The sequence below is a fragment of the Rahnella sp. Larv3_ips genome (assembly GCF_003697865.1).
GTDB classification, from domain to species: domain Bacteria; phylum Pseudomonadota; class Gammaproteobacteria; order Enterobacterales; family Enterobacteriaceae; genus Rahnella; species Rahnella rivi.
Genome location: NZ_MJIB01000014.1, coordinates 343,344 through 401,014 on the forward strand (window position 1 = coordinate 343,344; position 57,671 = coordinate 401,014).

Here is a 57,671-nt window from a genome sequence, read left to right on the forward strand (position 1 = left end):
AACCCGCAAAAAGGCCGCCGTGAGCAATATGCCCGCGGCGGCCTTTGTGTTTTTACAGGGCTTATAAATCTTTAAATGATCCCAGCCGGAAACCGCGCTGAGTAATCGCGGATTTCAGCGACACAGACGTCAATACATCCAGCTCTGCCAGCCTCGGGTAACAATATTTACTCGCCAGAAGCGTGTTATCGATAAACGAAGGGTGCGTCATGATCTCAACGGAACGGTCGCCGCGCTGTGTGGCGTTGTCCAGCGTTTGCAGAAACAGCGCTTCTGAAATCGCCTCTCCGTAAAACGTGCTGTCGAAACCGTCTGTGCTCTTCGCGCCGCTCAGAGGAATGTCCGCTTTGCGGATTTCGTCGCGGTCAATGCGCAACGGCACGCCCTTCTGTTTCGCAAACGCCTCCACTATCGGGAAAATCTGCGGGAACATGTGCACGTGATGATGGCTGTCGATATGCACCGGCGCTTTGCCAAACACGTCGATAAAGCGCGCGAACTGACATTCCAGTTCATGCGCGATTTCATCCAGCGGCAGCGTTCCGGCCTCCGCCATTTCCCAAATCCATTTGCCCAGTTCACCGTTTCGGACCAGACCTGGCATCGGTGAAAGCGGTTTTCCAAGCGTCAGGACAAAATGCATCCCGACGGCAAGCTGCGGGTGGGATGCGCTTAATACGGCGGCATGTTCCGCCGCCGCCATGGTGACCATCGCCGTGGTCGATCGCACAACGCCGTTGTTGCATGCCTCGATAATGCCGTAGTTTTGCGCTTTGCAAAGTCCGAAATCATCGGCATTCACAATCAGTAACTTATCCATGATTTTCCCTTTTGCATCGCCTTCCCGCACCGGGAAGGCGGCGGGTTATTTCAGTGCGGCAATCGTTTCTGCAAAGTTTGGCAGCAGCGCCTCATGCGCCAGCAACATTTCCCGCGCCAGCACTTCGGCATCTTTATCTGAATGGATCAGCGGGCTGAGGTTCAGCGCCAGCAGCACATCATTAAATTTGCCGCTCAGTGCCGCTTCGCTGGCCGCGATTTCAAAGCCTTTGATGGTGTGGATCAGCCCGAGGACTTTATCGTCGAAATGCGTCAGGCGCGGATGCGGTGTCGCGCCGTCGCGCCCGATGGTGCAGGTCATTTCGATTGCCCACTCCGCCGGAATATTATCAATGTGCCCGTTGTGCGGGAAATTGACGTACTGCTCGGTTTGCTTATCGTTATAAATCGCGCTGATCACTTCGCAGGCCGCATCGGAATAGTACGCCCCGCCCCGCAACTCCAGTTCTTTAGGTTTGACGCTCAGCTCAGGATCTTTGTAGAGATCGAACAGCTGCTTCTCAACTTTTTGCACCACGGATGCGCGCGCCCCGCCTTTGTAGAATTCACCCATTTCAATCGCCAGCATCTCTTTCTGCTTGAAGTAATACAGCAGGTAAGAGCACGGCAGCAGGTTGAGCGAGCGGATCAGGCCTTCACTGAAAGGTAGATCAAAGATGTTTTTCACCGAGCCGGCGGTAAGCGTGCCGGAGGCTACGCCGTCGAGCAGTTCGGCAAAGCGTGATTCACCGTTAACAATCACATCTTTGATAAACACCATATGGTTCAGGCCGAAAAGATCGATGGACAGAACGTCCTGCGGAGTCAGTTTCAGCACATCCTGAATGAACATTTTCATGCCGACAGGAATATTGCACACGCCAATGAATTTCTTGAACTGAGTGTGACGGAAGACGGCTTCCGTGACCATTCCCGCCGGGTTGGTGAAGTTAATGACCCAGGCGTTCGGGCAAATCTCTTCAACGTCTTTGATGATGTCGAAAATGACCGGGATGGTGCGCAGACCTTTGAATAACCCGCCTGCGCCGTTAGTTTCCTGCCCCAGATACCCATGGCTCAGCGGGATCCGCTCATCAAGCTCGCGCGCCTTTAACTGACCGACACGCAATTGCGTGGTAACGAAATCCGCATTTTCCAGCGCTTCACGGCGGTTGAGGGTTTTGTGGATCGCAATCGGCACACCGGCGCGTTTCACCATGCGCACACAGAGATCAAAAATAATATCCTGCTTCTCTTTTCCGGCCTCGACATCCACCAGCCATAATTCAGAAACCGGTAATTCCTCGTAACGTTTAATAAAGCCTTCAAGTAATTCCGGGGTATAGCTGCTCCCGCCACCAATGGTGACGACTTTCAGTTTTTTGCTCATAGGGACTCCCGTGCAAGTGATTGCACTGCAAATTTAAACAGAAATATAAAATAAACCTGAGCGTTAATTAATACTGCACAATTTCTTTCGGTAATGGTTCGGTGTAAATGAAGTCAGCTTTTTAAAGTTCTTGATAAACATACTCGGGCTGCTATATCCGGATTCAAAGGCAATATCCGTGATCGAGTAATTGGTAATTTCAAGTTGCTTTTTCGCGAAATCAATTCGGATTTCATTGATAATCTGCATCGGCGTCATTCCATAATGACGCTGCGTGGCGCGGGTCAGATATTCCTGCGACTTACCGGATAATGCCACCATGTTCGATAAGGCTTTATCACCGAACTGCGTTTTATCATGCATTCTCTCAACCGCCACCTTTAACCAGGCTGGCGCATCCGTTGTGGCTTCTGATTCTCTGTGGTGACGTAACCGGTTCACGATATAAAACGTCACCATCTCCAGAAATTCATTAAATTCCCCGTTGCGGAAATTCAGCGAAGCCACCACCGATTCAATATAAGTCAGAAATTCAGTTTTAATTTTGTACACTTGTGAGGCAATAAAATGTGCCGGTAATAATGAGGCGTAGTGTTGTTCGAAAAAAGCTTTGCTGATCCCGACATTCAATATTCGGGTCGCGCCAAATTCATAAAAGCTCTGATGATTCGAACCCAGCGGAATGAAGACAAAATCGCCGCGCTCTAACAGCACCCGTTTGCCATTCACACTCTGATAATACCGGCCCGTCAATACCACCGTAAATTCGTAGTAATCATGTTCATGCAACCCGGAAATGCTTTCTACTTTGTTGTAGATGAACATATGGAAATTCTGACCGTCGAAGAGTTGATTTTCGCGTGCTGTCTTGATTTCCATGCTCAATACCGGTGGCTGCATTATCACTCCCTACGTTATTTTATTTTCTCGTGAAGCTCAATGAGTTCCGTGATTAACTCGCGTGCCAGCATCGAGGTCATCAGGTGATCCTGCGCGTGAACCAGGATCAGGCTGACTTTCATTTTGCCTTCGCCCATATCGTCTTCAATCAGCTTCGTCTGCACCAGATGCGCTTCATTGAGCGATAAACGTGACTGATCCATTAACGCTTTGGCTTGCTCAAAATCGCCTTCTTTGGCTTTTTTCAGCGCACCGTAAGCCAGGCTGCGCGCTTGTCCGGAGTTAATAATTAACCCCATGACTACTTCTTCGAGTTCCTGCATCTCGTCTTGCGTATCCGCGATGCTGTCTAAATCAATCATCTTAATCTCTCCTTGATAGCCAGTGGGCAGAGGGAAGGACGCGCCCGCCCTCTGCGGGTCAGATTAGAATTTCAGTGCGGCAGCGATATCTTCTTCGCTTTCTTCTTCTTCAATAATCTCCTGCGCTTTGTTCGACAGGATAACGAAAGGCATGTAAACCAGCGTGGCGACAGCCAGGTTAAACAAGGCCACTAACAATGCCGCGATGCTGCCATTACTGTTAAAGAAAGCGCCAAGGCCGGTCGGCATGGTCCAGGGCGCCAGGTTGGTCACCGGCGGAATAATGCCCATGGAGTAAGCCGCGAGCGTGATGGCCGCCAGAATGGGTTGCACCAGCACGAACGGAATAAACATGACCGGGTTCATGATGATCGGTAAACCAAACAGGATAGGCTCGTTAATCTGGAAGATGCCTGACGGCAGCGCCAGTTTTGCCACCTGGCGGTGATCCGCACGGCGTGAGGCAATGAAAATGGCGATAATCAAACCTAACGTCGCACCGGAACCGCCCAGCAGGATGTAGGAATCGAGCATCGGTTTCGCCCAGAAGTGGAACGTTTTACCCGCGTCAATGGCAGCACTCACTGAGCCGTATTCGGTGTACAGCGCGATATTTTCCAGCGCCCACGGGGTCATGATGCCGTTGTCCAGCGCGGTCAGCGCAAGAGAACCGTGGACACCAAAGAACCACAGCAGGGAGTTGAAGATCACGTATGCCCAGCCCACCACGCTGCCCATAGAGGCCAGCGGTTTGGAGATGGAATCCATAATAATCTGGTGGAAGTTGTGGCCGTATAATCCCAGCAGCCAGGAAATCACACCGAAAATAAACAGAATGATAAAGCCGGGAATTAACGCAGAGAATGAGCGGGCGACAGAGGTCGGCACGCTTTCGGGTAAAGTAATCACCCAATTTCTGCGGATAATAAACGTAAACATTTCGGCGACCACTAATCCGATCACCATACCGGAAATAATGTTCGCACCGCCTAACCAGTTCGCGCCTACCGCATAGGCTTCACCTACGCTGTAAGGTGTGACGGTCATAAAGGCGGCAACGGCTAATAACCCCGCCGACAGGGAATCCACTTTACGTTCTTCGGCTAAAGCCATGCCGATAAAGAACGGCGCCATCAGCGACATAATACCCAGCGTACCGTTGTAGACATTAATACCGATGGTTTTTAAACCACTCAGGGTTTCAATCGTGGAAGGATCTAAACGCACGCCTAAGGAATAGAAGAAAGAACCGGCACCAAAATTCAGAAAAACGTTATTAATTAAAACGAACATGGCACCGGCAAGGGTCAGCGGCATTAATTTAATAAAACCATTTTTGATGGCATTAATATGCGGCTGCTTACCAATTTTAACGGCAAAAGGAAGAAGTATCTTCTCCAGGGAATCAATAACTTTACTCATTCGCGTGTTCCTTTAATGCCGCCCTTCGGCGGCCAGGGTATGAAATTCGCTCTTTGACTGGATTTCTCTTTGACTAAAGTAATTCAATGTAAAAAAGGACAAGGTATCGCTAAAAATTTACGCTTACTGAGTGGCGGCGGCTTTTTTGATGGCAGCAACGGCGGCTTTCAAAACACCTAAACCATCGATTTTGCCGTAAAGCACAGAATCGATCACTTCAACCGGTTTACCCGGTAATACTTTTTGAATCTCCGGCAACATATAAGCAATCTGTGGCCCCAGAAGTACCACATCCGCCGCATGCCCTTTTTCAGCGGCCAGTGTTTCCGGGAATGCTTCAATAATGACCGGCACTTCGTATTTTTCGGCCTGCACTTTCATTTTAGTCACCAGCAATGAAGTGGACATGCCTGCCGAGCAAAACAAATAGATGACTTTCTTTTCCATAATGAAACCCTCATATCCAGTTATGATTGCAGGCCAGACAAGCGTTCCTGCATTGCTGCCAAATGGGCATTTAAACGAAAAAAGATGTAATACGAATTGTCTCTGCTTGAGTCGAGTATACGGCATCACTTTAGCAGGTGATAATTCTGAGAAGTTAAAAATTGTCTCTCCTTGACCATTGCTTATGACTCCCTTCACATTTTGGGCAAATAACTGACGATGGAAAATAACACCGCAGCCCTGAACGCTGCTCACGCGCCAAAGTGTGCGGCAGATCCCTTTGCAGACCGGCGGGGTGATTTTTTCCGCGCCGGATGACGACGCGCCCCGGTGCGGCTAAGCTTGAAGTCATCTCACAGGAGGAAAAACGTCACTATGATCATTGAGACATCGCGGTTATTGCTGCGTCCGGTTGCAGACGCTGACCTGTATTCCCTCTTTGCCATTTACGGCGATCCGCAGACCAATCTGTTCAACCCGCGCGGCCCGTTGCCGGACAGGGCGGCGGCACAGGAAAAACTGAGCGGCTGGTTACGCGAATGGCCGGAGCACGGCTTCGGCCACTGGGCGATTACGCTGAACCATAAACCCGATGACGTCATCGGGTTTGGCGGGCTGGGAGTCCGTGAAGGCTACGAGAATCACCGGGTGTTTCTTGGCTACCGCTTCGCCACCACGGCGTGGGGAAAAGGGCTGGCGACGGAGTTTGCCAGCGTGGCGCTCAATACGGGTTTTGAGAAACTGGGAATACCGCGGATCTCCGCCACCGTGCGCGAAAACCATCTGGCTTCCCAGCGCGTTCTGGAAAAAATCGGGATGCAAAAAGTCGGTTTTGAGGGCGACCCTGTGCACGGCACGGGCAGTTATATTTACCGGCAAACCGACCGGCGCACGTTGCGCTGACCATTAAGAGTCATGGCGCGGGGGAGATTTTGGAGGATAATCGCTGGCAATCGATCTCACTTTAAGGAATACAGGGCATGACCCAGCAACCTGCGCCAGAAGATTACTACACCGAAAAATACGGCCTAACCCGCACCCATTCAGAAATCATCCATGCAGCCGGTTATGTTCAGCCGGGCAAAGCGTTGGATCTGGGCTGTGGCAGCGGGCGTAACTCGTTATATCTCAACCTGAAAGGCTTTGATGTGACGGGCTGGGACAACAACGCCATGAGCGTGGCGAAAGTGAATGACATTATTGCGGCGGAATCTCTGCACAATATCGCCATCAGCGAACAGGATCTGAACACGCACCGTTTCAGCGGCGAATACGATTTCATCTTTTCCACCGTGGTCATGATGTTTCTGCAACGCGACAGCATCCCGCACATTCTCCAGGACATGCACGCGGCCACCAAAACCGGCGGGTACAACCTGATTGTCGCCGCGATGGACAGCCCGGATTATCCTTGCCCGCTGCCCTTCCCGTTTACCTTTAAGCCCGATGAATTGCGCCACGCTTATCGAGGCTGGGAAATCGTGAAATACAACGAGGATATTGGCGAATTGCATAAACGTGACGAAAACGGCAACCGCTACAAGCTTCGCTTTGCCACCTTGCTGGCGAAGAAAATGTAAGACGGATAGCGCTGGCGCACGCGTCGCCAGCCCTTATTTTCCCGGTGATCCCCCGCCAGAATTCTCGCCTGAACATTCTTGCCAGAGTGTTGACGTCCGTGTGATAATACCGCGCGTCAATTCTTTAAATACTCTGTAAAATCATACCATTAACGTTTAATGACTCTGTTTTTCTCGCGGCCAAAGCGGTTCAGAACAGGGTTTCTTTTTATTATTCGTCGCCTAGCGCGGCAACATTCAGAGATACGTATGAACTGGGACGTCATGAAGTGGTTGATCGGTATTTATCTGGGCTGTTTTTTAGGTCTTCTTAAGATGGCTTACTCCGACCCTAAGTTTTACCTTGAATATATCGACAAGAAATTCACTTATGTCTGTTACACCTGCTTTATTGTCTGCGGCGCATTATGGTTTGGCCTCTATTCAGCCAGGGGATATGCCATTGACAATATTGATTTAATTTCAGAGCAACTTACATTGATAGACAAAGAATATAATTACGTCACCTCATATCTTCTTTCAATGATAATTGGTTCGGGGATCTCTTTTGCTTCCAGTATTTTGTTTATCGATATTGCCCGCAAAAAGATCGCCTCTGTCACGGCAGAATAACTCTCTCTGATGATGCTTCAGCAGGGAGCGGCCCACTCCCTGCTTCATCAACACCTTGTTTTCCTACCTTCCGTTATCCCCTTCCACCACACCACGGGCGCGTTGGATCGCAACGACTTCCCGTTTACCGAAAACTGAAATATCCCCTTTCAACTCCCCATCCTGCTGCGGCGAATACACATAAAGCATGATGTCTACGCCCTCTTTCGGTGAGTAGTCGCCAAAATGGCTGTACACGCCGCCGACATAACACTGGTCATCGATCCACACCGGAATATCGCCGATAGCCTGTACTTCATAGCCCGGCACAGGCGAACGGCCATAAAACCCGGCTTCATTTTTACTCAGAGACGGCGGCACCGGACAGACCGAAACGGCTGGCGAAGCAGAACTGCCTGCATTGGGCTGATGCGCCTGCAAAGCGGCTAAACTTTTCCCGACGCTGACTTTTTGTTTATCCGATAACGTCAGCCAGGGCGTTTCTTTATCCCGCGGATCCGGGGAGGTGACCGAAAGCGCATAGCGGTACGTGACCGTTATTTTTGCCACGCTGGCGTTGGGGCTGAAGGGGCGAAGCAGATAAATATTGTCCACGCCGAAATAGCTGACCCGGTAGGCGAGATAAATCTGCTTATTGAGTCTGATCCAGTAGCCCGCCTGATTTGCGCCGCGTGCGTTGGTTGAATACAAATAACCGGGCACCGAAGCATCCGGATCGGCCTTCACGGTGGAATAAAAGGTGCCCTTTCCTCTTTTCAATATCCCGGTATAGGTGAATATGCCGGTGCCCCCGATATAGGCATCAATAATGAGATCCCGTTTGCCATCCCCGTCGAGATCCGCCAGCGTATAACTGGCCGTTTGGTTTTCTGTAAAGACGACCACGTTAGATTTCTGAAATGCCTGCCATTCGTCATCTGTGATATCCGCTGAGGGCTTTTTCTTTGGCAGTGTGTTTTTTCCCTCCCCCTCGTAGGTGATATCAAACCGGGTCACCTGCGTTTCCGGGCTGGCGTAACGACTCATCAGCGTTTCGACAGGCATCTGATTGTTCTGGTTTTTTTCCTTTTGCAGCGCGGCGAATAATTCATCCTGCGCGGCACTGTCGTCATCCGGTTTTGATGTGGCGTCGGCTCTTGGCACGAAGGCGGCTGGCGTATCCAGCAGCCCCTGGAAGTCATCCATTTTAAGCAAGACGGCATTAATCCCTTCACCTGAGAGGTCAGCAGCCTGATCCGGCTGCGCGATCTGAATCTGCTTATCATGAAGAAGTGCCTGTAACGCACCACTGACCTGTGACGCCGTGAAGGCAAACTGCCCGTTCTCTTCGCGGGTTAATATGCCGGCAGCCTGACCGCCGAGAATCAGCTGCGGGGAATTGTCTGAGGGGTGAGTATCGGAAAAAATCAGGCTGACGCTCGCCTGCCCGGCAGCGTCTGTTTTTCGCGTGAGCAAAACGGACGCCGTGTTGCCCCCTTTCATCCTTCCCGTGGCATGACAGAGATGTACATCCTTACACACCAGCAACCAGTCTTTATGGGTAAAACGCAGACCCTCATTATCCTGGGCAAAAAGAGAAACTGAAAAGGCGCTTAAAAATACGATGAGTGCCGTGCGTAACATGGTCGTCCCTGAGGAAAGTTTTTTGTGCGAGCCATACTAGTTGAAACGTAACGACTTTAAAATCAGCGCCTCCGGCGGGTGATACATTCCCTGTCCGGGTGGCGGCATCACAACCCCAAACCAGTCATCGTATGCCTGACCCAGCCAGAATCACCCGCCGTGCACCTTTAGCCGTTGGAAGAACATGTATGTACCCGGCATGATGTGATTGCGAGTCTGTCCGCGCAACACAACATCAAATCCCAAATCTTCGCCACCCATAAGCTACCCCACAAAATACTGCTTATGCATACAGCATAAGCATGAGTAACATGCTGAGGAAAGTCCGGTCGGAGACACTTCTGTTATACCGCTGATCGGCAAGGGGTTTGTATATGAAGCACGGCATAAGGACCGGATCAGCAACCCCATAGCCATTTATTGTCGCAAAGAATCTTAGCCCTTATGGCACGGAAGCCTGATGCTATAATCGATGCATATAAATTTGAAAGGAATCTCAATGCGTATTTCACCATTAGCTTTAATGCTTATACCTGCCCTGTCTTCCGCCTCTCTTAAAGATTTTGATTTGGAGGTAATGGGTCAACACCTCACCATTCCAGCCTCTTGCATCAAGCAAGTTCAAAATAATGAAAATGAAGAAACGGTCAATAGTGGTGTTTATTTAGAGATTATGTCGCCGTGCTCTCAACCCTTGTCTGAAATCACCACAATGAACATTGGCAAAACAATGACCATTTCTTATGGTGGTCAGATTGTACAGAAAGCAACCATAGCCTCTCGATTGTCAAATGGATTTATGTTCAACACGAACGGCGGCAACATGATGGTAATTCGTCAAATCATCGCTGATTCTGAGGCAAAGTAATGTCATACAATCTTGCTGACCTGCCCAAAGACTAAATGGACAAAATCAACGTGGATTTAGCTGCGGGCGGCGTTGCTTTCAAAGAGCGATACAACCAGCCGGTCATCGCTGATGATCATCGAGCGTGAACAGCCTGAGCATCTGCGTGAATACCTCAGGGAACGTTTTGGCTGACATAAACACTCCTTCATTAAGCCTCCGTTATGAGGCAAAAAAGTGTCTACGAAACCTGGGTCTATTCACACCCGGCAATAAATGCGCTGAAAAGCCAGATGCAATTCACACGCATGCGGGAGCAAAAGGAGGGGGTTGTGAACCTAAGGGAGTATGGAAAGCATCGAACTGATATTTGCACGTTTTTCTTCAATCCATCCGTGACCGGGGTTCATCCGACAAAGAGCATTTGCTATGTGCCGGAGCCAACCCAAGTTTTATTGCCAGTCAGATGGGGCACACAAATGCGCAGATGGTATTCAGCGTTTATGGAAAATGGATGGCTGAACAAAATGGCGACCAAATCGCCCTCCTCAATCAGAATCTCGATTTCAATGCCCCACAGATGCCCCATAAGAAACTGGCCGGAATAGAATAGTTAACTATTACAGCCAGTTACCCTCTTCTCAGTGTTTTATCATCACATGCCGAATCGCCGTGTAATCTTCCAGCCCGTACATCGACATATCCTTTCCGTAGCCGGATTGTTTTTGTCCCCCGTGCGGCATCTCGCTGACCAGCATGAAGTGGGTATTCACCCAGGTGCAACCGTATTGCAGACGCGCGCTCAGGCGGTGGGCGCGACCAATGTTTTGCGTCCAGACGGAAGATGCCAGCCCGTAGTTGGATTCATTTGCCCAGGCCAGAACCTGCTCTTCCGTATCAAACTCGGTCACGCTGACCACCGGGCCGAACACTTCGCGTTGCACAATTTCATCTTCCTGACGCGCACCGGCAAGCACCGTAGGCTGGAAATAATACCCCTCGCCGCGCACCCGTTCGCCACCGGTGATGACCTGAATATGTGCGACGTCTTTCGCCCGCTGCACAAAGCCTTCCACCCGCTCTAAATGCGCTGCCGACACCAGCGGGCCCATTTCGCTGCTTTCATCGGTGCCCAGTTTGAGGGTGGAAACGGCCTCGCCCAGCGCTTTCACCAGCTGCGCATACACCCCTTTTTGCGCGTAGATGCGGCAGGCGGCAGTGCAATCCTGTCCGGCGTTGTAGAACCCGAACGTGCGCACGCCTTCCACCACCTGGTCGATATCGGCGTCATCGAAAACGATCACCGGCGCTTTGCCGCCGAGTTCCATATGCGTGCGTTTGATGCCGGTGGTCGCCTGAGCGACAATTTTCTCGCCGGTAGAGACGGAACCGGTCAGCGAAATCATCCGCACTTTATCGTGATGAGTCAGCGTGCTGCCGACCGATTTACCGTCGCCAAACAGCACGTTCAGCACGCCAGCCGGAAAGATATCCCGCGCCAGTTCGCCGAGTTTCAGCGCGGTCAGCGGGGTGATTTCGGAAGGTTTGATCACCACGCAGTTGCCTGCCGCCAGCGCCGGAGCGATTTTCCACGCGGCCATCATCAGCGGGTAATTCCAGGGGGCGATGGAGGCCACCACGCCCAGCGGATCGCGGCGGATCATTGACGTATGCCCGGCAAGATATTCGCCGCCGGCTAATCCGCTCAGGCAACGGCTGGCACCGGCAAAGAAGCGGAATACGTCAACCACCGCCGGAATTTCATCATTCAGCGCCAGATGAAAAGGCTTACCGCAGTTCAGCGACTCCAGCTTTGCCAGCGCTTCGGCGTTTTCTTCGATGCGGTCTGCCAGCGCCAGCAGCAGTTCCGCACGGGTTTTCGGCGTGGTCTGGCCCCAGTCGGTAAATGCGCTGTGCGCCAGATCGACCGTCTGACGGGTTTGTTGTTCACTGGCCTGCGCCAGACGGACGATCTCCTGCCCGGTATGCGGGTTAAAAACCGGCAGTGACGTTCCTTCTCCGGCCACCAGCTCACCGTTAATCAGCATGTTCGTTTGCATCAGTTATTCCTTATTATTTGCCGTCACCGGCCACATCTGACCCGTTTCTTGTGAGATACCACGCGCCCAGAATCGGGATCATGGTGAGCACCATCAGGCACAGCGCCACCACGTTGGTCACCGGCACTTCGCGCGGCCTGCCCAGCTGGTTAAGCAGCCAGATGGGCAACGTACGTTCATGACCGGCGGTAAACGTGGTGACAATGATTTCGTCGAAAGAGAGCGCGAACGCCAGCATGCCGCCCGCCAGCAGCGCGGTGCTGAGGTTTGGCAAAATGATGTAACGGAAGGTTTGCCAGCCGTCTGCGCCTAAGTCCATCGAGGCTTCGATCAGGCTGTGCGTGATACGGCGAAAACGGGCGATCACGTTGTTATAAACAATCACCATGCAAAACGTCGCATGGCCGATGACAATCGTCAGCATGCCCGGCTCGATGTGTGCCGCGTGAAAAGCGTTGAGCAGCGCCAGACCGGTGATGATCCCCGGCAGGGCAATCGGCAACATAAACAACAGGGTTATGCTGTTTTTGCCATAAAATTCACGCCGGTACAGCGCCGCGGCGGCCAGCGTGCCGAGTACCATGGCAATCAGCGTGGCGCAACAGGCGATTTGCACCGAAAGCCAGATGGCGTCGAGAATGTCGTGACGCCCTGCCGCGACGGCAAACCAGTGCAGCGTGAAGCCTTTCGGCGGAAAGCTGAACGCCGCATCTTCAGTGTTGAAGGCATACACCGCGATGATCAGCAGCGGGAAGTGCAGGAACACCAGTCCGCCCCACGCGGAGAGTTTGAGTAACCAGGGTGCGCGTTTAGAGTGCATCGAAAGCTCCCAGTCGTTTGACCATCGATAAATACAACGCAATCAGCACGATAGGCACCAGCGTGAACGCGGCGGCCATGGGCATATTGCCGATCGAGCCCTGCTGCGAGTAGACCATATTGCCGATGTAATACCCCGGCGGGCCCACCAGTTGCGGGATGATGTAATCGCCCAGCGTCAGCGAGAACGTGAAGATCGAACCGGCGGCGATACCCGGTACGGCCAGCGGGAAGATCACGTAACGCAGCGTCTGCCAGGGTTTTGCACCTAAATCTTCTGAAGCATGAATCAGCGACGGCGGCAGACGTTCGAGCGCAGCCTGAATCGGCAGGATCATAAACGGCAGCCAGATATAGACGAACACCCAGAAGCGCCCGATGCCTGAGGTTGACAGCGTATTGCCGCCAATGCCCGGCAGGCTCAGCATGGCCGTCAGCAGCGGTTGCAGCCCGAGGCGTTCGAGGAACCATTGCAGCACGCCGCCTTTGGAGAGCAGCAGGGTCCACGCATAGGCTTTGACGATGTAACTGGCCCACATCGGCATCATGATGGCGATGTAAAAGAAGGCTTTCTTTTTGCCGGTGATATAACGCGCCATGTAATAGGCAATCGGAAACGCCAGCACCGCGCTGAAGAAAGACACCAGCAACGCCATTGTCACCGTGCGGACAATAATGTCGGCATTCACCGGATCAAACAGGGCGCGGATATTGGCCGTCGTCAGCGTCGAGGAGACGGTCATGGTGAAATCGTCAAAGGTATAGAAACCCTGCCACAACAGCGCGAACAGCGAACCTAGATAGATCGCGCCAAACCACAGCAGCGGCGGCACCAGCAGCAGCGCCAGATAAAATCCCGGCCTGTGATGCAGGTAAGTCACCAGTGCGCGGCCACGCCCCACACGCTTTTCATAAGGAGTCATACTGATATCCATCTTTTAGCCCTCAAGCAGCGTGACCATGGCATCTCTGTCCCAACACGCCACCACCGGCTGACCTTGCCGGAAGTTGTGTTGCGCACTGGCCGCCAGGTTGTTGGGCTCACTGACAAACAGACGCTCGCCGCCTTCCAGTGCCAGTTCGTAGCGTGTCGCCGCGCCCTGAAAATGGATGTCTTTGAGGATGGCGTTAACCTGCACCGCCTGGCTGTCTGCCAGCGGCTGCGGCGCAAGGCGGATGTGTTCCGGACGAATAGAACGGCTGCCGGAGACACCGGTGATTTTGAAGGAGAGATCGGCGGTCAGGACGTTCGCCGTACCGACAAACTGCGCAACGAATGCGGTACGCGGATTAAGGTACAGCTCACGCGGCGTATCAACCTGTTCGATACGGCCATTGTTGAACACTGCCACGCGGTCAGACATCGACAACGCTTCGCTCTGGTCGTGGGTGACAAAAATAAAGGTGATGCCCAGTTCGCGTTGCAGCTTTTTCAGCTCACCCTGCATCTGCTCTCGTAATTTTAAATCCAGCGCGCCGAGGGGTTCATCCAGCAGCAGGACACTGGGCTGATTCACCAGCGCCCTGGCCAGCGCCACGCGCTGACGCTGTCCGCCGGACAAAAACGCCGGTTTGCGCGCCGCGGTAAAGCCAAGCGCCACCCGCTCCAGCGATTCCATCGCGCGGATTTGACGTTCCTTTTTCCCCACGCCTTTCACCATCAGGCCATACGCGACATTTTCCAGCACGGTCATGTGCGGGAACAGCGCGTAATCCTGAAACACGGTGTTGACGTCCCGCTCATAGGGGGCGAGCTGCGAGGCTTCTTTGCCGTGAATGCGCACCGAGCCGGAGGTCAGGGTTTCAAAGCCGGCAATCAGACGCAGGCAGGTGGTTTTGCCCGAGCCGGAAGGCCCGAGCATGGAAAAGAATTCACCGTCCTGAATGTCAATCGAGACATTATCGACGGCTTTGGTTTCCCCATATAATCGGGAAGCATTAATAAATTGTACGGCGGCCATAACGGACTCCCGGATTCGGTTTTTAATAAAGGGCTAAACGCAACCTCTGACAGCGGATTACCGGCCGCCCATGATGGCGATATAGTCCTGAGTCCACTTGCTGTACGGCACGTATTTACCGCCTTCGGACTGAGGTGTTTTCCAGAATGAAATCGCGGTGAATTTATTAAAGCCGTTTGTTTCGCAACCTTCCGCCCCTAATAACGGGCTGGCTTTACACCCGGCCGGTACGCTTGGCACGGAACCAAACCATGCCGCAACGTCGCCCTGCACTTTCGGCTCCAGCGACCAGTTCATCCACTGATAGGCACAGTTCGGGTGTTCGGCGTCGGCAGCCAGCATGGTGGTATCCGCCCAGCCGGTGACGCCCTCTTTCGGGAAGACGGTGGCGATCGGTTGTTTTTCGCCTTTCAGCGCATTGGCCTGATACGGCCACGAGCTGCTGGCGACCACACCTTCGTTTTTGAAATCACTCATCTGTACCGATGCATCGTGCCAGTAGCGGTGGATCAGCGGATGCTGACCGCGCAGCAATTTCAGCACGGCCTGGTACTGGGTTTCGTTAAGCTGATACGGATCGTCGATTTTCAGATCAGGCTGGGCGCTTTTCAGGTAAAGCGCGGCATCCGCAATGGCGATCGGGCCGTCGTACGCCTGCACGCGTCCCTGATTGGGTTTGCCGTCAGGCAAATTTTGCGGCACGAAAATCACTGACCAGCTGTCAGGCGCAGTAGGGAAGGTTTTGGTGTTGTACATCAGCAGGTTCGGCCCCCACTGGTAAGGCGTGCCATAGACTTTTCCGGCAACGTTAAACCATTCGCCTTTCAGCAGGCGCGGGTCGAGATTCTTCCAGTTGGCAATCAGCGCCGGGTTGATCGGCTGAACGCGTTTACCGTAAATCAGCCGCAGTGAAGCATCTCCCGAGGCGGTGACCAGATCATAGCCCCCCTTCGCCATCAGGCTGACCATTTCATCTGACGTCGCCGCGGTTTTGACATTGACCTTACAGCTGGTTTGTTTTTCAAACTGCGTAACCCAGTCGTAATTCTTGTCACTTTCGCCGCGTTCAATATATCCCGGCCAGGCGACGATATTTAATTGTCCTTCGCCTTTTCCTACCGCTGTCGGTAAGTCTGCGGCCACCGCCGTATTAAGAAAACTCAGCAGACCTAAACAAACCGCAGATAACTTTTTATTGCCAGATGGTTCTTTATTGAAAATAAGTGTTTTCATTGGATACCCCTGTCCTGTCGTCGTATTTGTCTGTTATTAGAATTGTGGTTTGAACTTCGCCATGATGTGCCTGACTACGCTGTAATCCTGTAACGAATAACTCGAGAGATCGTTGCCATACCCGGAGCGTTTTAAACCGCCGTGGGGCATTTCGCTGACTAAAGAAAAGTGCGTGTTAATCCAGGTGGTGCCATATTGCAGATGGGAGGAAATTTGCATCGCCAGATCGATATTTTGCGTCCAGACCGAGGACGCCAGCCCGTATTCTGATTCATTCGCCCAGTCCACAACCTGCTGAACGGTGTCGAAGCGGGTGACGCTGACCACCGGGCCGAACACTTCGCGCTGGACGATTTCATCACTTTGCAGACATCCCGCCAGCAGCGTGGGCTGGTAATAGAAGCCGGGGCCGGAATGGGACGCCGCGCCAGTGATACGCTCGATATGCGGCTGACTCAGCGCCCGTTCGACAAAGCTCGACACGCGATCCCGCTGGCGTGCGCTGATAAGCGGCCCCATAAAGTTTTCGCTGTCATTCTTTCTGGCGAAAGAGAGTTGCGATACCGCCTCGCCCAGCTTTTCCACCAGCCGTTCGTAGATCCCGGCCTGTGCATACACGCGGCAGGCGGAAGTACAATCCTGCCCCGCGTTGTAATATCCCCAGCAGCTGACCGCCTGCACCACGTCATCAATGTCGGCATCGTTGCAAACGATCACCGGCGCTTTGCCGCCCAGCTCAAGATGGGTGCGTTTCACCGTTTTCACCGCCGCCTGCAAAATGCGCTGCCCGGTGACGATGTCGCCGGTCAGGGAAATCAGACGGACATGCGGATGACTGACCAGCGCATTACCGACCCCTTCACCGCTGCCGGTAATGACGTTCAGCACACCCGGCGGCAGGATCTCCTGCAACGCGGGCAGCAAGGCCAAAATGGTCAGCGGAGTATGTTCAGAGGGTTTAAACACCACGGTGTTGCCCGCCGCCAGCGCGGGAGCAATTTTCCACGCCGACATCATCAGCGGGTAATTCCAGGGGGCAATCGAGGCCACCACGCCCAGCGGGTCGCGGCGCACCATTGAGGTGTGGCCGGGCAGATATTCGCCTGAAAGTTGCCCCTGCTGGCAACGCACTGCCCCGGCAAAGAAGCGAAAGACATCGACAGCGGCAGGCAAATCGTCTTTCAGCGCCTGATGCAGCGGTTTACCGCAGTTGATGGCTTCGAGCTGTGCCAGCGAATGCGCCTGTTTTTCGATGGCGTCGGCGATACGTAAAAGCACGGAGGCCCGTTCGGCTGGCGTGGTACGTGACCAGCGGCTGAAAGCGGCATTGGCGGCATTCACCGCCAGAGCGACTTGTGCCAGAGAGGTTTCGGCGACCTCGGCAATCACTTCACCGGTCGCAGGATTGAAAATGTTTTGCGTCGCGCCTTCACCGTGCAGAAGGTCGCCATTGATCACATGCTTTTCAGAAAAACTGGCAACAAATTCTGCATCCGACATTGCACTGCCCTCAGTTCAGAGAATCATCCTTAATTAACAAAAATGTTATTAGTTAGTAACAAACCTGCTAATTCACAGTAGGTAATTTCTCTGAGGGCAACAAATAGCAATTATTGAAGTCTGCGTTCGGTTAAACCGAATGCTCCTTGTCAGTGTCTGCGCTTGGCGCTGTTTTCACGTGCAATGGTCAGGAACGGCGTAACCAGCTCCGGCCTCGCGCTGCCGCGCCGCCACGCCAGCCCGATATCCAGCGGTTCGATGGAATCCTCCAGTTTGCTGGCTTCGATCATATTGCCTTCCAGCGACCAGGCGCGGTAGGCCATGTCCGGCTGAACCGAAACGCCCAGACCGGCCGCAACCAGGCTGCGTACCGCCTCGGTGGAGGCGGTTTTCATCGCAATATTGGGTTTCAGCCCCGCCCGTGCCCACAGCCGCTGCGCATGTTTCTCCATTTCATCGACGTTGAGCTGGATCAGCGGTTCATTCGCGATATCCGCCAGCGAAATACTTTCGCGCTCCAGCAACGGATGCAGCGGCGGCAGCCACAGGCGGTAGGAGGAATGGGTCAGCACTTCGGTTTGCAGCGCATCGCGATCTTCAAGATTGGAGAGGATCAGCACGCCGATATCGATTTCACCGCTCACCAGCAGATGTTCGATGTACTGACGCTCATCCTCCACCACTTTGACCTCAACATTCGGGTAATAGGCATTGAATTGCTTGAGCAAATCCACCAGAAAATAACCGGCCACCAGGCTGGTCACACCAAGCGTGATCTGACCGGTGACGCTTTCTGTCCCCATTTGCAGGCTGCGTTTGGCGTTATCGACAGTGGCGAGGATCAGATAAGACTGGCGTAAAAACTGGTGCCCCTGATGGGTCAACGTCATGCCTTTCGCATGGCGGTCGAACAGCCGCGCTTCGGTTTCCACCTCAAGCTGCTGAATGGCCTGCGTCAGCGATGACTGAGACACAAAGGAGGCCTGCGCCGCAGCGGAAATCGAACCGGTTTCAGCAACGGCAATAAAATGGCGGATCTGGCGTAACGTCAGCATGGGGCGCCTCAACATCTCATTAAAAAACCGAACAGCATCGGGCACCATTCGGTTTAAGGGAATGATTGAGTTAAGGCAGGCAGGGATTTTTTGTCAAATGGCAGGACAGAAGGATGACAGATTTGGGATCAGAAACACAAAAGCCATGCAAAATTTGCATGGCTCATTGTTCTGAGAAAAAGAATCAGAATTTGACGATCAATTTTCCAGCTTGTACGTCAGGGTGATTTCCGCGTTAAGCACTTTGGAAACCGGGCAACCGGCTTTCGCCGCTTTGATAATTTCGTCGAATTTGTCTTTATCAATGCCGGGCAGTTTGACCGTGCTGTCGAGCGCGATCTTAGTGATGGCGAAACCGCCATCGACTTTATCAAGAGAAACATCTGCCACGGTATCAATGCTTTCAGGGACATGCCCTGCTTCGCCGAGCATCAATGACAGCGCCATTGAGAAACAGGCGGAATGTGCCGCGCCGAGCAATTCTTCCGGGTTAGTCCCCGGTTTACCCTCGAAGCGGGTGTTGAATCCGTAAGGCTGGTCTTTCAGAGCACCGCTTTCAGAAGAGATATAACCTTTTCCGTGTTTGATGTCGCCTTCCCAATGCGCCTGTCCTTTCTTATGAATGGTCATGTATTCCTCCGGTTTTTTTAACATTCACCTTAAGTATAGACGCTGATGCTCATCCCGCAACGATGCCGCCCTTCTCAGGCACTGATGGTTTATTACTCAGTAACAAAAAATCTTATTTAAATACAATCCTGAGATCATATGATCACAGGATTCATGATCCGAAATAGACCCAGATTGGGAACAAAGGGTTTATTTAAAGAATATTCTTATTCGACTTTATGTTTGTGGTGGCAGGTCTGTGTATGAAAACAGATGAAGAATTCGCCTTCGTGACAGGGGAGAACAAATAGAAAAAAGGGCCGGTGGATCTATCCAGGCCCTTTTAACATTAGTGCAAAATTATAACATTCGCCAGATTAATGTATGTCCAGTTCCACAGCCCACTCGGAAACCATGTCACGGGAAATATAATTTACCTCGCAATTACAACCTGTTGAAGAAAAAGTTAAATACCCAATACACGGGAAAGACTCTGGGTGCAATTCGGTCAGTACCTCTTTAATCTCACCATCACTCATTAACGGGGATACCGTTGCCTTTGACAGCTGAAAGTAGTTGTCGAACATCCATGTAATATAGTCCGTCTCGTTTTTCAGCACTTTCATTTAACATCCTCCTGTCCTTTCACTCCGATTATAAAAAAGTAGCAGGCGACTGCAATTGTGGCGAATAATAAATCATTAAAATTGCCAATTGTCTATTTTATATCAAATTTCCCCACCGCAGAGGGCGTGGGGAATAAGGGGAAAGTGCTTATGTGGAGAGATTTCCTGATGACTGACGCGATTAACTCTTCCCACCCTGCACGTTTACCGGCTGCGGACGTGACAGATAAATGGTGATCGCCGCCAGCAAGGTCAGCACTCCACCGAGCAGAAATGCGCTGCTGACACCGGCGTTATCCGCCAGTACGCCGCCAAACAATGCCCCCAGCGCCAGCGATGTCTGGAACACACAAACCAGCAGTGCTGAACCGGTTTCAAACAGCGCGGGCGATGCCTGATACGTCCAGATATTCAGACATACCGGCAATGCGCCGAACGCCAGGCCCCAGAGGATCACCAGCGCACTGGCCAGCGCCAGCGGAACATGAAATGTTGACAGCACCAGCACCGACAGGCTGAGTAACAACATGTTGAGCATAAACGCCCGCTTCACACCGAATTCCCGCACGGTGAATTCCGACGCCAGCGTGCCGATAAGCCCCGCAATACCGTATCCCATCAGCAAGAGAGAAATACTGCTGGCGGAGAGGTGCAAATCAAAACGCAGCCAGGGTTCAAGATAGGTATAGGCCGCGAAATGCCCGCCCGCCATAAAGACGCCGATAATCAGCGCGTAGCGGATACCCGGCACTTTGGTCACGCCCAGCATGGCGCGCAGACCAATCGACTGCTGCGCCGGAAGGGACGGCAGCGCTATCCATTGCAGGACAAAAATCACCAGCGCCATGACCGCATTAAGGGTGAACGCCATTCTCCAGCCGAACAGATCGCCGATAAAGGCGCCGGCGGGCACTCCGGCCACCGTACCGACCGCCACGCCAGCGGTGATCAGCGAAATCGCCCGCGCACCCTGCTCTTCCGGCACCAGACGCCGCCCGGAGGGGATGGCAAAAGACCAGAATCCCCCGACACCGACGCCGAGAATAATGCGTCCGATCAGCAAAACGTTAAACGAGTCCGCCATCACCGCAATGCCGTTGGCGAGGATCACCGTGGCAGACAGCAGAAGCAGGAGCCTGCGGCGATCCATACGTTTGGCAAACAGCATAATCAGCGGAGCAGAAATCGCCGCAACCAGTCCCGGCAACATTACCGCCAGCCCGGCATGGCCTTCGGTCACGCCCAGCGATCGGGCGATCGGCGAAAGCAGGCCGATCGGCAGAAATTCAGTGTTAACCAGCACGAATGTGCCGCAGGCGAGAGAAAATACCGCCAGCCATCGGCGGAAAGCAGAAGTCTGTGGCCGGGTGTCCAGCGATGCGCACTCAGTCATTATTATTATCCTTAGCAGGTGAATTAACGGGTGTTCGGCTGCCATAAAACGTGATCACCATCACGCGGTCAAGATTTTTGCTCAGGATCGAAAAGTTATAACCCATAGCGAAATAGACTAAGCCAGTCCCCGCCTGCGATGCGGCTTACAGAGGGATCGGCGCTGGCACATTTGCAGGGCACATACAGATCCCCCGATCAGGAAATCCTTCCACATATAAGTATGTTGTAACTAAGTGGGTGCATTAAAGCGTTGAGCGAAAAGACGGACGCGAAAATCAGGAAATTTGGACGAAATGGCCGTTGCTGACTTCGCGATAATGGCGGGCAGGCGGCTGATAGGTGGCCGGGCGCAACGGGCTGGCGAGTTCATCCGGGATCACAGTGCGTTTGCGGTGAACCGTGGGATCAGGAACCGGCACGGCGGCCAGCAATTTGCGGGTGTAAGGATGTTGCGGATTGTCGAAAATATCGGCGCGGGATCCGATTTCCACAATTTCGCCCAGATACATCACGGCGACACGGTGGCTGATGCGTTCTACCACCGCCATATCGTGGGAAATAAACAGATACGCCAGCCCGAGCTGCTGCTGGAGATCAAGCATCAGATTGATCACCTGCGCTTTGACGGAAACGTCCAGCGCAGAAACGGCCTCGTCAGCAATAATGAGTTTAGGTTCCAGCGCCAGCGCGCGGGCGATGCAGATCCGCTGACGCTGACCGCCGGAAAACTGATGCGGGAATCGCGTCGCCATGCTGCTCTGCAAACCGACCTGCTCCAGCAACTGCGCCACGCGGATTTTCGCACCGGCATTATCGTGCAGCCCAAGGCTGACCATCGGTTCGGCAATGGCCTGCCCAATACGCATTCGCGGATTCAGGCTTTCGTAAGGATCCTGAAAAATCATCTGCGCCTGAGTGCGGATATCCGCAAGCTGGCTGCGATCGGCGCGGCGGATATCCTGCCCGGAGATCAGCACCTCCCCGGACGTCGCTTCGGTGAGTCGTAAAATCGTGCGCCCGGTGGTGGATTTGCCGCAGCCGGATTCCCCCACCAGCGACAGCGTTTCACCCGGTTGCAGGCTGAAAGAGAGATCTTCTACCGCATGAACGCGCGAGGAAACCCGGCGCAAAAAACCGGATTTCACATCAAAGCGCGTCACGAGGTTTTTGACGTTGAGCACCGGCTGGCCGGCACGCAGCGTATAGACGGAATCTGCCACCGGCTGCGGTTCGCCGGTATGCAGGTCGCGCAGCGGAAAACGCTGCGGCAGGGCAATGCCGGTCATCGCGCCGAGACGCGGCACCGCTGCCAGCAGCGCCTGGGTGTAGGCATGGCGCGGACGGTGAAAAATCTCCCGCGTGGTCGCCTGCTCAACGGATTCGCCCCGGTGCATCACCAGCGTGCGGTCGGCCACTTCGGCCACCACGCCCATATCGTGGGTGATGAACAGCACCGACATCCCCTCTTCTTCCTGCAAAGATTTGATGAGCGCCAGGATCTGCGCCTGAATGGTGACATCCAGCGCAGTGGTCGGTTCGTCCGCAATCAGTAAACGTGGATTACACGCCAGCGCAATGGCGATCACCACACGCTGGCGCATACCGCCGGAGAAACTCAGCGGATATTCATTCAGCCGCGACGCGGCGGCGGGAATGCGGACTTTTTCCAGCAGGCGAACCGCCTCGGCGCGGGCGGTGGCGTCGTCCATCCCACGGTGGCGTTTCAGCACTTCGGTGATTTGCACACCAATTTTGAGCACCGGATTCAGGCTGGTCATCGGCTCCTGAAAGATCATACCGATGCGGTTGCCGCGAATGCTCTGCATCTGCCGCGGGTTCAGGGTCAGTAAATCCTGGCCGTCGAACAGGACGCTGCCCGAATAGCCGGTGTGCCTCGGGTCCAGCAGTTGCATGATCGACATTGCGGTGACGCTTTTACCGGAGCCGGATTCGCCCACCAGCGCCAGCGTTTCTTTTGCGCCAAGCGTAAACGACAGGTCACGCACCACATTCAGCCATTCGCCCTGCACAGAAAAGGCGGTATTGAGCTTTTCGACCTGTAACACCGGATCGCGCATCATCAATCCTTATTCCTGGGGTTGAGGATGTCACGCAGCGCGTCACCGACTAAGTTGATAGCGACAATCAGCACCAGCAATGTGACGCCGGGAAAGACGCTTATCCAGTAGTCGCCGGACATCAGGTAGTCAAAACCGTTGGCGATCAGTAACCCCAGCGACGGTTCGGTCACCGGCAGCCCGATGCCGAGAAACGACAGCGTGGCCTCGAGCATGATGGCGTAGGCGATACGCATAGTGGCGACCACAATCAGCGGCGGCAGACAGTTGGGGAAAATGTGGCGCAGAAGAATGCGCGGCGTTGACAACGCCATGCTGCGCGCGGCGTCCACGTAGCTGCGGCGGCGTTCAAGCAGCGCCGAACCGCGCACCGTGCGGGCGTAGTACGCCCATTGCGTGACCACCAACGCCAGGATGATTTTGTCGACGCCCTGCCCCAGCACGGCCAGCAGGATAAGCGCGATCAGGATCGGCGGAAAACTCAGCTGGATATCCACGATACGCATGATCAGCGCGTCTGTTTTGCCGCCCGCCCAGGCGCTGGTCATGCCGAGGATTGCGCCAATGGTCAGCGCAATCACCGCGCTGCATACGCCCACCAGCAGGCTGGTGCGCATGCCGTAAAGAATGGCGCTGAATAAATCACGGCCCTGATCGTCGGTGCCCAGCCAGTAAACCAGGCCACTCAGGCTGGCCGAACCCGGCTTAAGGCGGCCATCCATGATGTCGAGCTGCGATAAATCGTACGGATTTTGCGGGGAAATCCAGGGGGCCAGCACAGAGAGCAGCACCGCGATGCCCAGAAAAATCAGGCCGCACAGCGAGAATTTGTTACGCAGCAGCGCGGTGAGCGTGTTGTAAAACGCCGTGTGCGGTGTCTGCGCGGCGGCAGTGCGGGAGTGAACGGAATCCGGTGGCATCACGCCTCTCCTCCCAGCCGCACGCGCGGATCGACCAGCACATACAGCACGTCGACCAGCAGATTGATCAGGCTGAACATCACCACGGTAATCATCAGATACGCCAGGATCACCGGGCGATCCAGCACGGCGATGGAATCAATGATCAGCTTGCCCATGCCCGGCCAGGCGTAAATAGTTTCGGTGACGACCGCAAAGGCGATAAGCGAACCGAGCTCAAGGCCGATCACGGTAATCAGCGGGATCAGGGTATTTTTCAGAACGTGAACCAACACGATGCGGCTTTCAGATAACCCTTTGGCGCGGGCAAACCGGATGAAATCTTGTTGCAGGCATTCGAGCACACCGGCGCGGGTCAGCCGGATAATCAGCGAGATTTTAAACAGCGCCAGATTGAAGGCCGGAAGGATCAGATGCGCCAGTCCGTCGGCGGTGAAAAGACTGACGGGGACGCCGAAAACGTCCACCGTTTCGCCACGCCCGGAGGCAGGCAGCACGCCGAGTTTGACACTGAACAGCATGATCATCATCAGCCCGATCCAAAATGTCGGCAGGCTGAAGCCAAAAATGGAGACGGTCATGATGGTTTTCGACAGCCAGCCCTCGGGGCGTAAACCGGCATAGACGCCAAGCGGAATGCCGATCACCAGCGCCAGCACGAAGGCCACCAGCGCCAGTTCAAGCGTGGCGGGCATGCGCTGGAAAATCAGGTGTAACGCGGGCTGGTTGTAAATAAAGGAGTTGCCCATATCGCCGTGCAGGGCGTTCATCACGAACAGGCCGTATTGTTCCCACACCGGTTTATCCAGGCCGAAAGACTGGATCACGTCAAGGCGTTCGGCCGGCGTCGCACTGGTGCTGAGCAACAGATCCACCGGATTGCCCACCAGATACACGCCACCAAATACCAGCAGCGACATCACGAACAGCGTCAGCAGCGTTTGTCCGAAACGTCCCAGCAGGTAGCGGCTCATGCGCGCGCGTCGTCTTGCTGCGCGCCGTAGCGGGAAAAGACGCGCCGCAGCAGGCTGAAGAAGCCGTATTCATCGACGTTCTGCATCACCATTGCGTTCGGCGGCGTCGCCAGTTTGTGCCAGAAATCGGCGTAGGTGTAGCCGGCGGTCTTGCCGGACACCGCCACGCCGACGCGGGCATTCTGGCCGGAGAATAGCCCCGGTTGCAGCAGCCAGGCGATGGTGGTCGCATCATGCACCGGGCCGCCTTCGCGACCAAAACGGCTGAGATCGCTGCGATCAAAGGCGCCCAGCAGCGCCGCGACAGAGGCTCCTGGCAGGCCGCCGTCCTGACGAATTGCCTCGATGTCATCCGCACCGATCAGCGCCTGAAAGGTCATGTCCAGCGGCATGATCACCAGCGGAACGCCGCTGTTAAACACTTTTTCCGCCGCGTGGGGATCGGCGTACACATTGAATTCGGCCCAGGGCACGCGGTGCCCCAATGCCGTAAAGGCACAACTCATGGTGACGATGTGCCTGATGCCACGCGCCACGTCCGGATGCATTCCCAGCGCCAGCGCCAGATTGGTCATCGGCCCGATGGCGCATACCGTGACCGGGTCGTTGTCCTGCGCCGCCTGTGTGAGGGTGCGCACCAGAAAATCCACCGCGTGTTCTTTCTGCGGTTGCAGTTCGCTGTCCGGCACCAGCTCGTCGCTGAAGGCACCGATATGCGCGTATTTACCGTAAACCTGCTCGCGCACCAGCGGACCGGGCGCACCGGCAAAGACCGGCGTGTCGGTTTTACCCGACAGCGCGACGATTTTACAGGCGTTGCGCACGGTGTCTTTCAGCGCCACGTTGCCCGCCACCACGGTGATGCCCAGCACATCAAGCTCCGGTGACGCCAGTGCCAGCCACAGTGCAATGGCGTCATCCACGCCGGGATCGGTATCAATAATGATGCGCTGGCTCATAAGATCAGTTCCCGGCATAGCGTGATAACAGTTCATAAAACAGGGTGAAGACTTTTGCAGTGTCCACACGCGTGACGATATCGACATTGGCAGTCTGTCCGGATTTGCCGTACCAGTCGGCCACGGTTTGCCCCAGACAAAGTTCGCTGTCGTACTCAACAAACACCCGCGCTTTCTCGGTACCAAACAACTCCGGCGCCAGCACGTAAGCGATCACCAGCGGATCGTGCAGTGGCCCGCCACGCGAGCCGTAACGGCGCACGTCATTGCGATCCCAGAACGCCATCAGCTCACCCAGCGGCGCGGAAATCCGCCCTGAGATTTTGATAAATTTCGCCACATGTTCCGGCGTAAGGATCACCTGATGGGTGGCATCGAGCGGCAGCACCGTGATGCGAAGATCGCTGGAAAACACGATGTGCGCGGCATGGGGATCGGCCAGCATGTTGAATTCAGACGTCATGGTGCGGTTACCGGCTTCACGGTACGCGCCGCCCATCAGCACCACCCGGCCAATACCGGCAGCAATGTCGGGTTTCATGCGCAGCGCCGTTGCCAGATTGGTCAACGGCCCCAGCACGCACAGCGTCAGCGGCTGATTATCGTCGATCGCCTGCTGGCAACGGTTTATCAGGAAGTTAACGGCGTGCAGTTTTTCGGGCGTTTTTTGCGGCGCGGGAAACGCGGTGTTGCCCAGACCGTTTTCGCCATGGAACTGGCCGTGGATCGGCTCGCGGAACATCGGCTCATGGCAACCGGCAAACACCGGGATGTCGGTACGCTGACCGAGTTCGGTGATTTGCAGCGCATTACGCAATGTATTGGCTAAAGGCTGATTACCGCACACGGTGCAGATGCCGAGAATATTCAGTTGTGGCGCAACAAACGCGCTGAGCAGCGCAATGGCGTCGTCGATACCAGGATCGCAATCAATAATGACAGGCAGCGTTTTCACAGGGCACCTACGGAACGTAAAACTTCAGCGATTTCCTGACGCGCAGCGGCATCGAGCGGAACCTGTGGCGGCAGCGGATCGCCCACGGCAAATCCCTGCAACTGCAACGCCGCTTTGATGCATCCGGCGATGGAGTATTTGGCGAAAATTTCATTGATGCGCCACAAAGGGCGCTGTAACGCCATGGCCTGCGCCCAGTCGCCCTGCTTTGCCGCTTCGTACAGCGCCAGGCTCTGCTTGGGCACGATGCAGGCCGGACCGGCCATCCAGCCGACGCCACCAATCATCATCACGCACACCGGGATGTGTGCCGACGCAGCAAACACCTGCATCCGCCCCTGCGTGCGTTCGATGATCGACAGCAACCGGCCAGTATTGGTCGAGGCATCTTTAATATAGTTGATATTCTCCACGTGACTCAGGCGCTCAATGACCGGCAGGCTGAGGTCGGCGCGCTGAAACTGTGGATTGGTGTACAGCACGACCGGCAGTTGACCTGCGGCAGCCGCGATGGCACGGAAATAGTCCTCGACGCCCTGATCGGGCACCGGGAAATAGGCTTCAAGAATAGCCAGAATACCGTCGACACCCAGAGCGACATAACGAGCGGTTTGCGCTATGGCGTCCTGAATGGTGGTGGCTGCGACACCGGCAATCACCGGAACGCGGCCTCGAGCGGCGTGGACAACCGTTTCGACCACTGCGGTGCGCTGTTCTGCACTGAGATAGGCGAATTCACCTGTACTGCCCAGCGGCGTCAGACCCTGCACGCCACTGGCAATCAGGTGTTCAACCAGTGCGGTTAACACCGGTTTGTCTATCTGGCCACCGTCAGTAACGGGGGAAACCAGATAGGGAAATACACCGCTAAAAGAAGTCATAGCTTCTCTCTCTTTTCTTAGAACAACCCTGGTGATGGCGCTCTATTCCCGCGTGGGTTCGGTATGTGCTTTGCGCTTACTTACTGTTTCTCGTGCACAAAGTACGGCAACGTGTAGCCGTCGGAACGGCCCACGTAGGTATAAGGTGTTTTCATCGCCCAGGTGTAGGAGAGGAACAGCAGCGGGATGGTGCCCTGATCCTTCATCGCTGTCTCTGTGGCGTGTTGTAACAGTGTTTCACGTTTGGCGTCGTCGAGGGTCGAACGCGCCTGCGCCAGCGTTTTATCAAATTCAGGGTTCGAATAACGCCCGCGATTGCCCTGCCCGCCATTCGGCCCGAAGGTTTCCAGCAACGGTCCCAGCACACCGGAGGCTTCACCGGTTTCAATCGCCGCGCCGCCCATGATCAGGCTGAAATCGCGTTTTGATGCGCGTGAGAAATAGACGCTGCCGGGCATGGTCACCACGTCAGTTTTAATGCCAACGCGGGTGAACATCTGGCCGAGGGCCTGAGCAATTTTCGAATCGTTAGGATAACGGTCGTTCGAGGCATGGAAGGTCAGCGTAAAACCGTTCGGATAACCGGCCTGCGCCAGCAACTGTTTGGCTTTGGCCGGATCGTATTCCGGTGCGCCAATCGACGGCGTGTAGCCGAAGTAACCTTTTGGCACCAGCTGTGAAGCCGGAACACCCTGGCCGTCCATGATCCTGTCCACGATCGCCTGACGGTTTATCGCCAGCGACATCGCCTCACGCACTTCACGCTTTCTCAGCGGATTGCTGCCATCAGGGCCTTTGGCGAACGGCGAATCGTCACGATCCTGATCCGGGTGTAAATAGAGAATACGGTTACCCGCGACGGATTCCATGTGCAGACCGGCCTGTTTCGCCAGGTTGCTGCCATCTGCCGTCGGGACACTTTCAATCACATCGACGTCGCCGGAACGGATCGCCGCAACGCGTGCGCTGGGGTTTTTAAACACACGCAGGGTCACGTTGTCCCACTGCGCTTTTCCGCCCCAATACTGGTCGTTACGCGCCAGCACCACGTTGTCATCCGGCGTCCAGCTGACAAATTTGAAAGGTCCGGTGCCGATCACCTCTTTCCCTTCGTTAAGGGTTTGTGACGGAACGTTTTCAAGCCGTGCCGGTAAAATAGCCACACGGCTTAAATTGTTGAGTAACAGAGGCGTTGGCGCTTTGGTGATAATTCTCACCGTTAGCGGGTTCACTTCAACGACGTCAGCGATGTCATTGACGTAAGGCGTGTAGGCGCTCGGGCTGTTTTTCGAAGCCAGCGGCACACGTTTGATGCTGGCGATCACGTCTTTCGCGGTGAAATCGCTGCCGTCGTGGAATTTCACACCGGGACGCAGGGCAAATTCCCAGGTGGTGTCGTTAATGACTTTCCACGAGACCGCCAGCGCAGGCGTAATATGTTGTTTTTCGTCCTGATTGACCAGACCGTCGAAAATGTTACGCGCCATGGCGCTGTTCGCACCCCCCACGTAAAACTGCGGATCCATTGACGTCGTTGAAGCGGCAAGACCGATTTTAAGATCGGCAGCCTGTACAAAAGAGGCGTGTAATACAAAAGGCGTGGCCAGTGCTGAGGAAAGCACTCCTGCCAGAACGGACTTCTTCATTCATTTAACCCTTAATTATTTTAGATTTTCAGGCAATGTGTGTCAGATCGTAAACCGGAGTCTAGGGGGTGGACATCTGAATTGAAAATTGTATTTTGTGTTACATCCATAAACAAATGTTATGGATCATGAGGACATATTATGAAAATTAATCCCAGACAGGTAGAAGCTTTTCACAAAGTGATCCTCACCGGCAGCATTACGGCAGCAGCAAACATGATGAACATTACCCAGCCGGCGGTCAGCAGGCTGATACGTGATTTCGAATATGCGGTGGATTTGAAGCTTTTCGATCGCGACGGACGCGGGCTGATCCCGCGCGACGACGCCATTAAGCTGTACCGTGAAGTGGAGCGTTTGTATCTCGGCCTTGAACATATTTCACGCATTGCCGATGAAATCCGCCATTCCAAAGGCAGCGTTCTGCGTATCGGCACGGTGGCGGCGTTGTCTGCGCTGTGCGTCGAGCATATTTTGCCGCCGCTCATTGAAACCATTGACGATATCTCCCTGTTTCTGGATATCGAAAGCACCACGCACATTATGGATGTGGTCACCAGCAATCAGTACGACGTCGGCTTTGTTTTTGGCAAACCCGATGTCAAAGGGCTGGAAGCAGAGATGCTGGCGCGGGCGAATGCCGTCGCCGTGATGTCGCCGCGCCATCCGCTGGCAAAACAGGATGTGGTGACCGCGAAGGATCTGACGCTGTACCGCCCCATTATTCCGGGCCGTAAAACGCCGCTGCGGGAACAGCTGGATCAGGTGATGAGCCGTCAGGATTTATATATGAACAATCCTATCGAAACGTCGCTGAACAATTGCTGCATCATGGCGGGGAATAATCTGGGTGTCGGCGTGGTTGATTTCATCACAGCCCGCAGCCACAGGTGCAATCTGGTGATCAAACCTTTCACTCCGGACATCAGCATCGCCTACCTGGCCGTGTTCCCGCCGCAAATTCCGAAAAGCCGTCTGATAGAACAGATCACCAAAGAAATGAAGACGTTAATCGAAGGCTATTTGTAAAACGCCCCATCAGGTTCGCCCGTTTCGTACCAGCGAGTTCAAAATAGTCTATTTCAGTTTTATGACCCTAAATGATTGGACACTTGGTGCGATCGGTTAGATGAAAAATGTATATTAATCTCAATAAACATTCAAATAATGAATAACACACTTTATTTTATTCTTTAAAATCAACGCGTAAAATTTCCCTGCGTAAATAATAATCTCTTCTATAATAATTTACCTAATTTCAAACTCTTCGTTACACATTCACAACCCGGATGGGAAGTATTACTATTTGCGCGAAATTGTTCTATTTGGTTCATTTAATAACGGGTGCTCACCACGTGTTACCCGCTTTTCATCAACAGTTTTCTAAAACCATGCAGTGAGATAAATCATGCCAACAACAAATAGCAAGTGGACCTGGCTCCTCTGGCTGCTGAGTGCGCTGATGCTGGTCATCGGCCTGACACTCGGCATCGGTGGCGCGTATCTGGCCACATTGGGAGGAAGCGTTTACTTCCTGCTGATGGGTCTGGCGCTCATCGTTTCCGCCGTTTTGATTTTCAAAGGTAAGCCTTCAGGTGCGTGGCTTTATGCCGTGGCCTTTGTGCTTTCTGTTATCTGGGCAGTCTGGGACGCGGGCTTCACGTTCTGGCCGCTGTTCTCCCGTCTGTTCACCTTCGGCGTTCTGGCCTTCCTGGTGGCACTGGCCTACCCGCTGCTGAAAGCACGCGCGGGGCTGGTGGTGCGTAAAGGGCCAAGCTTCTCGCTGGCAGGTGTGGTAGCCGTTGCGCTGATTGCCGCTTTCGCCAACACCTTCGTACCGACGCCAATCATCAGCGCCGAAAACGACCAGGCACCGGTAAAACCGGTGGCTCCGGGTGCTGAACAGAAAAACTGGGAAAGCTGGGGTAACACGACTGCCGGTGACCGTTTCGCTGCATTGGATCAGATCAACAAGACCAACGTAGACAAGCTTCAGGTCGCGTGGATTGCCCACACCGGCGATATTCCGCAGAGCAATGGCTCCGGCGCGGAAGATCAGAACACTCCGTTACAGATCGGCGACAAACTGTTTGTCTGTACTGCCTACAGCAAAGTGATTGCCCTGAACGTCGACGACGGTAAAAAACTGTGGTCTTACGATTCCAACTCCACCGCGCCTAACTGGCAGCGTTGTCGTGGTCTGGGTTATTACGAGAATGCTTCTGCACCGGCGGCACCTGCGGCACAACCCGTCGCGGAGTCAACGGCGACAGCCAGCACCTCAACGGCTGCCGAAGCCACTCCCTCTGCCAGCTCTGCGCCTCACTCACCGGCTGCAACCGGCGGTACGGTCAGCGGCACCTGCGAACGTCGTCTGTTCCTGCCAACCATCGATGCGCGTCTGATCGCCATCAACGCTGACACCGGCAAGCCTTGTGCTGATTTCGGTGACAACGGCGTGGTGGATTTGAAAGTTGGTATGGGTGAAGTCAAACCGGGTTACTACCAGCAAACCTCAACTCCGCTGGTTGCGGGGAACGTGGTGGTGGTCGGTGGTCGCGTGGCGGATAACTTCTCCACCGGCGAGCCTCCGGGCGTCGTGCGTGCATTCGATGTTCATACCGGCGCACTGGCATGGGCATGGGATCCGGGTAATCCGAACATCACCAAACTGCCACCGGAAGGTCAGACTTACACCCGTGGCACACCGAACGTCTGGTCGGCCATGTCATACGATCCTAAACTGGGTCTGATTTACATGCCAACCGGTAACGCCACGCCAGACTTCTTTGGCGGCACACGTACCGCGCTTGACGACAAATACAGTTCTTCAGTGGTCGCGGTTGACGTTGCTACCGGTAAAGTTCGCTGGACCTTCCAGACCACACATCATGATCTGTGGGACTTTGACCTGCCGTCTCAGCCGTTGCTGTATGACTTGCCGGACGACAAAGGTGGCAGCACCCCAGTTCTGGTGCAGACCTCCAAACAAGGCATGATCTTTATGCTGAACCGCGAAACCGGTGAGCCGGTCGCGAAAGTCGAAAACCGCGAAGTACCGCAGGGCAACGTCCCTGGCGAACGCTACTCCAAAACACAGCCTTTCTCTGTCGGGATGCCAAACATCGGCAACCAGACGCTGAAAGAGTCTGATATGTGGGGCGCCACGCCGATGGACCAGTTGCTGTGCCGCATCGAATTTAAAGGCATGCGTCACGAGGGTGTGTACACGCCTCCGGGCCTCGATCGTTCCCTGCAATTCCCAGGCTCTCTGGGCGGCATGAACTGGGGCAGCGTGTCGGTTGATCCGAACAACGCCATCATGTTTGTGAATGATATGCGTCTGGGTCTGGCGAACTACATGGTTCCGCGTGCCAAAGTGCCAACCGGCGCAAGCGGGATTGAGATGGGTATGGTGCCGATGGACGGTACGCCGTTCGGCGCGGTGCGTGAGCGTTTCCTGTCTCCGCTGGGCATTCCTTGCCAGAAACCTCCGTTTGGTACCATGTCGGCGGTTAACCTGAAAACCGGTAAAATCGTCTGGCAGGTGCCGGTCGGTACGGTGAAAGACACCGGCCCGCTGGGCATCAAAATGCGCATGCCAATGGAAGTGGGTATGCCAACGCTGGGCGCCAGCCTGTCAACGCAATCCGGCCTGCTGTTCTTCGCCGGTACGCAGGATTTCTATCTGCGTGCGTTCGATACCGCGAACGGTAAAGAGATCTGGAAATCTCGTCTGCCGGTCGGCAGCCAGTCTGGCCCGATGAGCTATGTTTCACCGAAAACCGGTAAACAATACATCATCATCAGTGCCGGTGGCGCACGTCAGTCCGCCGAACGTGGCGACTACGTGATTGCCTATGCATTGCCTGATGCGAAGTAAATTTTAAGTTCAGGTCAGCACTAAAAAGACCCCGCCCGCCGATGTAAACCGGCGGGCTTTTTTTCGTCTGCGACTTAACAAAGCAGCAGACAACAATGATCAACAGGCCTAAACCGATTACACTAATGCCAGAGATGATTGATGTTGTCCCCCTGATCCCGGCGGGCACAACCGAAGGAGCAATTGAACAATGGTTAGCGATGTAATTAATGTTGGCGATTCCCTGTCTGTGTTTGATTTTGACGGCACGCTGACAAAGCACGACAGTTTCGTGCCCTTCCTGCGCTTTGCCTTTGGTAAACGCGTTTTCGCCCGTCGCCTGGTACGCCTGGTGTTACCTACCCTGAAATGCATGGGCCGCAGGCTGACACGCGATGAACTGAAGGAAGTGCTGATCCACACATTTATGACCGGCGTCGAGGCTAAATGGGTCGAAGAGAAGGCAGAGGAATTTTGTGAGCGTTACTGGAAGCGTCTGATGCGCCCTTCCGGTCTGATTGCGGTAGCTACTCAGGTAAATTCCGGTGCCATCGTGACGATTTGCTCGGCTTCACCGGCGATGGTGCTTAAACCTTTCGCAGAGCGTCTGGGCATTCGCCTGATCGGCACGAATTTAGAAGTGAAAGACGGCGTACTGACGGGACGCATCAGCGGCCACAACTGCCGCTGCGGCCAGAAGGTCGAGCGACTTGAAGCGGAGTACGGCCCGCTTTCCTCATACCATCTGCGCGCCTGGGGCGACACGCGCGGCGACTATGAAATGCTGGCTGCCGCGCAGGAACCTTACTGGCGACATTTCCACGGTTCATGGGCGAAACGCAATCCGCCCATTGCGCGGATTAAACAACTGCGCAGTAAGTAAGTTGAGTTAACGGGAAGGTGTGCCAGCTCTGCCGCCTTCTCGTTGATATTTTCATTTCCGGCCAGTCTGTTTTCCCGCTTGTCATTCCTGTTTCATTGCCTTGATGATAATGACAAAAAATTTCATCAAGTGGCAGCCAAATCAAGAACACCCCTTTTTATTTCACACTTCCGATATATTTATCACCGCCTGAAAGTAATCCAAAAATCCCGCCAATTTGAATACTTGTGATGAATATTCAATTTTATTAAAAAACCAATTTAAAATATTGAAACAGCTTTTCATTAAGCATAACTTCGTGTTCAGCCTTAAGCACCCCTCTTAGTTAATTATTATTAAAAATGGGTTTAACATGAAAAAATACCTTTTGCTTTCATTCTCTCTGGCTGTCACCAATGCACATGCAGTCTACATGGATGTCCGTCATGAATACCTTGATGACAGTAAAGCCAACTATGATCGTGTTTATATCTCCAACCGGTTTAGTAATGGCTTTGGATTTGCAGTTGAAGCCATTTCAAAATCCGGAGGAGATGACACGAACAAAGCGTTTAACGATCTCGAAGTACAGGGCAACGAATATACGGTGAATTACCAGTTCAGCAGTGGCCCTGTCGCCTGGCAGCCCGGTTTTGTACTGGAAACAGGCAGCGGCTATTCCACCTATAAACCCTATTTACGCTCAACCTGGACGATTAATGAATCATGGTGGCTGGGTGCCCGATATCGTTTCGAGTATACGCGACGCTCATCCGACTCCCGTGAAGACGATACGGTAAATCGTATGGATGTCTGGGCGGGATATAAATGGAATAACTTTGACTGGACGCTGGAGGGTATTTATAAAAAAGCCGATAAGTACGACCTCTATAATAACAGCAAATACAATTATGAATACAATTTCAGAACCGCTTATATTATTGGCGCATGGTCCCCATTTGTTGAAGTCGGGAATGTTTCAGTTCGAAGTAACAGTGATGAAAGACAAACCCGCTTTCGTGTAGGGTTGGGTTATACGTTTTAAATTTTTTATAAATGACTCATCGAGGTTTTATATTTTATTAAAGAATGACATAAACAGCACTCCGATGCTTACATAAAACCCGCTGAAGCGAGCTTTATTATCTGGGTATGGTTTATTTCTTTCTGCGCATAAATGCTTTTAATTCATCTGTGGGTTCTGCTTTTTCAGCGAGAAGTTCGGTGAGTAACTGCCAGCTGGACCCACTCAACACTATGCGGTTCTGAGTAGCCATTAAATTTTCTACGTGTCGAGCGTCTGCCGTAGCAGTTTTAAGCCTGGACATACTGACCTCCTTGTAAGTGAGATGAATAAAAAAAAGCCCCGATGGAAACCAACGGGGCTGTCAGAATTATGCGTGATTTAGATGTTCACGCCATGCTGAGAGGCCAGTGCAGACAGGCCGCCTGCGAAGCCCTGACCGACGGCTTTAAATTTCCACTCAACGTTGTGACGGTAAAGTTCGCCGAACACCATTGCCGTTTCGGTGGACGCATCTTCAGACAGGTCGAAACGGGCGATTTCAGTGCCGTTATCGTTGTTGAATACGCGCATGAAGCTGTTGCTGACCATACCGAAGTTCTGTTTACGCGCTTCTGCGTCATAAATAGTCACGGCAAATACCAGCTTTTTCACTTCGGCCGGGATTTTAGACAGGTCTATTTTAACCTGCTCGTCATCGCCTTCGCCTTCGCCAGTACGGTTGTCGCCCATGTGAGTCACGGAACCACAGGTGCTGGTTTTGTTGTTGAAGAAGATGAAGCTCGCATCGGAAATAACTTTACCGTCATCACCGACCATGAACACAGAAGCGTCGAGGTCAAACTCAGCGCCATCAGTTACGCGTGCATCCCAGCCGAGGCCGACCATAGCCACATTCATGGTTGGGGCTTCTTTAGTTAAGGATACGTTGCCGCCTTTAATCAGAGAAACTGCCATTTAAAACTCCTGTAATAAGTCATGTTCATTACAGCAGGCAACAGTATGTCGCCTGCCGGGTTTCAAAAAATCGTGTGAAATTACGATGCGTTGATGCCGTACTGTGCGCAGACAGAGCTCAGGCCGCCTGCATAACCCTGACCCACCGCGCGGAATTTCCACTCGGTGTTATGGCGATACAGTTCCCCGAACAGCATGGCCGTTTCGGTTGACGCATCTTCTGTCAGGTCGTAACGCGCGACTTCCTGTTGGTTGTCGTCATTCACTAAACGAATGAATGCGCCAGACACCTGACCGAAGCTTTGACGACGCGTAGTAGCGTCATGGATGGTCACCACAAAGACGATTTTATCAACGTCAGCCGGGATCTGATCCAGTTTGATTTTCAGGGCTTCATCATCGCCATCGCCTTCACCAGTACGGTTGTCGCCGGTATGCAGCACAGAACCGTCGGTGGATTTCAGGTTGTTGTAGAAAATGAAGTCGGTATCGCCGCGCACTTTGCCGGCGCTGGTCAGCAGGAACGCTGAGGCATCAAGGTCGAAATCCTGGCCGTCGGTTGAGCGGGCATCCCAACCCAAACCGATCAGCACATTTTTCATTGTCGGTGCTTCTTTGCTTAAAGAAACATTGCCGCCTTTAGAGAGAGAAACGCCCATAATTATATCCTCAATTGTTAACGTTTATTTTCAAGGGGGAAGGCAAGGGCTTAGCCCTGCTTGCCTTCCTCAGCATCCGATTTGCCCGGGAACAGTACGCTGACGATGATACCCACAGCCAGTACACCCAGAACAACAAACAGACTTGCGTTAGCAGAAATATTGTAACCGTGATGCCACAGGTGGTCGGTGGCGTTCAGACCCAGTTTCACACCGATGAAGAACAGCAGCACGATAACCGCTTTCTCAAGGTGTGCCAGGTACTGTTTCATGGCTTCCAGCACGAAGTACATGGTACGCAGGCCGAGGATCGCAAACATCATGGCGCTGTAAACAATCAGCGGTTCACGGCTCACTGCGATAACCGCAGGCACGGAGTCAAACGCGAACATCACGTCGGACAATTCCACCACGGCCAGACACAGCATCAGCGGCGTGGCATAAAGTGCAGCTTTACCTACACGGCCCACTTTGATGTCTTTGTTTTCAGGTTTCGCCAGTTCAGCATCCACTTCTTTTTGGCTTAACAGGAAGGAATGTCCTTTCAGTTTCGGCCAGATCGGGAAGAAGCGTTTTACCATACGGTAAGCAATGTGCTGAGAATAGTCTTCGATCTCGTCATCATCACCGCCGCTTTTGAGCATCATGACGGCCGTCCACAACACCACCAGCGCAAAGACGATTTCGACCCAAGGCCCCAGCGTTAACAGGCTCGACCCGATGGCAACGAAGATGCCGCGGAAAACAATCGCCCCGATAACGCCCCAATAGAGGACGCGGTGACGCAGATTATCCGGTACGGCAAACCACGAGAAGATAGCCATCATGACAAACAGGTTATCAACTGACAGGACTTTCTCCAGCGCATAACCGGTAATAAACAGGCTCGCCACTTCAGAACCGTGATGAATGTAGAGGAAACCGGCAAAAGCCATCGCCACAACGATCCAGAAGACCGTCCAGAGCGAAGCACTTTTCAGCGAAATCGGCTTGTCATGACGATGCATGAACAGGTCGACAGCAATCGCCCCAATAGCCAGAACAACAAATACAGTGACGGTTTCAGCCGGGAAACCGATATGCGTGGATACCATAAATAGCCCTTAAGCCAGAGTGTTGAAATTAAAGACCGAATTCGGCCGGGGTGAAGCCCAGTGCCAGCGCAATTTCGCGTACGGCGGTTTGCTCGTCCTGATCGAAATCACCGTCGCTTTTAGCTACGGCAATACCGACGCGGACGGCCAGTTGTGCCGCTTCTGGTTGGCTTTTCAGCGCCAGAATGTATTTCATGGTTTCGCCTTTACCGATTTCGTAGTCGAAACTGAAGCTGGTCACCAGTTCATTAAAGAACGCAATGACTTCTTTGGTTTCAAACACTTTCAGTTCAGGAGAAGCCTGAAGGAAGCCGATCATCTTTTGCTTTTCTTCAGAGCTCACGCCATTGCTTGAGACGGCGATGCGTGCACAAACAGCAACGGTGCCCTGCATGAATTTTTTGTTTTTGAAACGGCCAACCTGTTTGGTCAGCTCGTCACGGCCGCTGTTAAAGGCGCCTTTCACTTTGTCGAAGAAACTCATTTTCTCTGCCCTCAGATAATTAAAATTATGTGGTGAATCACTGTCACTTAGAGCCAGCAGACCAGCGAAAGCCCCAGCCGAGCGCGTTATCCATATCTTTGTGACCGCTGAAGAACTGGTTCAGACGTTCAACCTTGATCGCGCCGTTGTCATTGACCAGACGGGCGATCGCACACATGTTGTGGCGGTTCGACCCTTCGGTTAAGCGCGTTTCGATCGGCGGTTGCTCAGGAATGTGCATCGTGACCACCCCGTCCGTTTTATCCCAGCTCGCTGCGCCTTCATAGATGAACGCGTAGATCAGCACTTCGCGGATTTTCTTCCACTCGCGGCCATTAATGTGCAGCCACTCGCCGTCACGCACCTGACCGGTGCGGTCATCGCCTTGTAACTGAACATAGGGTTCTGCATTCAGACGACCAAAGGTATTCCCCAGTGCCTGAATCACGCCTTTAGTGCCGTCCTGCAATTCGACAAATGCCCCCAAATCCAGATCGATACCTTTGGATTTGTTAAACATACCGCCGAACATCCCGCCGCCGGAACCGGTGCTGCTTTGCTGATTCCAGTTAAGGTTAATTTTGATTTCGCCAAAGTTATCCCGCTTCGCCAGGCTGATCGTCGGTTTTTCTTTGGTCAGCGACACTTTGCTCAGGCTAATTTTAGCAGGTTCAGGGGTCGGTGCCGGTGCTGGGGCAGGCGTTGGAGCAGGTGCCGGAGCATCCGAAATATCTACCCCGAAGTGCTCTGCCAGCGGTTTCAGGCCGCCGTTAAAGCCCTGAGCAATGAAGCGGAATTTCCACTCCGCATTGCGGCGGTAAATTTCGCCCAAAATCAGCGCGGCTTCCTGACGCCCTGTGACATCAACGTCACCGGTCAGCAGGACATTGCCGTTTTGCTCCACCTGAATGGTCAGTCGCTTCAGGCCTGAAAGCGTCATATTGCCGTCGCAGGTGGCGGTAAAGGCCAGCTTCTGCACTTCAGGCCGCAGGTGGTTGATATCCACCGTAAAGGCGGTGTCCGTGCCTGCGCCGCTCAGCTTTACGGACGCATCGTCATTGACGGGTTGGCCGTAAAACACCATGTCAGGATCGCCCTGCACTTTGCCTGAAGCATAAAGACGAAACGATGAGGCATCGACCGCGACGCCAGAGAGCACGCGTACCGTCAATACCTGTGAAGGAATGGAGGCGTTGCCCCCCGGCGTCATCGTCATTAGCGCACCACCGTTGCCACGATATCTGCGTGCATATCGTCAATTGTGCGGCCGGTGGAGGCTTTACCGTGTGCGGTGAAGTCCCATTCGCCGTTGTTACGGGACAATGAGGCAATAATGATACCGGTGTGAGAACCCTGCTCCGTCAGCTGATAACGGGCCAGTTCCTTACGGGACTGATCGACGACGCGGCAAAATGCGTTATCGACTTCATTAAATGTCTGACCACGGAAACTGTTCACCGTGAAGGCCAGATACTCTACCTGAGAAGGCAGGCGGGTCAGGTCAACGGTGATCACTTCGTCGTCGCCATCGCCTTCACCGGTCAGGTTGTCACCCAAATGGACAACTGAACCGCAGCTTGACTTCAGCTTGCGGAACCAGATGGTGTCGATGGTCTGGCCAGTGCGGTCTAACAGAACGCATCCCGCGTCTAAATCAATTGAATCGCTGCCGCCGCCTAAAAGACCACCCAGGAACCCTTTTTTCTTTTTCAAAGGATCCCAACCCAAACCGAATTGGAGTTGATTCAACGAAGACGTTTGTTTGCTGAGTGAAACAGTTTGGTTCTTGCTTAATGAAACCATTAGTTATTCCTTCAGAGATAGGTTAAATCATTATTTTTTCGAATCAGAAATCCATGTGCTGAAAAATCATATCATGACGAAGTAGTTGCACAAGCTACATTTTGACACTAATTTCCTTAACAAAAGTTAATTCATTGATATTAAATATTTATTTTTTGATAATTTACGTTTTTTGACGAAAACAGACGTTGCCAAACGTATGACAAAAGACAAATTGATAACATCTAGATATGAATCATGTTATGATTGACATGGTTAAAATCCCTGCATAGACTCTCAAATAATTCTTTTCCCCCTCTTCATTTCTGGAATATATACGCCGATGAGTCACGTAATTTGGTTAATGGAAGGTCTGTCGTCACAGCGCGACATTATTTTGGGCATCAAAGACTTTTTTAAATCTTCAAATCAAGATGTCACCGTCATTGCCTCCCATCGCCATCACAGAAATGAAATTCTTTCTCTGGCGGACATCGCGCTCATCGAACCGGCAGAAGATGAAGAACGCCTGGCCTTTATCACCGCAACCGTGGCGCAGTACGGTGTCAATGCCATCCACACTGGCCGTAATTGCCAGTGGTTTGAAACCCACCGGGCGGACATTGTTGCGTCGGGCGTCACGCTGACCACCGGCGCTGTCAGCAACGCCATGTTTGAACTGGCCGACGATAAAGTGGACTTCGCCCTCGCCATGCAACAACACGGACTGCCGGTTGTGCCGTCGATCCGCATTGAATCGGCAGAAGAATTACGCGGGCATCTGGCTGACAATACCAGCGCCGAATCCTGGTCCGGTGCGACCATGCTGTGCGTGAAACCCGTTGTCGGTATTTATGGCATGGGATTCTGGCGTTTTGATGACAATGTGGGCCATATGGCCGCTTTCACCCATCCTGACAGCCGCAAAGTGCGTCCGGATATGTATCTGCACGCCCTGGAACAGCAGGAAATCTTCGAGCCGCTGGTGTTAATGCCTTACCTGCCCGGCCCCGAATATTCGGTCGATATGCTGGTGGAACGCGGTAAAGTCATCGCGGCCGTTGCGCGCCGCAAAGAAGGTGCGCTGCAATATCTCGAGCAATCGGGTGCAGCCTATGAGCTGGGCAAGCGTTGCGCTGAAGTCATGCAGGCCGACGGTCTGGTGAATGTTCAGACCCGCAACAACGATCACGGCGAGCCAGTTTTGCTGGAAATTAATATGCGGCCTTCCGGCGGTATCGGTTATACCCGCCACAGCGGCGTCAATCTGCCCGGCCTGTTCGCCGCCCGCAAACTGGGTTTGCTCAACGAAACGCAGGCCATGAACGCGGCCACGGAGAGCTTCTCTCCTGCGGTTGTGCGTTCTATGACGGATGTCATCCCTTACACCACTTCGCTCGACAACCTGTCTTCAGGCCAAGGAAACGCATGAGTATGTCCCACGCCACTTCTGTTTATCGCCGTGAGCTTTCCGGCGGTACGCTGACCGTGACCCCGACCGGCAGCACACATTCGCTGGATGCATTATTTGATATCGCTGAACGCCGCAATCCGAAACGCGCATTTTTGTTTGTCAGCAAAGTGCTCGGCCGTCATATTCCGATTGCCCCTTCGGTTATGCGTTCCGCTTACCGCCAGCTGGCCGTGCAAATTCCCACCGATTTGCCAGAGCCGGTGCTGTTTATCGGCATGGCCGAGACGGCCGTAGGACTGGGCGCGGGGGTTTATGATGAGGCGTCAGGCCGCTATGCGAATTCAGTGTATCTGACATCAACACGTCATCCGGTTGAGGGCGATCTGCTGTGTGAATTCAAAGAAAATCACAGCCATGCCACAGACCATCTGATCTACCATCCGGCAGACCCGGTGTTGCGCGACCGCGTACGGGATGCCCGCAGTCTGGTGCTGATCGATGACGAAGCGACCACCGGCAACACTTTTATTAATCTGCTGGAAGCGCTGCGCGCGGATGCCGGGCTGTCACAACTCGAACGTGTGGTCACGGTCACACTGACAGACTGGAGCGGTAACGCGATTGAAGCCAATTGCCCGCTGCCGGTCACGCCCGTGTCGCTGGTTCAGGGCGACTGGCATTGGGAAATGAAACCCGATGCGCCAGTGCCGGTAATGCCAGCGGTGAACGTGACCGCCACCGGCAGCGTCGCCATCACCGGCAAACAGAGCTGGGGGCGTCTGGGCATGGCGATCCCGGCGCGCGACCTGGGTAAGCACCTCACGGCAGCCGTGGGCGAAAAAGTGCTGGTGTTAGGTTCGGGGGAATTTGTCTGGGAACCTCTTCTGCTGGCGGAACGTCTGGAGAAAACCGGGGCAGACGTGAAATTCAGCTGCACCACCCGCTCACCGATTTCTACCGGTTACGCCATCAAATCCGCCATTGCGTTCACCGACAACTACGGTCTGGGCATTCCGAATTTCGTTTACAACGTCGCGCATCAGCATTTTGATCGCATTTTGCTGTGTATTGAAACCCCTGCCGACAGCGTTGATCCTTCCCTGCTCGATGCCCTGAAAAACGTGGCGAATACTGTTGAGGTTGTTGTGTATGAATAAGCCGGTCATTCTTTCCGATCTGGACGATACTCTGTTTCAGACGCGCCGTAAGATGGTCGATGAACTGGACCTCGAGCCTTTCCGCCCGGGGGCCTTAGACCGCTCGATGTCTGCGCGCAGCTTTATGACCGAAGAACAATCTATGCTGGTGGACTGGCTGCTTGAAAACGCTGACTTTATTCCGGTCACCGCCCGCGGTACCGAAGAGATAAGCCGCGTGACCATTCCTTTCAACTCCTGGGCGATCGCCACCCACGGCGCGGTCATTCTGACGCCCCAGGGCGAGCCTGACGCAGAGTGGAAAGCCCATATTCTCGACAGCCTGGCACCTTTTCGTGAGCGTCTGCTGAACATGCAGCAGGGCATCACGGCGCTGATGGCGGAGCGCAAGATCAACGGCTGGGCGCGTATTAATTATGAATACGGCGACACCCCGATCTATCTGGTGATGAAGCACACCGACAGCACCCGCCTCGACGAACTCTATACCCTCGGCGAAGAGATCGAAGCCCTGTTCCCTGCCGAAGGTTTTTATATTCATCGCAACAGCAACAACATTGCCTGGCTGCCGCTGCCGGTTGAAAAAGGCCTCGCCACGCAATACTTACTGAAGAAATTGCGGGCGGAGCGCGGCGTGTTCCCGGTCATTGGTCTGGGCGACAGCCTGAGCGATCACCGTTTTATGAAACTGTGTAACTGGTTTGGCATGCCACAGCAGAGTCAGTTTGCTGAACACATCAGCCAGCACATTTTCGGAGAGAAATAACATGCAGCCTTTTATCCCTTTTTCCGGCTCATACCTGCCAGAGGATGTGCACTTTCTGTTAAAGCCGGTGGAAATGGAAATGACGCCGGTCGAGCAAAAAGAGCAGCTGATCCAGTCCGGTGAAAAACATTATTCCGAGATGCTGAGTCAGGAACCTGAGCCGACCGCCTGGCATCTGGACTTATTTGCCCGTGCGCTGGAACAAGGCGCAGAACGTCTGGCGAAAGAAGTGGTGATGCTGGCGAAGGCGCTGGCCGACCGCTTTGGCGAGACGCCGGTCATCCTCGTCAGCCTGGTGCGCGCCGGTGTGCCATTGGGCGTGATGCTGCATCAGACGTTGCGGGAGATGGGTAAAACATCTCACCACTACGGCGTGAGTATCATCCGTGACCGAGGCATTGACGACACGGCGATGGACTGGATCGAGGCGCAACACGGCACCGAAGGCATCGTGTTTGTTGATGGCTGGACCGGAAAAGGCGCGATCACCGGTCAGCTGAGACGTTCGCTGGAAAATCGTGCGGGCTATCCACAGGATCCGCGTCTCGTGGTGCTCGCCGACCCGTGCGGCGTTTCCTGGCTGGCCGCCAGCGACGACGACTGGCTGATCCCCTTTGGCATCATGGGTGCGCCGGTTTCCGGTCTGATTTCACGATCGATCTGGTCTGCAGAAGGTTTGCACGGCTGTGTGAAGTGCGATCACCTGAGCGAATTTGAGTGCAGCCGCCTGCTGGTGGATACCGTGGCCGGGTGTCGCCGCTCGCTGGATCTCGCAACCATTCCGGCCAGCCCGTGGGTGCCGCAGGAGTATGTGCATCTGAAAATACGCAGCGAGCAGGTGATTTCCTCACTGGCCGCCGAATATGACATTTCCAGCATTAACCGGATTAAACCGGGCATTGCCGAGGCCACCCGCGCCGTTTTGCGTCGCGTGCCGGAACACGTTCTGGTGCGTTCGGTGAACGATCCGGACGTCGCCCTGCTGGTCTATCTCGCCCGTGAAAAAAACATCACCATCACTGAAGTCGGTGACCGCATCGGCCAATACCGTGCCGTCACCATTATTAAAAAGGTTCACTGATGACAAAGAGACTATCGCCATACCGGCTGGGCGCCACGCTTTACATGCCCGCCACCCGCAACGACATCGCGGGCAGTATTCTGCACAACGAAATTGACGGGCTGCGCTCGATCGTCATCTGTCTGGAAGATGCGGTCAGCGACGCCGACGTTCCCGCCGCGCTGCAAAATCTGAAGCAGGTGCTGAACGCACTGAAAGCCGCCAATGATGCGGGTTTGGGCGCTGACTGGCCGCTGGTGTTTATCCGTCCGCGTCATCCCGGAATGGGCAAGTTCCTGACCGCAACGGAAGATCTCACGCCGGTTGACGGGCTGGTGTTGCCGAAGTTCACGCTGGAGTCTCTGCCGGTATGGTGGGACATCATGAAAGATACTCACCTGTGCATGATGCCAACGCTGGAAACGGAAGAAGTTTTTGACGTCACTGAAATGCGGAAACTCGCCGTCGAACTGCTCGCCCATCCGTGTCACTCACGCATTATCGCCCTGCGTATTGGCGGCAATGACCTGATGAACGTGATTTCGCTGCGCCGTCCGCGCAACCTGACGCTGTACGACAGCCCGATGGGTTACGTGATCAAGATGCTGGTCGCCGTATTCGGCTCGCGGGATTTCGCCCTGACATCGCCGGTTTGCGAACATATTGACGATCACGACGTGATGGAAAAAGAACTGGCGCTGGACATGGCGCACGGTCTGGTGGGAAAAACGGCCATTCATCCGAATCAGATCGCCAAAATTGAGCGTGCGCTGATGGTGACATCCGCCGATCACGCCGATGCTTTGCGGATTCTCAACTCCAGTCAGGCCGTGTTTAAATCCCAGGGCGCAATGTGTGAACCCGCGACTCACCGTCGCTGGGCCGCACGCGTGCTTGAGCAGGCACAGATTTACGGCATTGCGCAGGAAGAGACACAGGACGGCGTCAGATTTTTCACGGCCAACCAGCTGAACTAACACCATTGCGACAGATTGATTTAGCTGATGTTGAGGAAAGACCTGATAGGATTTTTGGCCCTGCAGGCGCCAAGGAAAGGAAGAACCACGGGAAGGAGATACAGGATGTGTACTGACATTTTCTATGCACCATCGCCCATAACACGACGACAGGCAACGACTAACCATGCAACTCAGCACACGACAAGCACGTATTTTCCGACTGGCGCAATTGCTCGGTACCGGGCAACCGGTGTCAGCGACAAAAGTCATCACCCGGCTTGCCTGTTCAGAACCGACATTGACGCGGGCGTTAAAGGAATTACGCGAAACCTACTCTGCTGAGATCAAATACAGCAAAGCCACGCACTCTTATCAGATGACCGACGCGGGCTCGCTGGATAAAAAGACCCTGCGTCAGATGGCTCAGGCTTTACATTCCAGTGGCGATCTCAAAACCGAAGAGCAGGTTAGCCACGTCTCGCTGGATAAAGAAAAGAAAAAGACAGTGTCGCTGTCATTGCGCATGTCAGTGGTGAGAAAAATCGACCGCCTGGCGATGCTGGTGGAGACGTCGCGCAGTGATGCTGTTGAAATGCTGGTTGACCGCTGTATTGCTGACGTGATGACCGCACTGCGCCAGCCTGAAAAATCACTGCAAAAATAACCTCATGACTTTCTCTGTCGTTCCGGCGTTCAGACCGGAACGACAGCACTCGCGCCCCTTACAACATCACTTTCGCCGCCATTTCCCGGCTGTAATCCCGGCTGGCATCCACCAGCACGCGGGTGTAATCATCACGAATATCCCCGCGCAGCAGCGCATCGGTTTCCAGCGTCTCGAGGATCCTGCCGAATTTCATCACCGCGACACGCTGGCAGAGATGGGCAATAACGCCCAAATCGTGCGTCACCATCAGATACGTCAGCCCTTCCTCTTTTTGAAGATCGAACAGCAAATTGAGGATTTCGGCCTGCACTGACACATCCAGCGCAGACGTCGGTTCGTCGAGCAACAGCACGCGCGGTTTGAGGATCAGCGCACGCGCAATGGCCACGCGCTGACGCTGGCCGCCGGAAAGCTGATGCGGATAGCGGCTGCGAAACGCCCGGTTCAGGCCGACTTTCTCCAGAATGGTATTAATCCGCTGATCCCGCTGGTCAATACGGTGGATTTGCAACGGCTCCTCCAGAATATCGCCGATGGTGTGGCGCGGATGCAGCGAACCGTAGGGATCCTGAAACACCATCTGCACCAGCCGGCAGCGGTCACGGCCAATCCGGTGTTCAAGCTGCTGGCCGTCGATTTCCAGTTCACCCTTCCAGTGGGTAAACAGCCCTGCCAGACATTTCAGCACCGTGGTTTTACCCGATCCGGATTCCCCCACCAGCCCGAAAATCTCGCCTTCGCGCACGGCAATATTCACCTCTGTCAGCACCTGCGTGGTTTTCGCCCCTTCGCCAAACGTCAGGTTCAGGTTACGCACGTCAATCATGGTTTTCGCTGTCATATTGGCTCCTTAGTCGGTCAGCCAGCTGGCCTGACGTTGCATCACCGGCAGCGGATAACGGCGGTTATCCATGTCCGGCAACGCGTTGAGCAGGCCGCGCGTGTAGGGATGCTGCGCGTTATCCAGATCGGTGGCAGCAATAGATTCGACCACGCGCCCGGCATACATCACCAGCACCCGGTCGCAGAAGCTGCGCACCAGATTGATGTCGTGACTGATAAATATCAGCCCCAGACCGCGCGTTTTCACCAGATCGTCGAGCAGCGCCAGCACCTGTAAACGCACGGACACATCCAGCGCTGAAGTGGGTTCATCGGCTATCACCATTTCCGGGTCGGTGATCAGCATCATGGCGATCATGATGCGCTGCCCCTGCCCGCCGGAAATCTCGTGCGGATAGAGGCCGTACACCCGTTCGGGTTCGCGGATGCGCACCACATCGAGCATGTTCAGCACTTTGCTTTTGGCCTCCTGATAGGAACATGTGTGGTGCGAACGCCATGCTTCGGCAATCTGGTCGCCGACGCACAGCACCGGGTTCAGCGAGTATTTCGGATCCTGCATAATCATCGAAATGCGTTTTCCACGCACCTGACGCATTTGCTTCGGCGTGGCGTTAAGCAAATCAACATCACCAAACTGCATCCGCTCGGCGGTGATCCGCGCTTTCGCGGGGTGCAGTTGCAGCAAGGCGCGCCCGACGGTGGATTTCCCGGAGCCCGACTCACCGACGATAGCCAGTTTTTCCCGCCCGAGCTGGAAAGAAACGCCGCGCACCGCCTGCGTCACCTGACGACCATTCACAAAGCTGACGTGCAGATCGCGCACGTCGAGTAACGCCGGAGCGTCAGTCATTCCGGGGATCAAGGATGTCACGTAGGCCATCTCCTAAAAAGTTGAACGCCAGGCTGTTAATCAGGATCGCAAGACCGGGGATGGTCGCCACCCACCAGCACTCCATCATGTACGTACGGCCGCTGGAAATCATCGCGCCCCACTCCGGGTCCGGCGGCTGCGCGCCCAGGCCGAGAAAGCCCAGCCCGGCGGCGGTCAGGATAATCCCGGCCATGTTCATGGTGATTCGGATGATCACCGACGGCAGGCATAGCGGCACGATGTGACGCCACAGCACCCGCACCGGACTTGCCCCTTGCAGGCGCACCGCCGAGATAAAATCGGCCTGGCGTAATGAGAGCGTTTCGGCACGCGCCAGACGCGCAATCGGCGGCCAGGCAGTGAGCGTAATGGCGATCACCACATGCTCCAGCCCCGGCCCGAGCGCGGCAACAAACGCCAGCGCCAGCACCAGACTCGGGAAGGAGATGAAAATGTCGGTGACGCGCATCAGCACCATATCGGTTTTACCGCCGAAATAACCGGCAGTGACGCCGAGCAGCAACCCGAGCGGGCCAACGGTCACCGACACCAGCAGAACGATGTACAGCGTGATGCGCGAGCCATATACCAGACGGCTGAAAATATCGCGGCCAAACTCGTCGGTGCCGAACCAGTGCGCCGCCGACGGCGGGCTGAGCGCGTTGTTTAAATCCTGCACCAACGGATGGAACGGGGCGATCCACGGGGCGAAAATCGCCACAATCATCAGCACCAGCACAATCGCGCCACCAATGGCTGTCAGCGGATTGCACGCCATCTGCCACAGAAAATGGCCTACCCGGCCAAACGCCCGTTTCACGCGCTGACGTTTTTCATCGCCCGCGCTGAGCGTTACAGAATCGAGGGAAAGGGTCATACTTTTGTCCTCGGGTCAAAGACCTGATACAGCAGGTCAGACAGCAGATTGAGCACCACAAAAATCATGCCAACCACCAGCACGCAGCCCATCACCGCGTTCATGTCGCCCAGCATCAGGCTGCTGGTGAGATACGAACCGAAGCCCGGCCAGGAAAATACCGTTTCGATCAGCACCGCGCCTTCCAGCAGTGAGCCGTACGCCAGCGCCACCACGGTCAGAAGCTGAACCAGAATGTTGCGGAACGCGTGATTCCACAGCACATCCCATTCGCTCAGCCCCTTGACCCGGGCGGTGATGATGAATTCCTGTGAAAGCTGCGCCAGCATAAAGCTGCGGGTCATGCGGCTGATGTACGCCAGCGAGTGGAAACCGAGCAGCGAGGCAGGCAGGATCAGGTGATTAAGCGCGTTGCGAAACACTTCCCAGTTTCCGGCAATCACTGAGTCGATCAGCATAAAACCGCTGTGACGCGTCACCTGGCCGTCGAGACTGAAATCCAGACGCCCTGCGCCGCCCACCCAACCGAGCCAGGCATAGAACACCAGCAATCCCATCATCCCTACCCAGAAGATCGGGGTGGAATAACCGGCCAGACTGATGATACGCACCACGTAATCCGCCACGCTGTTGCGTTTCGCCGCTGCCAGCACGCCTAACGGAATGCCGACGCCTGCGCCGAGGATGATCGCCAGCGTCGCCAGCTCCATGGTGGCAGGGAACACCCGCAGAATGTCCTGCGTTACCGGTTTACCGGTCAGCAGCGCGTTTCCAAAATCACCGTGCGCCAGCCCGGAAAGGTAGATGCCGAACTGTGTCCACAGCGGTTTATCAAAGCCGAGCTGATGGTAAACCTGCTGATAGGTGCTGTGGTCGGCATCCGGCCCGACAATCGCCAGCACAGGATCCACCGGCATGACGCGGCCAATAAAAAACGTCAGCAGCAGCAGGCCAAACAGCGTCACCGCTACCTGCACCAGACGTTTGCCAATTCGCCCGGCGGGGAACGACATCCGTGCAGTTTGCTTAGTAGCAGGAGCCGGAATTTGCATGGTCATAACCCTTTACCTCCGGTTGGCCGGGCGTCGGCGGTATCGTCTTTGTAGACGTCACGCAGGAACGTGGTGGCAGAAGGATGCGGCAGATAGTTTTTGACGTCCTTGCGCACCACGATGGAATCGACCATTTGTGAGAGCGGCACCAGCGCCGGGATCAGCGCGTCGTAGCGTTCCTGAATGGCGAAGTAATCCTGTTTCTGCTTTTCCGGATCCCGCTCAAGCAGCGCCTGATCGATATCCGTGTTGAGCTGTTTGTCATAAAAACCGGTGCGCCAGCCCTGAAAATTGGTCAGCCGCGCCGCATCGTTGTTGTCCGGGTTATACACCAGGGCGCGCAGGCTGGAATGCGGATGCGGTTCCACGCCGCTGCCGCCGCGCCCGACCAGCATGTCGAACTTGCGTTCACGCATCGCACCGTAAATCTGGTTGCCGGTACCGGTGACGATTTTGGCGCGAATGCCCGCCTGCATCAGCGTGGACTGCACCGCAATCGCGATATTGAGGAACGGCTGATCGGCCAGCACCCGCAGCGTGGTATCAAAACCGTCAGGATAACCGGCCTCTGCCAGCAGGGTTTTGGCGCGCGGAATGTCCAGCGTATAACCGGGATCCGGCAATGTGGCAGGCATACCGACCTGAATCGGACGCTGATGCACAATGCCATAACCGTTCATCAGCGCCTTGCCGATACCCTGATAATCAATCAGATAGCGCACCGCTTCGCGCACTTTCGGGTTAGCGAAATGCGGCTCTTTCATGCTCATCGCCACGTAATAAATGGTGCCTTTTTTCACCGTATCGACGGTCATTGCCGGATCGTGGCTCAGGGCCGTCACATCGGACACCGCCATATTATTGGCAATATCCAGATCGCCTTTTTCAATCATCAGACGCAGGGTCTGGGATTCCTGAAAGTGACGAAACACCACGCGCGACAATTTAGGTTCACCGCGCCAGTACTGCGGATTACGGCTCATGTTCAGCACGTCTTTCGCCTGCCAGCTGTCGAGGCGGAACGGTCCTGAACCGGCTTCGTTGGTGGTCAGCCAGCGGTTACCCCAGTCGCCATTCACTTCATGCGCCTGCACGGTTTTACGGTCTAACGCCACCACGCTGCCGAGCGCGGCCAGTGAGTAAATCACCAGTTTCGGATCGTTAGGTTTTGGCAGTTGAATTTCGACAATACCCGGTGACGGCGTGCGCACCATCTCATCGACATTCTTTTTGGTGAAGCCGTACGATTTCCACACCGATGCCTGCGCCAGATTCAGATGCAGGATCCGGCGCATCGACCACACCACATCGTCTGCGGTGACCGGATTGCCCGAGTGGAATGTCACGCCTTCGCGCAGATGGAATGTGATCAGATTACGAGCGTCGTTGACCTCCCATGAGGTCGCCAGCGCCGGGCGGACATTCGTCAGTTCCTGCGGATCGAGCTCAATGAGGGGGTCATAGAGATTCACCACAATGCCGACGATATCGTTACCGGTCATCGCGGCCGGATCGAGCGTCAGCAGGTTGTTCATGTTCATACCGATAAGCAGCTGGTCGGGCGGCGTTTTCGCCTGCACCGCCCCGCCACTCACCGTAAGCAGGAGCGCGAGGATCCACGCCCCGAAGGGTGTGCCTGTGTTCATGATGTACCTTCCGGGTAGAGTCAGAGGTTTATTATTTTTTTCTGCCCGCAGGTCAGTCTCGGCTGACGGTATGGGTTTCTATGTAATCAAAATTGATGTCCTCTCCGAGGCCAGGGCGGTCAGAAAGATGAACAAAACCCTGTTCATCCATCGGGTCAACGATGCTGTTGAGGTACGCAGCAGGTTCGTCATATTCAAGGAACGGGTGCAGCAGGCCGCGTTCGTACCAGCGACAGTTGCGGATAGCGCCGACCACGGCCAGGCTGGCCGCGCCGTTGCCGTGCACTTCGCAGTCCATACCGAAGGCTTCGGCCAGGCTGGCGACTTTCATGCACGGCGAGATGCCGCCCACGCCGTTGGCTCCGGCGCGTAAAATGTCGCAGGCGCCGGCTTTCACCCAGTCCGCACGGCTGTGATGTTTGCCGCCGAGACTTTCCGGCCCGATCACATCGATGGAAAGGTTTTCCGCCAGCCACGCGTAAGACGCCATGCTCTCTTCTTCCATCGGTTCTTCGAACCACGCGAAGTTGAGTTTTTCCAGCGCCTTGCCAATGGTCAGCGCCTGACTGCGGCTGTACCAGTGATAACCGTCGAGCATCAGCTCGATATCCGGCCCCACCGCTTCACGCACGGCGGCGCAGGCTTTGATGTCCATTTTCGGGTCTGGCGCAAACGCCACCGGCGGCATCCAGGTGTGCAGCTTGATGGCCTGATAACCGCGCGCCACCAGTTTTTCGGCAAACTGGCCGAATTCATCCGGCGTCGATAACCCGCCCTTCAGCTCATCGCCGCACATGGTGCTGCCGTACGCCGGCACTTTCTCGCGAAAGCCGCCCAGCAGTTTGTGCACCGGCATCTTCAGTTTGCGGCCAATCAGATCCCACAGCGCCTGCTCGACAAACGACAGCGCCCGTTCGGTCAGCTGATGCGCACTGCCGCGCTGCCAGTGCACCAGATCCTGCCACAGGCGTTCGCGGTCAAACGGGTTCTGACCGATCAGCACTTTTCTGAAAAAGGCGTTCACGACGTGCGGACGCACCACTTCCGGCGGCGCGAAGGAATACCCGCAATCGCCTTCATCGGTGGTGATGGTTAACATCGCCATTTTTGCCAGACTTTCTTCACCCGGATGCGAATGACCCGCGCTGTCGGAAACACGGCGAGTCGGATAAGTAAAAACAGAAACTTCAACAGAACGTATTTTCACAGCGATACCTGCCATTACTGAGAGAGTTAACACCCGTCAGGGCGCTCCAAATTGCGCGTTCCATCGGCTTTGTGAGCGCACTCACACTTCGTTAAAACCGCAATCCAACATTAATAAAATAGCGTTTCATAATTGAAGTTAGCCACTTTTTTTGCACATTTCCACGGCTAAAAGCCGAAAATTTTGCCGTATGTTTGTGCATCCGCACGGGGGAATGTGAGCATTTTCACGAAAGCAGGAAGAAGTGTGATCTGTACTGGAAGTAGGCGGAAAGAATGTAGGGATAAAAAACCCTGACACAATGTGCCAGGGCAATTTGAGGAAGGAATAAAGTGCCTGATTAACCGGAAATCGTCGGGGTATAGGTGCGCTGATCCCAGGAGATTTGGAAGGTACCGGTGTTGCCGAAATTATCCCAGACCGTGACTTTTACCGGAATGATTTTGGGTGTCCATGCCGGCCAGTGGTGACAATAATTGTCGATACTGTGAGACGCTTCCAATGCATGAAGCGTGACCACGCCTTCGACACTGGCCGGTGAAACGATCCAGGATCTTTTCCCGCAGTTTTCGTTTATATCCAGCATGTAGTGGTATTCATACGGCTCATAATTTGTCTCATCCTGACAATCATGCCCTGAAGTAAACAGAAAACCGAATTTCTTCATGTCAGGTGGAACTTCCACACCCCAGGCAACAATATGCCCGCCGTGCTCTGGCGTATAATCAAGAAGTGACTGTACATAAGTATCGGCTGAATGTGCTGAGCTGTAACCGTACATCCCGATTTTCTCTTTTGTGTTGTATGGCGCACAATGAGTTCGGTTGAGAACAGCGGTTTTTTCATTCAGGAGTTTAACCTCAGAATTTCCGACATCAGGCTTAATTAAAACCTGTTTACTCCTGACAACCGCATTACTTTGCGAATGACTTGACCCACCCCAGTTATTGGCATGATAAGTAATATGCACGGTGTCACAGAGCGTACTCCAGCCTTTCTCGACAATCGTCAGCTTTGAAACATCTGAATAATCAATTTTTGCTAAAAATGTCAATGTCACTTTAGACGAGGCATAAGATGACCATTGCCCTGTTGAGGTCAGTGCAGTGGTAATACAGGCAACATCCGGAATGTTCAGGCGTACAGAAATATCTTTTCCTGCGCTGGCAGTATGGCTGTAAATATAAACCGGTATATCACAAATACCGTTATCCGCTGACGCAATGACACGGGGGCCGGAAGCATAATTAACCGGGTTATTCCATTCATTGGCGGTAAAGGTATAGCACGCACCTTTTGTCCCATTAAAAACCAGCACATCATCATTATTGTGCGTATTAATCAGTTCGAGGCGTGGAGTTGAATACTGTTTCTTATACTCGGTAATAAAATCACTGACCATCAGATTAAGGTAATGCCCCTGCGCATCCACCGCAGAGACTGAAATTTTCGCCGGAGCCTGGTTACGGCCGTTAGCATACAGCGTAGATTTTGAATTGGTGCTTTCCGCATAGGAAATTGCGAGGCTCGAGATACTCTCGCAGACATCCCATACGCTGGTTATCCCTCTGACAGAGATATAACACTCGGGATAAGCGCCAGTGGCTTTACCTTTCGCCGTGCCCGAACGTCCGTGCCCCGGGATATCCAGATGGACGGCAATATTCACCAGGTCAAAGGCAGTACCATTAGGCGCAATATAGAGATCGCATTCTGCATCTCCGGTTTCTTTACCTACCCCGTAAATATCATAGGTATTTTGATTCGATAATTTCTCTGTTAATACTGGCTGGTAATCAGAGCCATCGCTTTTCTGGTAAAGCTTCCATGAACCATTATTCTGATAGAAACTCCCGTCTGTTTCATACACGCACAGACAGGCAACGCTTTTTAAATCAGCGACCGTGAGGGGTAAGGTTTTCCCGTTTTTATCAACAGCACGAGCTCTGACTTTAACCGTCAGTTGTGTCTTATTTTTCAGATTATAATTGATGAGCCCGTTTTGTTCATCGTTATATTTTAAGAAAAGCTCCAGCTTTTCGAAGTGATCAAAGCTGGCCCACACACTGCTGGCAAAGTCATAGTCATCCAATATGCGGTTGCTATTATCCAATGCGTTGTTGCCAGATTCATTGTTGATCTCTGTGTCAGACATAATCATTATCCTTATTAATTAAATGACGCACCACCGATAGGAGTGGCGACAGGAAAAACAATAGCGAAACAGCAGGGATGAACAACTCATTGCGTATCAAAGCCATTCTTTCTGATATTTTTTTATATCACTTCACGCTTCACAATTATTGTCGAAACGGATTAAAAACAAAATGAGAAGCAATGACATGATTTATACGAAGAAACTATTACCCTGTCATTTAGTCACAACGCAGTTTAATTTCGAGAAACAGAGCGAATTCCTGACGGATAGCTGTTCTTACAATGACGTTATATGAGAAAAAGGAATGAATCATGAGTGAAAATTATTATACACAGACGAAGAACTTTATGAGTTCAGTGAATGATGAAGTGGACCCACGCACAGGCCTTTATAGTGCAAGCCTGAGTCTGGGAAACATTGTCGGTAATAACGGCAACGGACCTGAAATTCCCTTTACCATCAGCTATTCCCCCACATCAGAAACCAATATCGGTTTTGGTATGGGTTTTACGACCGGCATGACGATGTATGACAGTCAGAAGAAACGCGTGACGCTGAATACCGGTGAACATTATGTGATCAATGAAAATGGCAACACGTTAAGCGTGCGCCAGATGAAACTGAAAACCTTTGTCATGACAAAAACGTCTTCGGGTTATCAGGTGGTGCATAAAAGTGGCATTACCGAAGTGCTGGGGCTGGTGTGCCAGAATCTCTATTTGCCGGTAAAAATTATTGGTGCTTTTGGACATTATCTTACGCTTACCTGGGATGGCACACACGGCACGCCCCGCCTGACAAAAGTCGTGGATATGGACAATGACGTTCACTGCGCCGTTGACTATCTGGCCAACACGGTTTTCCATTTCACGCCAAACAACAGCGAAAAATATGACATCACGCTGACCACACAGAACAATTTCCTCACCGCCCTCAGCCATTCCAGTGCCGACATCACCTTAACCTGGAACCTTGCTTATACCGCAGGACTGATGAACAGCCAGATCCTGACCGGCATGACCACGCCGCTGGGGCTGAAAAAATCGGTGGTGTACCAGAAGGATCTGATGAAATTCCCGGCCTCTTCCGGCCAGAGAGCGCTGCCCGCCGTGGTCAGTTACACGATCCAACCGGGTATGGGCCAGCCAGATCTGGTGCGTACCTATACCTACAGCAGCAATAACTATCTTGGCTATGGCGGCAGCACCACCTGGAATGCAGACAGCGATTACACCTATTCATTGCCGGGCAGTTATGTGTACGAAAGCACTGAAAAGGTCGTGGATAACACCTCACCGAACGCGCTTTCCACCCGCCGCGTCTACAACCACTACCACCTGATGACGTTATTGGAAGAAAAACAGGGCGGCGACAACAAGCAAACCGCCATGACCTACTACGAAGACGCCGGCAAATCGTTCGACATGCAGCCCGTGCAACTGCAGTGTTTGAAAAAACAGGCCATTACCTGGATTAACAGCGGCTCCAAAAAATATTCGGAAACCACCACCACCGAATATGACACCAGCGGCAATCTGACCAGACAGGTTGACCCCGGCGGCGCGCTGACCGAAATCGTTTATTACCCTGCCTCGGGCGAATCGCAAACCACGGCGGATACCGGCTGCCCTGCCTGTCCGCACGGTTTTGTGCGCTTTGAGAAAAGCCGCAAGGTCACGCCCGCACCCACCAGCTTTGACGCGCCTGTTGAACTGACCTATAGCAAATTCGACAAGCTGGCGACCCTCGATCGCACCAGCGCGGCTTTCCATATTGTCCCGGTGAAAATGACCCGCCTGAACGACGGCGTGAGCCAACTGGTGCGCGAGATAAGCTATCACGCCACCGCGTCGGATAAAGTCAGCTATGGCCGAATTCAAAAGGCCCGGGTACGCGTGGGCAACAGGGTGCAAACGACGTCTGAAAACGCGTTCACCTATGTGAAATCCGGCGAATCACTGATCCACACCCGCACCTTTACCGGCCATGACGCCACCACGCAAATCACTCAGCGCGAGCATTCACGTTTCACCAATAAATTGCGGGCATTTATCAATTCGCAAGGCGTAAAAACCGCGCTGAACTACGATTCGCTCGGACGCCTCGTCCGCCGCGTGATCAATCCGGATAACGGCTTTAGTAATGAGTTGAAAATCGCTTATGCGATGAAAACCAGCGGCGGCCAGGCCAGCGAAATCACCACCACCTACACCGATAATGAAGGGAACGCGCACCGCAAACACTTCGACCGCATGGGCCGTGTTCTTACCGAATGGCTGAACGACAAAGACAAGAGCGCCGGTACCTTCTATCAGATGAAAGAGCATCTTTATGATGCCTCCAGCCGTCTGATTAAAACGCAGGACACCGATTACAAAACCCCAGGCGACACCAGTTCCAAAATGCTGATTGCGCAAAATGTCCTGTTTGACAGCTGGGGCCAGAACTACATGAAAGTGCTGAGTTCCGGCCAGCAGCAACAGCAACAATTTGACCCGATTACCCGTGAAAAAATCGAACAGCTACAGGTCACCCGCGGCAGTACGCTGAAACTGGCTTCTCAGAACACGCTGTATAACAAGCAGAACCTGGCT

The 57,671-nt window shown here is 53.8% G+C and carries 53 protein-coding genes and 1 pseudogene (1 of these 54 only partly in view); 16 read left to right on the forward strand and 38 right to left on the reverse strand.

All coding sequences use genetic code 11. The features are described from left to right. Positions 1 to 61 precede the first annotated feature (61 nt). The 6 genes from chbG to ED901_RS18220 all read right to left on the reverse strand — a co-directional run bounded on the left by chbG (position 62) and on the right by ED901_RS18220 (position 5,340). Positions 62 to 820, reverse strand: a complete 759-nt coding sequence (gene chbG, locus ED901_RS18195) for a chitin disaccharide deacetylase (RefSeq protein WP_122096782.1) — start codon at positions 818 to 820, stop codon at positions 62 to 64. A gap of 45 nt (positions 821 to 865) precedes the next feature. Beyond that, positions 866 to 2,209 carry a 6-phospho-beta-glucosidase gene (locus ED901_RS18200; protein ID WP_122096783.1) on the reverse strand — a complete coding sequence of 448 codons (1,344 nt, stop codon included), beginning with the start codon at positions 2,207 to 2,209 and terminating at the stop codon, positions 866 to 868. Positions 2,210 to 2,272: 63 nt separating this feature from the next. Continuing rightward, entirely contained in the window at positions 2,273 to 3,109 is an 837-nt protein-coding gene (chbR, locus tag ED901_RS18205; RefSeq protein WP_056779985.1) for a transcriptional regulator ChbR, read from the reverse strand. Positions 3,110 to 3,123: 14 nt separating this feature from the next. Further along, positions 3,124 to 3,471, reverse strand: coding sequence for a PTS N,N'-diacetylchitobiose transporter subunit IIA (gene chbA, locus ED901_RS18210; RefSeq protein ID WP_056779981.1), 348 nt, complete (start codon positions 3,469 to 3,471; stop codon positions 3,124 to 3,126). Positions 3,472 to 3,534: 63 nt separating this feature from the next. Further along, a complete protein-coding gene (chbC, locus tag ED901_RS18215; protein WP_122096784.1) occupies positions 3,535 to 4,893 on the reverse strand; it encodes a PTS N,N'-diacetylchitobiose transporter subunit IIC in 1,359 nt (452 codons plus the stop codon). Positions 4,894 to 5,016: 123 nt separating this feature from the next. Continuing rightward, the gene (locus tag ED901_RS18220; RefSeq protein WP_056779975.1) at positions 5,017 to 5,340 is read right to left on the reverse strand and encodes a PTS sugar transporter subunit IIB; all 324 of its coding nucleotides are present in this window, start codon (positions 5,338 to 5,340) and stop codon (positions 5,017 to 5,019) included. Between the two features lie 375 nt (positions 5,341 to 5,715). On the opposite strand from ED901_RS18220, the gene ED901_RS18225 reads away from it, so the two are divergent. The 3 genes from ED901_RS18225 to ED901_RS18235 all read left to right on the forward strand — a co-directional run bounded on the left by ED901_RS18225 (position 5,716) and on the right by ED901_RS18235 (position 7,532). After that, a complete protein-coding gene (locus ED901_RS18225) occupies positions 5,716 to 6,243 on the forward strand; it encodes a GNAT family N-acetyltransferase (protein ID WP_122096785.1) in 528 nt (175 codons plus the stop codon). Positions 6,244 to 6,320: 77 nt separating this feature from the next. After that, on the forward strand, positions 6,321 to 6,920 hold the full coding sequence (gene tehB, locus ED901_RS18230) for a tellurite resistance methyltransferase TehB (protein ID WP_122096786.1): 600 nt from the start codon (positions 6,321 to 6,323) through the stop codon (positions 6,918 to 6,920). A gap of 249 nt (positions 6,921 to 7,169) precedes the next feature. Next, positions 7,170 to 7,532: a hypothetical protein gene (locus ED901_RS18235; protein WP_122096787.1), complete on the forward strand. Its 363-nt coding sequence runs from the start codon at positions 7,170 to 7,172 to the stop codon at positions 7,530 to 7,532. Between the two features lie 63 nt (positions 7,533 to 7,595). On the opposite strand, the gene ED901_RS18240 is transcribed toward ED901_RS18235, so the two are convergent. After that, positions 7,596 to 9,155, reverse strand: a complete 1,560-nt coding sequence (locus tag ED901_RS18240; protein ID WP_122096788.1) for a DUF1176 domain-containing protein — start codon at positions 9,153 to 9,155, stop codon at positions 7,596 to 7,598. 499 nt (positions 9,156 to 9,654) lie between these two features. On the opposite strand from ED901_RS18240, the gene ED901_RS18245 reads away from it, so the two are divergent. Together ED901_RS18245 and ED901_RS18250 are read left to right on the forward strand one after the other, a co-directional pair. Further along, positions 9,655 to 10,023 (forward strand): hypothetical protein, encoded by a 369-nt coding sequence (locus ED901_RS18245; protein ID WP_122096789.1) that lies wholly within the window; start codon positions 9,655 to 9,657, stop codon positions 10,021 to 10,023. A gap of 35 nt (positions 10,024 to 10,058) precedes the next feature. Next, positions 10,059 to 10,197, forward strand: a pseudogene (locus ED901_RS18250) (DNA polymerase III subunit theta). A 446-nt stretch (positions 10,198 to 10,643) separates the two neighbouring features. On the opposite strand, the gene ED901_RS18255 reads toward ED901_RS18250, so the two are convergent. The 17 genes from ED901_RS18255 to ED901_RS18335 form a co-directional block, all read right to left on the reverse strand. Beyond that, positions 10,644 to 12,062: a gamma-aminobutyraldehyde dehydrogenase gene (locus ED901_RS18255; protein ID WP_122096790.1), complete on the reverse strand. Its 1,419-nt coding sequence runs from the start codon at positions 12,060 to 12,062 to the stop codon at positions 10,644 to 10,646. Between the two features lie 13 nt (positions 12,063 to 12,075). Continuing rightward, the gene (locus tag ED901_RS18260) at positions 12,076 to 12,882 is read right to left on the reverse strand and encodes an ABC transporter permease (RefSeq protein WP_056779951.1); all 807 of its coding nucleotides are present in this window, start codon (positions 12,880 to 12,882) and stop codon (positions 12,076 to 12,078) included. Continuing rightward, positions 12,872 to 13,804, reverse strand: a complete 933-nt coding sequence (locus tag ED901_RS18265; RefSeq protein ID WP_371414326.1) for an ABC transporter permease — start codon at positions 13,802 to 13,804, stop codon at positions 12,872 to 12,874. The genes ED901_RS18260 and ED901_RS18265 overlap by 11 nt, the downstream gene beginning before the upstream one ends. 15 nt (positions 13,805 to 13,819) lie before the next feature. Next, positions 13,820 to 14,842 (reverse strand): ABC transporter ATP-binding protein, encoded by a 1,023-nt coding sequence (locus ED901_RS18270; RefSeq protein WP_122096792.1) that lies wholly within the window; start codon positions 14,840 to 14,842, stop codon positions 13,820 to 13,822. 57 nt (positions 14,843 to 14,899) lie between these two features. Continuing rightward, entirely contained in the window at positions 14,900 to 16,075 is a 1,176-nt protein-coding gene (gene ydcS / locus ED901_RS18275; RefSeq protein WP_122096793.1) for a putative ABC transporter substrate-binding protein YdcS, read from the reverse strand. Positions 16,076 to 16,111: 36 nt separating this feature from the next. Next, positions 16,112 to 17,575, reverse strand: a complete 1,464-nt coding sequence (locus ED901_RS18280) for a gamma-aminobutyraldehyde dehydrogenase (RefSeq protein WP_056779940.1) — start codon at positions 17,573 to 17,575, stop codon at positions 16,112 to 16,114. Positions 17,576 to 17,724: 149 nt separating this feature from the next. After that, positions 17,725 to 18,630, reverse strand: coding sequence for a LysR substrate-binding domain-containing protein (locus ED901_RS18285; RefSeq protein WP_122096794.1), 906 nt, complete (start codon positions 18,628 to 18,630; stop codon positions 17,725 to 17,727). A 198-nt stretch (positions 18,631 to 18,828) separates the two neighbouring features. Next, positions 18,829 to 19,260: an OsmC family protein gene (locus ED901_RS18290; protein WP_122096795.1), complete on the reverse strand. Its 432-nt coding sequence runs from the start codon at positions 19,258 to 19,260 to the stop codon at positions 18,829 to 18,831. 356 nt (positions 19,261 to 19,616) lie between these two features. After that, positions 19,617 to 19,865, reverse strand: a complete 249-nt coding sequence (locus ED901_RS18295) for a hypothetical protein (RefSeq protein WP_056779932.1) — start codon at positions 19,863 to 19,865, stop codon at positions 19,617 to 19,619. A 181-nt stretch (positions 19,866 to 20,046) separates the two neighbouring features. Beyond that, positions 20,047 to 21,258 (reverse strand): MFS transporter, encoded by a 1,212-nt coding sequence (locus ED901_RS18300; protein WP_122096796.1) that lies wholly within the window; start codon positions 21,256 to 21,258, stop codon positions 20,047 to 20,049. A 277-nt stretch (positions 21,259 to 21,535) separates the two neighbouring features. After that, positions 21,536 to 23,338, reverse strand: coding sequence for an ABC transporter ATP-binding protein (locus tag ED901_RS18305; RefSeq protein WP_122096950.1), 1,803 nt, complete (start codon positions 23,336 to 23,338; stop codon positions 21,536 to 21,538). Between the two features lie 2 nt (positions 23,339 to 23,340). Continuing rightward, positions 23,341 to 24,258, reverse strand: coding sequence for an ABC transporter permease (locus tag ED901_RS18310; RefSeq protein WP_122096797.1), 918 nt, complete (start codon positions 24,256 to 24,258; stop codon positions 23,341 to 23,343). Next, positions 24,258 to 25,232, reverse strand: a complete 975-nt coding sequence (locus ED901_RS18315; RefSeq protein ID WP_056779924.1) for an ABC transporter permease — start codon at positions 25,230 to 25,232, stop codon at positions 24,258 to 24,260. Before ED901_RS18315 ends, ED901_RS18310 begins: the two co-directional genes overlap by 1 nt. After that, positions 25,229 to 26,191 carry a nucleoside hydrolase gene (locus ED901_RS18320; RefSeq protein ID WP_122096798.1) on the reverse strand — a complete coding sequence of 321 codons (963 nt, stop codon included), beginning with the start codon at positions 26,189 to 26,191 and terminating at the stop codon, positions 25,229 to 25,231. The genes ED901_RS18315 and ED901_RS18320 overlap by 4 nt, the downstream gene beginning before the upstream one ends. A 4-nt stretch (positions 26,192 to 26,195) precedes the next feature. Beyond that, on the reverse strand, positions 26,196 to 27,146 hold the full coding sequence (locus ED901_RS18325) for a nucleoside hydrolase (RefSeq protein ID WP_122096799.1): 951 nt from the start codon (positions 27,144 to 27,146) through the stop codon (positions 26,196 to 26,198). Then, positions 27,143 to 28,027, reverse strand: a complete 885-nt coding sequence (locus ED901_RS18330) for a dihydrodipicolinate synthase family protein (RefSeq protein WP_056779914.1) — start codon at positions 28,025 to 28,027, stop codon at positions 27,143 to 27,145. The genes ED901_RS18325 and ED901_RS18330 overlap by 4 nt, the downstream gene beginning before the upstream one ends. Positions 28,028 to 28,107: 80 nt before the next feature. After that, entirely contained in the window at positions 28,108 to 29,673 is a 1,566-nt protein-coding gene (locus ED901_RS18335; protein WP_122096800.1) for an ABC transporter substrate-binding protein, read from the reverse strand. Positions 29,674 to 29,814: 141 nt separating this feature from the next. Between ED901_RS18335 and ED901_RS18340 the strand changes: the two genes are divergently transcribed. The 4 genes from ED901_RS18340 to ED901_RS18355 all read left to right on the forward strand — a co-directional run bounded on the left by ED901_RS18340 (position 29,815) and on the right by ED901_RS18355 (position 35,442). Then, on the forward strand, positions 29,815 to 30,702 hold the full coding sequence (locus tag ED901_RS18340; protein WP_056779909.1) for a LysR family transcriptional regulator: 888 nt from the start codon (positions 29,815 to 29,817) through the stop codon (positions 30,700 to 30,702). A gap of 379 nt (positions 30,703 to 31,081) precedes the next feature. Continuing rightward, positions 31,082 to 33,556 carry a membrane-bound PQQ-dependent dehydrogenase, glucose/quinate/shikimate family gene (locus ED901_RS18345; protein ID WP_122096801.1) on the forward strand — a complete coding sequence of 825 codons (2,475 nt, stop codon included), beginning with the start codon at positions 31,082 to 31,084 and terminating at the stop codon, positions 33,554 to 33,556. A 190-nt stretch (positions 33,557 to 33,746) separates the two neighbouring features. Continuing rightward, positions 33,747 to 34,418 (forward strand): HAD family hydrolase, encoded by a 672-nt coding sequence (locus ED901_RS18350; protein WP_056779902.1) that lies wholly within the window; start codon positions 33,747 to 33,749, stop codon positions 34,416 to 34,418. Between the two features lie 352 nt (positions 34,419 to 34,770). Further along, positions 34,771 to 35,442: an oligogalacturonate-specific porin KdgM family protein gene (locus tag ED901_RS18355; RefSeq protein ID WP_122096802.1), complete on the forward strand. Its 672-nt coding sequence runs from the start codon at positions 34,771 to 34,773 to the stop codon at positions 35,440 to 35,442. A 112-nt stretch (positions 35,443 to 35,554) separates the two neighbouring features. Here the strand turns inward: ED901_RS18355 and ED901_RS18360 are convergent, their stop codons facing one another. The 7 genes from ED901_RS18360 to ED901_RS18390 all read right to left on the reverse strand — a co-directional run bounded on the left by ED901_RS18360 (position 35,555) and on the right by ED901_RS18390 (position 40,418). Continuing rightward, positions 35,555 to 35,725, reverse strand: a complete 171-nt coding sequence (locus ED901_RS18360; protein WP_122096803.1) for a DUF1778 domain-containing protein — start codon at positions 35,723 to 35,725, stop codon at positions 35,555 to 35,557. A 77-nt stretch (positions 35,726 to 35,802) separates the two neighbouring features. Next, positions 35,803 to 36,378, reverse strand: coding sequence for a TerD family protein (locus tag ED901_RS18365; RefSeq protein WP_056779888.1), 576 nt, complete (start codon positions 36,376 to 36,378; stop codon positions 35,803 to 35,805). An 80-nt stretch (positions 36,379 to 36,458) separates the two neighbouring features. After that, complete coding sequence (locus ED901_RS18370) at positions 36,459 to 37,037, reverse strand: TerD family protein (RefSeq protein ID WP_056779886.1); 579 nt, start codon at positions 37,035 to 37,037, stop codon at positions 36,459 to 36,461. A gap of 50 nt (positions 37,038 to 37,087) precedes the next feature. Continuing rightward, entirely contained in the window at positions 37,088 to 38,131 is a 1,044-nt protein-coding gene (locus ED901_RS18375) for a TerC/Alx family metal homeostasis membrane protein (protein WP_056779884.1), read from the reverse strand. A gap of 28 nt (positions 38,132 to 38,159) precedes the next feature. Further along, positions 38,160 to 38,615: a tellurite resistance TerB family protein gene (locus ED901_RS18380; RefSeq protein WP_056779881.1), complete on the reverse strand. Its 456-nt coding sequence runs from the start codon at positions 38,613 to 38,615 to the stop codon at positions 38,160 to 38,162. 43 nt (positions 38,616 to 38,658) lie between these two features. Then, a complete protein-coding gene (locus tag ED901_RS18385) occupies positions 38,659 to 39,831 on the reverse strand; it encodes a TerD family protein (protein ID WP_122096804.1) in 1,173 nt (390 codons plus the stop codon). Continuing rightward, complete coding sequence (locus tag ED901_RS18390) at positions 39,831 to 40,418, reverse strand: TerD family protein (protein WP_056779874.1); 588 nt, start codon at positions 40,416 to 40,418, stop codon at positions 39,831 to 39,833. Before ED901_RS18390 ends, ED901_RS18385 begins: the two co-directional genes overlap by 1 nt. 322 nt (positions 40,419 to 40,740) lie before the next feature. Here ED901_RS18390 and ED901_RS18395 point away from each other — a divergent pair, with 322 nt between their 5' ends. From ED901_RS18395 to ED901_RS18420, 6 genes are all read left to right on the forward strand, one after another. Continuing rightward, a complete protein-coding gene (locus ED901_RS18395) occupies positions 40,741 to 41,829 on the forward strand; it encodes an ATP-grasp domain-containing protein (protein WP_056779871.1) in 1,089 nt (362 codons plus the stop codon). Further along, positions 41,826 to 42,968 carry a phosphoribosyltransferase domain-containing protein gene (locus ED901_RS18400; RefSeq protein WP_371414327.1) on the forward strand — a complete coding sequence of 381 codons (1,143 nt, stop codon included), beginning with the start codon at positions 41,826 to 41,828 and terminating at the stop codon, positions 42,966 to 42,968. The genes ED901_RS18395 and ED901_RS18400 overlap by 4 nt, the downstream gene beginning before the upstream one ends. Continuing rightward, a complete protein-coding gene (locus ED901_RS18405; RefSeq protein ID WP_056779865.1) occupies positions 42,961 to 43,734 on the forward strand; it encodes a hypothetical protein in 774 nt (257 codons plus the stop codon). The genes ED901_RS18400 and ED901_RS18405 overlap by 8 nt, the downstream gene beginning before the upstream one ends. A 1-nt stretch (position 43,735) precedes the next feature. Next, positions 43,736 to 44,815, forward strand: a complete 1,080-nt coding sequence (locus ED901_RS18410) for a cysteine protease StiP family protein (RefSeq protein WP_122096806.1) — start codon at positions 43,736 to 43,738, stop codon at positions 44,813 to 44,815. Then, entirely contained in the window at positions 44,815 to 45,771 is a 957-nt protein-coding gene (locus tag ED901_RS18415; protein WP_122096807.1) for an HpcH/HpaI aldolase/citrate lyase family protein, read from the forward strand. The genes ED901_RS18410 and ED901_RS18415 overlap by 1 nt, the downstream gene beginning before the upstream one ends. Before the next feature lie 166 nt (positions 45,772 to 45,937). Continuing rightward, positions 45,938 to 46,417 carry a hypothetical protein gene (locus ED901_RS18420; RefSeq protein ID WP_056779855.1) on the forward strand — a complete coding sequence of 160 codons (480 nt, stop codon included), beginning with the start codon at positions 45,938 to 45,940 and terminating at the stop codon, positions 46,415 to 46,417. 58 nt (positions 46,418 to 46,475) lie between these two features. On the opposite strand, the gene ED901_RS18425 is transcribed toward ED901_RS18420, so the two are convergent. The 7 genes from ED901_RS18425 to ED901_RS18455 all read right to left on the reverse strand — a co-directional run bounded on the left by ED901_RS18425 (position 46,476) and on the right by ED901_RS18455 (position 55,074). Further along, a complete protein-coding gene (locus tag ED901_RS18425; protein ID WP_056780164.1) occupies positions 46,476 to 47,246 on the reverse strand; it encodes an ABC transporter ATP-binding protein in 771 nt (256 codons plus the stop codon). 24 nt (positions 47,247 to 47,270) lie between these two features. Further along, positions 47,271 to 48,137, reverse strand: coding sequence for an ABC transporter ATP-binding protein (locus ED901_RS18430; protein ID WP_122096951.1), 867 nt, complete (start codon positions 48,135 to 48,137; stop codon positions 47,271 to 47,273). Further along, complete coding sequence (locus tag ED901_RS18435) at positions 48,109 to 49,014, reverse strand: ABC transporter permease (RefSeq protein WP_056779852.1); 906 nt, start codon at positions 49,012 to 49,014, stop codon at positions 48,109 to 48,111. The genes ED901_RS18430 and ED901_RS18435 overlap by 29 nt, the downstream gene beginning before the upstream one ends. After that, on the reverse strand, positions 49,011 to 50,027 hold the full coding sequence (locus ED901_RS18440) for an ABC transporter permease (RefSeq protein WP_122096808.1): 1,017 nt from the start codon (positions 50,025 to 50,027) through the stop codon (positions 49,011 to 49,013). Before ED901_RS18440 ends, ED901_RS18435 begins: the two co-directional genes overlap by 4 nt. 41 nt (positions 50,028 to 50,068) lie before the next feature. Continuing rightward, positions 50,069 to 51,712 (reverse strand): ABC transporter substrate-binding protein, encoded by a 1,644-nt coding sequence (locus ED901_RS18445; protein ID WP_122096809.1) that lies wholly within the window; start codon positions 51,710 to 51,712, stop codon positions 50,069 to 50,071. 52 nt (positions 51,713 to 51,764) lie between these two features. Then, positions 51,765 to 52,919, reverse strand: coding sequence for a mandelate racemase family protein (locus tag ED901_RS18450; RefSeq protein WP_056780159.1), 1,155 nt, complete (start codon positions 52,917 to 52,919; stop codon positions 51,765 to 51,767). Between the two features lie 340 nt (positions 52,920 to 53,259). After that, a complete protein-coding gene (locus tag ED901_RS18455) occupies positions 53,260 to 55,074 on the reverse strand; it encodes a hypothetical protein (RefSeq protein WP_122096810.1) in 1,815 nt (604 codons plus the stop codon). 314 nt (positions 55,075 to 55,388) lie between these two features. On the opposite strand from ED901_RS18455, the gene ED901_RS18460 reads away from it, so the two are divergent. Further along, positions 55,389 to 57,671, forward strand: partial view of an RHS repeat protein gene (locus ED901_RS18460; RefSeq protein ID WP_122096811.1) — the 5' portion only. 1,503 nt of this gene lie beyond the right edge of the window; the window shows 2,283 of its 3,786 coding nt (coding positions 1-2,283); the start codon lies at positions 55,389 to 55,391; its stop codon lies beyond the right edge, outside the window.

Bases quoted from the DNA above. Each gene is read 5' to 3' on its own strand.
- chbG (WP_122096782.1), bottom strand. From the start codon at position 820: ATGGATAAGTTACTGATTGTGAATGCCGATGATTTCGGACTTTGCAAA.
- ED901_RS18200 (WP_122096783.1), bottom strand. From the start codon at position 2,209: ATGAGCAAAAAACTGAAAGTCGTCACCATTGGTGGCGGGAGCAGCTAT.
- chbR (WP_056779985.1), bottom strand. From the start codon at position 3,109: ATGCAGCCACCGGTATTGAGCATGGAAATCAAGACAGCACGCGAAAAT.
- chbA (WP_056779981.1), bottom strand. From the start codon at position 3,471: ATGATTGATTTAGACAGCATCGCGGATACGCAAGACGAGATGCAGGAA.
- chbC (WP_122096784.1), bottom strand. From the start codon at position 4,893: ATGAGTAAAGTTATTGATTCCCTGGAGAAGATACTTCTTCCTTTTGCC.
- ED901_RS18220 (WP_056779975.1), bottom strand. From the start codon at position 5,340: ATGGAAAAGAAAGTCATCTATTTGTTTTGCTCGGCAGGCATGTCCACT.
- ED901_RS18225 (WP_122096785.1), top strand. From the start codon at position 5,716: ATGATCATTGAGACATCGCGGTTATTGCTGCGTCCGGTTGCAGACGCT.
- tehB (WP_122096786.1), top strand. From the start codon at position 6,321: ATGACCCAGCAACCTGCGCCAGAAGATTACTACACCGAAAAATACGGC.
- ED901_RS18235 (WP_122096787.1), top strand. From the start codon at position 7,170: ATGAACTGGGACGTCATGAAGTGGTTGATCGGTATTTATCTGGGCTGT.
- ED901_RS18240 (WP_122096788.1), bottom strand. From the start codon at position 9,155: ATGTTACGCACGGCACTCATCGTATTTTTAAGCGCCTTTTCAGTTTCT.
- ED901_RS18245 (WP_122096789.1), top strand. From the start codon at position 9,655: ATGCGTATTTCACCATTAGCTTTAATGCTTATACCTGCCCTGTCTTCC.
- ED901_RS18255 (WP_122096790.1), bottom strand. From the start codon at position 12,062: ATGCAAACGAACATGCTGATTAACGGTGAGCTGGTGGCCGGAGAAGGA.
- ED901_RS18260 (WP_056779951.1), bottom strand. From the start codon at position 12,882: ATGCACTCTAAACGCGCACCCTGGTTACTCAAACTCTCCGCGTGGGGC.
- ED901_RS18265 (WP_371414326.1), bottom strand. From the start codon at position 13,804: ATGACTCCTTATGAAAAGCGTGTGGGGCGTGGCCGCGCACTGGTGACT.
- ED901_RS18270 (WP_122096792.1), bottom strand. From the start codon at position 14,842: ATGGCCGCCGTACAATTTATTAATGCTTCCCGATTATATGGGGAAACC.
- ydcS (WP_122096793.1), bottom strand. From the start codon at position 16,075: ATGAAAACACTTATTTTCAATAAAGAACCATCTGGCAATAAAAAGTTA.
- ED901_RS18280 (WP_056779940.1), bottom strand. From the start codon at position 17,575: ATGTCGGATGCAGAATTTGTTGCCAGTTTTTCTGAAAAGCATGTGATC.
- ED901_RS18285 (WP_122096794.1), bottom strand. From the start codon at position 18,630: ATGCTGACGTTACGCCAGATCCGCCATTTTATTGCCGTTGCTGAAACC.
- ED901_RS18290 (WP_122096795.1), bottom strand. From the start codon at position 19,260: ATGACCATTCATAAGAAAGGACAGGCGCATTGGGAAGGCGACATCAAA.
- ED901_RS18295 (WP_056779932.1), bottom strand. From the start codon at position 19,865: ATGAAAGTGCTGAAAAACGAGACGGACTATATTACATGGATGTTCGAC.
- ED901_RS18300 (WP_122096796.1), bottom strand. From the start codon at position 21,258: ATGACTGAGTGCGCATCGCTGGACACCCGGCCACAGACTTCTGCTTTC.
- ED901_RS18305 (WP_122096950.1), bottom strand. From the start codon at position 23,338: ATGCGCGATCCGGTGTTACAGGTCGAAAAGCTCAATACCGCCTTTTCT.
- ED901_RS18310 (WP_122096797.1), bottom strand. From the start codon at position 24,258: ATGCCACCGGATTCCGTTCACTCCCGCACTGCCGCCGCGCAGACACCG.
- ED901_RS18315 (WP_056779924.1), bottom strand. From the start codon at position 25,232: ATGAGCCGCTACCTGCTGGGACGTTTCGGACAAACGCTGCTGACGCTG.
- ED901_RS18320 (WP_122096798.1), bottom strand. From the start codon at position 26,191: ATGAGCCAGCGCATCATTATTGATACCGATCCCGGCGTGGATGACGCC.
- ED901_RS18330 (WP_056779914.1), bottom strand. From the start codon at position 28,027: ATGACTTCTTTTAGCGGTGTATTTCCCTATCTGGTTTCCCCCGTTACT.
- ED901_RS18335 (WP_122096800.1), bottom strand. From the start codon at position 29,673: ATGAAGAAGTCCGTTCTGGCAGGAGTGCTTTCCTCAGCACTGGCCACG.
- ED901_RS18340 (WP_056779909.1), top strand. From the start codon at position 29,815: ATGAAAATTAATCCCAGACAGGTAGAAGCTTTTCACAAAGTGATCCTC.
- ED901_RS18345 (WP_122096801.1), top strand. From the start codon at position 31,082: ATGCCAACAACAAATAGCAAGTGGACCTGGCTCCTCTGGCTGCTGAGT.
- ED901_RS18350 (WP_056779902.1), top strand. From the start codon at position 33,747: ATGGTTAGCGATGTAATTAATGTTGGCGATTCCCTGTCTGTGTTTGAT.
- ED901_RS18355 (WP_122096802.1), top strand. From the start codon at position 34,771: ATGAAAAAATACCTTTTGCTTTCATTCTCTCTGGCTGTCACCAATGCA.
- ED901_RS18360 (WP_122096803.1), bottom strand. From the start codon at position 35,725: ATGTCCAGGCTTAAAACTGCTACGGCAGACGCTCGACACGTAGAAAAT.
- ED901_RS18365 (WP_056779888.1), bottom strand. From the start codon at position 36,378: ATGGCAGTTTCTCTGATTAAAGGCGGCAACGTATCCTTAACTAAAGAA.
- ED901_RS18370 (WP_056779886.1), bottom strand. From the start codon at position 37,037: ATGGGCGTTTCTCTCTCTAAAGGCGGCAATGTTTCTTTAAGCAAAGAA.
- ED901_RS18375 (WP_056779884.1), bottom strand. From the start codon at position 38,131: ATGGTATCCACGCATATCGGTTTCCCGGCTGAAACCGTCACTGTATTT.
- ED901_RS18380 (WP_056779881.1), bottom strand. From the start codon at position 38,615: ATGAGTTTCTTCGACAAAGTGAAAGGCGCCTTTAACAGCGGCCGTGAC.
- ED901_RS18385 (WP_122096804.1), bottom strand. From the start codon at position 39,831: ATGACGATGACGCCGGGGGGCAACGCCTCCATTCCTTCACAGGTATTG.
- ED901_RS18390 (WP_056779874.1), bottom strand. From the start codon at position 40,418: ATGGTTTCATTAAGCAAGAACCAAACTGTTTCACTCAGCAAACAAACG.
- ED901_RS18395 (WP_056779871.1), top strand. From the start codon at position 40,741: ATGAGTCACGTAATTTGGTTAATGGAAGGTCTGTCGTCACAGCGCGAC.
- ED901_RS18400 (WP_371414327.1), top strand. From the start codon at position 41,826: ATGAGTATGTCCCACGCCACTTCTGTTTATCGCCGTGAGCTTTCCGGC.
- ED901_RS18405 (WP_056779865.1), top strand. From the start codon at position 42,961: ATGAATAAGCCGGTCATTCTTTCCGATCTGGACGATACTCTGTTTCAG.
- ED901_RS18410 (WP_122096806.1), top strand. From the start codon at position 43,736: ATGCAGCCTTTTATCCCTTTTTCCGGCTCATACCTGCCAGAGGATGTG.
- ED901_RS18415 (WP_122096807.1), top strand. From the start codon at position 44,815: ATGACAAAGAGACTATCGCCATACCGGCTGGGCGCCACGCTTTACATG.
- ED901_RS18420 (WP_056779855.1), top strand. From the start codon at position 45,938: ATGCAACTCAGCACACGACAAGCACGTATTTTCCGACTGGCGCAATTG.
- ED901_RS18425 (WP_056780164.1), bottom strand. From the start codon at position 47,246: ATGATTGACGTGCGTAACCTGAACCTGACGTTTGGCGAAGGGGCGAAA.
- ED901_RS18435 (WP_056779852.1), bottom strand. From the start codon at position 49,014: ATGACCCTTTCCCTCGATTCTGTAACGCTCAGCGCGGGCGATGAAAAA.
- ED901_RS18440 (WP_122096808.1), bottom strand. From the start codon at position 50,027: ATGTCGTTCCCCGCCGGGCGAATTGGCAAACGTCTGGTGCAGGTAGCG.
- ED901_RS18445 (WP_122096809.1), bottom strand. From the start codon at position 51,712: ATGAACACAGGCACACCCTTCGGGGCGTGGATCCTCGCGCTCCTGCTT.
- ED901_RS18455 (WP_122096810.1), bottom strand. From the start codon at position 55,074: ATGTCTGACACAGAGATCAACAATGAATCTGGCAACAACGCATTGGAT.